This is a genomic window from Cryobacterium sp. SO1, assembly GCF_004210215.2.
In the GTDB taxonomy this organism is placed as follows: domain Bacteria; phylum Actinomycetota; class Actinomycetes; order Actinomycetales; family Microbacteriaceae; genus Cryobacterium.
Genome location: NZ_CP067394.1, coordinates 1931386 through 1988437, shown reverse-complemented (window position 1 = coordinate 1988437; position 57052 = coordinate 1931386). Strand labels below are relative to the sequence as shown.

The 57052-nt window shown below is 67.3% G+C and carries 53 protein-coding genes, 1 tRNA gene and 1 pseudogene (1 of these 55 cut by a window edge); 30 read left to right on the top strand and 25 right to left on the bottom strand.

What is annotated here, in order from left to right:
- From BJQ95_RS09355 to BJQ95_RS09345, 3 genes are all read right to left on the bottom strand, one after another.
- Positions 1-1707, bottom strand: partial view of an error-prone DNA polymerase gene (locus tag BJQ95_RS09355; RefSeq protein ID WP_130177484.1) — the beginning only. Its footprint begins 1707 nt before the window's first position; only the first 1707 of its 3414 coding nucleotides appear in the window; it begins with the start codon at positions 1705-1707; the stop codon falls past the left edge of the window.
- Between the two features lie 116 nt (positions 1708-1823).
- Positions 1824-3473 (bottom strand): DNA polymerase Y family protein, encoded by a 1650-nt coding sequence (locus BJQ95_RS09350; protein ID WP_130177485.1) that lies wholly within the window; start codon positions 3471-3473, stop codon positions 1824-1826.
- Entirely contained in the window at positions 3470-4252 is a 783-nt protein-coding gene (locus BJQ95_RS09345) for a hypothetical protein (RefSeq protein ID WP_205750097.1), read from the bottom strand. Before BJQ95_RS09345 ends, BJQ95_RS09350 begins: the two co-directional genes overlap by 4 nt.
- A 132-nt stretch (positions 4253-4384) precedes the next feature.
- Here BJQ95_RS09345 and BJQ95_RS09340 point away from each other — a divergent pair, with 132 nt between their 5' ends.
- The 3 genes from BJQ95_RS09340 to BJQ95_RS09330 all read left to right on the top strand — a co-directional run bounded on the left by BJQ95_RS09340 (position 4385) and on the right by BJQ95_RS09330 (position 6220).
- A complete protein-coding gene (locus tag BJQ95_RS09340; protein ID WP_240694708.1) occupies positions 4385-5062 on the top strand; it encodes an SOS response-associated peptidase family protein in 678 nt (225 codons plus the stop codon).
- A gap of 88 nt (positions 5063-5150) precedes the next feature.
- Positions 5151-5315 carry a hypothetical protein gene (locus BJQ95_RS09335; protein ID WP_165384911.1) on the top strand — a complete coding sequence of 55 codons (165 nt, stop codon included), beginning with the start codon at positions 5151-5153 and terminating at the stop codon, positions 5313-5315.
- A 56-nt stretch (positions 5316-5371) separates the two neighbouring features.
- A complete protein-coding gene (locus BJQ95_RS09330) occupies positions 5372-6220 on the top strand; it encodes an SMP-30/gluconolactonase/LRE family protein (protein WP_130177487.1) in 849 nt (282 codons plus the stop codon).
- A 20-nt stretch (positions 6221-6240) separates the two neighbouring features.
- On the opposite strand, the gene BJQ95_RS09325 is transcribed toward BJQ95_RS09330, so the two are convergent.
- Positions 6241-6888, bottom strand: coding sequence for a DUF1345 domain-containing protein (locus BJQ95_RS09325; protein WP_240694709.1), 648 nt, complete (start codon positions 6886-6888; stop codon positions 6241-6243).
- A gap of 126 nt (positions 6889-7014) precedes the next feature.
- On the opposite strand from BJQ95_RS09325, the gene BJQ95_RS09320 reads away from it, so the two are divergent.
- Positions 7015-7929 (top strand): DnaJ domain-containing protein, encoded by a 915-nt coding sequence (locus tag BJQ95_RS09320; RefSeq protein WP_130177488.1) that lies wholly within the window; start codon positions 7015-7017, stop codon positions 7927-7929.
- Here the strand turns inward: BJQ95_RS09320 and BJQ95_RS09315 are convergent.
- Positions 7926-8816, bottom strand: a complete 891-nt coding sequence (locus tag BJQ95_RS09315; protein WP_240694710.1) for a hypothetical protein — start codon at positions 8814-8816, stop codon at positions 7926-7928. The genes BJQ95_RS09320 and BJQ95_RS09315 overlap by 4 nt on opposite strands.
- A gap of 64 nt (positions 8817-8880) precedes the next feature.
- Here BJQ95_RS09315 and BJQ95_RS09310 point away from each other — a divergent pair, with 64 nt between their 5' ends.
- Both BJQ95_RS09310 and BJQ95_RS09305 read left to right on the top strand, forming a co-directional pair.
- Positions 8881-9252 (top strand): hypothetical protein, encoded by a 372-nt coding sequence (locus BJQ95_RS09310; RefSeq protein ID WP_130177489.1) that lies wholly within the window; start codon positions 8881-8883, stop codon positions 9250-9252.
- Between the two features lie 69 nt (positions 9253-9321).
- Positions 9322-10917 carry an ABC-F family ATP-binding cassette domain-containing protein gene (locus BJQ95_RS09305; protein WP_130177490.1) on the top strand — a complete coding sequence of 532 codons (1596 nt, stop codon included), beginning with the start codon at positions 9322-9324 and terminating at the stop codon, positions 10915-10917.
- Positions 10918-11286: 369 nt separating this feature from the next.
- Here BJQ95_RS09305 and BJQ95_RS19525 read toward each other — a convergent pair.
- The 6 genes and pseudogenes from BJQ95_RS19525 to BJQ95_RS09275 all read right to left on the bottom strand — a co-directional run.
- Positions 11287-11334: pseudogene (locus BJQ95_RS19525) on the bottom strand (hypothetical protein); the annotation flags it as partial.
- A gap of 165 nt (positions 11335-11499) precedes the next feature.
- Positions 11500-13518, bottom strand: coding sequence for a beta-galactosidase (locus BJQ95_RS09295; protein WP_130177491.1), 2019 nt, complete (start codon positions 13516-13518; stop codon positions 11500-11502).
- 2 nt (positions 13519-13520) lie between these two features.
- On the bottom strand, positions 13521-14456 hold the full coding sequence (locus BJQ95_RS09290; protein WP_130177492.1) for a carbohydrate ABC transporter permease: 936 nt from the start codon (positions 14454-14456) through the stop codon (positions 13521-13523).
- Complete coding sequence (locus BJQ95_RS09285; protein WP_130177493.1) at positions 14453-15424, bottom strand: carbohydrate ABC transporter permease; 972 nt, start codon at positions 15422-15424, stop codon at positions 14453-14455. Before BJQ95_RS09285 ends, BJQ95_RS09290 begins: the two co-directional genes overlap by 4 nt.
- Before the next feature lie 99 nt (positions 15425-15523).
- A complete protein-coding gene (locus tag BJQ95_RS09280; protein ID WP_240694711.1) occupies positions 15524-16876 on the bottom strand; it encodes an ABC transporter substrate-binding protein in 1353 nt (450 codons plus the stop codon).
- Positions 16877-16922: 46 nt separating this feature from the next.
- Positions 16923-19028 carry a beta-galactosidase gene (locus BJQ95_RS09275; RefSeq protein ID WP_130177494.1) on the bottom strand — a complete coding sequence of 702 codons (2106 nt, stop codon included), beginning with the start codon at positions 19026-19028 and terminating at the stop codon, positions 16923-16925.
- 193 nt (positions 19029-19221) lie between these two features.
- Here BJQ95_RS09275 and BJQ95_RS09270 point away from each other — a divergent pair, with 193 nt between their 5' ends.
- Positions 19222-20271: a LacI family DNA-binding transcriptional regulator gene (locus BJQ95_RS09270; RefSeq protein ID WP_130177495.1), complete on the top strand. Its 1050-nt coding sequence runs from the start codon at positions 19222-19224 to the stop codon at positions 20269-20271.
- Between the two features lie 128 nt (positions 20272-20399).
- Here the strand turns inward: BJQ95_RS09270 and BJQ95_RS09265 are convergent.
- Positions 20400-20484 (bottom strand) — tRNA-Leu (locus BJQ95_RS09265).
- Between the two features lie 167 nt (positions 20485-20651).
- On the opposite strand from BJQ95_RS09265, the gene BJQ95_RS09260 reads away from it, so the two are divergent.
- From BJQ95_RS09260 to mshC, 3 genes are read left to right on the top strand one after another with little or no spacing between them, the layout of a single operon-like run.
- Complete coding sequence (locus tag BJQ95_RS09260) at positions 20652-21977, top strand: M20/M25/M40 family metallo-hydrolase (RefSeq protein WP_130177496.1); 1326 nt, start codon at positions 20652-20654, stop codon at positions 21975-21977.
- A gap of 51 nt (positions 21978-22028) precedes the next feature.
- On the top strand, positions 22029-22883 hold the full coding sequence (locus tag BJQ95_RS09255; protein ID WP_130177497.1) for an undecaprenyl-diphosphate phosphatase: 855 nt from the start codon (positions 22029-22031) through the stop codon (positions 22881-22883).
- A 13-nt stretch (positions 22884-22896) separates the two neighbouring features.
- Positions 22897-24171, top strand: a complete 1275-nt coding sequence (gene mshC / locus BJQ95_RS09250; RefSeq protein ID WP_130177498.1) for a cysteine--1-D-myo-inosityl 2-amino-2-deoxy-alpha-D-glucopyranoside ligase — start codon at positions 22897-22899, stop codon at positions 24169-24171.
- 78 nt (positions 24172-24249) lie between these two features.
- On the opposite strand, the gene BJQ95_RS09245 is transcribed toward mshC, so the two are convergent.
- Positions 24250-25194 carry a PAC2 family protein gene (locus BJQ95_RS09245; RefSeq protein WP_130177499.1) on the bottom strand — a complete coding sequence of 315 codons (945 nt, stop codon included), beginning with the start codon at positions 25192-25194 and terminating at the stop codon, positions 24250-24252.
- Between the two features lie 134 nt (positions 25195-25328).
- Between BJQ95_RS09245 and BJQ95_RS09240 the strand changes: the two genes are divergently transcribed.
- The 10 genes from BJQ95_RS09240 to lnt all read left to right on the top strand — a co-directional run bounded on the left by BJQ95_RS09240 (position 25329) and on the right by lnt (position 35689).
- Positions 25329-26027: an HAD family hydrolase gene (locus BJQ95_RS09240; protein WP_130177554.1), complete on the top strand. Its 699-nt coding sequence runs from the start codon at positions 25329-25331 to the stop codon at positions 26025-26027.
- On the top strand, positions 26024-27025 hold the full coding sequence (locus BJQ95_RS09235; protein WP_130177500.1) for a tRNA (adenine-N1)-methyltransferase: 1002 nt from the start codon (positions 26024-26026) through the stop codon (positions 27023-27025). The genes BJQ95_RS09240 and BJQ95_RS09235 overlap by 4 nt, the downstream gene beginning before the upstream one ends.
- Positions 27026-27130: 105 nt before the next feature.
- On the top strand, positions 27131-28096 hold the full coding sequence (locus BJQ95_RS09230; RefSeq protein ID WP_130177501.1) for an FKBP-type peptidyl-prolyl cis-trans isomerase: 966 nt from the start codon (positions 27131-27133) through the stop codon (positions 28094-28096).
- 86 nt (positions 28097-28182) lie between these two features.
- On the top strand, positions 28183-29214 hold the full coding sequence (locus tag BJQ95_RS09225) for a YafY family protein (RefSeq protein WP_130177502.1): 1032 nt from the start codon (positions 28183-28185) through the stop codon (positions 29212-29214).
- Entirely contained in the window at positions 29211-30257 is a 1047-nt protein-coding gene (locus BJQ95_RS09220) for a YafY family protein (RefSeq protein ID WP_130177503.1), read from the top strand. The genes BJQ95_RS09225 and BJQ95_RS09220 overlap by 4 nt, the downstream gene beginning before the upstream one ends.
- Entirely contained in the window at positions 30257-30598 is a 342-nt protein-coding gene (locus BJQ95_RS09215; protein ID WP_130177504.1) for a hypothetical protein, read from the top strand. Before BJQ95_RS09220 ends, BJQ95_RS09215 begins: the two co-directional genes overlap by 1 nt.
- Positions 30592-30825, top strand: a complete 234-nt coding sequence (gene tatA, locus BJQ95_RS09210) for a twin-arginine translocase TatA/TatE family subunit (RefSeq protein ID WP_130177505.1) — start codon at positions 30592-30594, stop codon at positions 30823-30825. The genes BJQ95_RS09215 and tatA overlap by 7 nt, the downstream gene beginning before the upstream one ends.
- Positions 30826-30830: 5 nt before the next feature.
- A complete protein-coding gene (gene tatC, locus BJQ95_RS09205; protein WP_240694712.1) occupies positions 30831-31625 on the top strand; it encodes a twin-arginine translocase subunit TatC in 795 nt (264 codons plus the stop codon).
- An 8-nt stretch (positions 31626-31633) separates the two neighbouring features.
- Complete coding sequence (locus BJQ95_RS09200; protein WP_130177506.1) at positions 31634-34078, top strand: RNA helicase; 2445 nt, start codon at positions 31634-31636, stop codon at positions 34076-34078.
- Positions 34079-34087: 9 nt separating this feature from the next.
- On the top strand, positions 34088-35689 hold the full coding sequence (gene lnt / locus BJQ95_RS09195) for an apolipoprotein N-acyltransferase (RefSeq protein WP_205750098.1): 1602 nt from the start codon (positions 34088-34090) through the stop codon (positions 35687-35689).
- A gap of 50 nt (positions 35690-35739) precedes the next feature.
- On the opposite strand, the gene BJQ95_RS09190 is transcribed toward lnt, so the two are convergent.
- The 4 genes from BJQ95_RS09190 to BJQ95_RS09175 form a co-directional block, all read right to left on the bottom strand.
- A complete protein-coding gene (locus BJQ95_RS09190; protein WP_130177507.1) occupies positions 35740-36102 on the bottom strand; it encodes an RNA polymerase-binding protein RbpA in 363 nt (120 codons plus the stop codon).
- Positions 36103-36238: 136 nt separating this feature from the next.
- A complete protein-coding gene (locus BJQ95_RS09185) occupies positions 36239-36991 on the bottom strand; it encodes a glycerophosphodiester phosphodiesterase family protein (protein WP_130177508.1) in 753 nt (250 codons plus the stop codon).
- Positions 36981-37955 carry an SPFH domain-containing protein gene (locus tag BJQ95_RS09180; RefSeq protein ID WP_130177509.1) on the bottom strand — a complete coding sequence of 325 codons (975 nt, stop codon included), beginning with the start codon at positions 37953-37955 and terminating at the stop codon, positions 36981-36983. The genes BJQ95_RS09185 and BJQ95_RS09180 overlap by 11 nt, the downstream gene beginning before the upstream one ends.
- A 1-nt stretch (position 37956) precedes the next feature.
- The gene (locus BJQ95_RS09175; protein ID WP_130177510.1) at positions 37957-38427 is read right to left on the bottom strand and encodes an NfeD family protein; all 471 of its coding nucleotides are present in this window, start codon (positions 38425-38427) and stop codon (positions 37957-37959) included.
- A gap of 57 nt (positions 38428-38484) precedes the next feature.
- On the opposite strand from BJQ95_RS09175, the gene BJQ95_RS09170 reads away from it, so the two are divergent.
- Complete coding sequence (locus tag BJQ95_RS09170; RefSeq protein ID WP_240694713.1) at positions 38485-39279, top strand: SDR family oxidoreductase; 795 nt, start codon at positions 38485-38487, stop codon at positions 39277-39279.
- A 12-nt stretch (positions 39280-39291) separates the two neighbouring features.
- Here the strand turns inward: BJQ95_RS09170 and BJQ95_RS09165 are convergent, their stop codons facing one another.
- The gene (locus BJQ95_RS09165; protein WP_130177511.1) at positions 39292-39885 is read right to left on the bottom strand and encodes an HdeD family acid-resistance protein; all 594 of its coding nucleotides are present in this window, start codon (positions 39883-39885) and stop codon (positions 39292-39294) included.
- A gap of 146 nt (positions 39886-40031) precedes the next feature.
- On the opposite strand from BJQ95_RS09165, the gene BJQ95_RS09160 reads away from it, so the two are divergent.
- Positions 40032-42419 (top strand): excinuclease ABC subunit UvrA, encoded by a 2388-nt coding sequence (locus BJQ95_RS09160; protein WP_130177512.1) that lies wholly within the window; start codon positions 40032-40034, stop codon positions 42417-42419.
- Between the two features lie 723 nt (positions 42420-43142).
- Here BJQ95_RS09160 and BJQ95_RS09155 read toward each other — a convergent pair.
- Together BJQ95_RS09155 and BJQ95_RS09150 are read right to left on the bottom strand one after the other, a co-directional pair.
- A complete protein-coding gene (locus tag BJQ95_RS09155) occupies positions 43143-43592 on the bottom strand; it encodes an HTH domain-containing protein (RefSeq protein WP_130177513.1) in 450 nt (149 codons plus the stop codon).
- 84 nt (positions 43593-43676) lie between these two features.
- Positions 43677-44207 carry a hypothetical protein gene (locus tag BJQ95_RS09150; RefSeq protein ID WP_130177514.1) on the bottom strand — a complete coding sequence of 177 codons (531 nt, stop codon included), beginning with the start codon at positions 44205-44207 and terminating at the stop codon, positions 43677-43679.
- A gap of 411 nt (positions 44208-44618) precedes the next feature.
- Between BJQ95_RS09150 and BJQ95_RS09145 the strand changes: the two genes are divergently transcribed.
- Complete coding sequence (locus BJQ95_RS09145; RefSeq protein WP_130177515.1) at positions 44619-45116, top strand: hypothetical protein; 498 nt, start codon at positions 44619-44621, stop codon at positions 45114-45116.
- Positions 45117-45190: 74 nt separating this feature from the next.
- Complete coding sequence (locus BJQ95_RS09140) at positions 45191-45814, top strand: transposase (RefSeq protein ID WP_130177516.1); 624 nt, start codon at positions 45191-45193, stop codon at positions 45812-45814.
- A gap of 120 nt (positions 45815-45934) precedes the next feature.
- Here the strand turns inward: BJQ95_RS09140 and BJQ95_RS09135 are convergent, their stop codons facing one another.
- From BJQ95_RS09135 to dhaK, 4 genes are read right to left on the bottom strand one after another with little or no spacing between them, the layout of a single operon-like run.
- A complete protein-coding gene (locus BJQ95_RS09135) occupies positions 45935-46300 on the bottom strand; it encodes a hypothetical protein (protein ID WP_130177517.1) in 366 nt (121 codons plus the stop codon).
- Positions 46301-46359: 59 nt separating this feature from the next.
- A complete protein-coding gene (dhaM, locus tag BJQ95_RS09130) occupies positions 46360-47082 on the bottom strand; it encodes a dihydroxyacetone kinase phosphoryl donor subunit DhaM (protein ID WP_130177518.1) in 723 nt (240 codons plus the stop codon).
- 2 nt (positions 47083-47084) lie between these two features.
- Positions 47085-47723 (bottom strand): dihydroxyacetone kinase subunit DhaL, encoded by a 639-nt coding sequence (gene dhaL / locus BJQ95_RS09125; RefSeq protein ID WP_130177519.1) that lies wholly within the window; start codon positions 47721-47723, stop codon positions 47085-47087.
- An 11-nt stretch (positions 47724-47734) separates the two neighbouring features.
- A complete protein-coding gene (gene dhaK / locus BJQ95_RS09120; RefSeq protein WP_130177520.1) occupies positions 47735-48736 on the bottom strand; it encodes a dihydroxyacetone kinase subunit DhaK in 1002 nt (333 codons plus the stop codon).
- A 282-nt stretch (positions 48737-49018) separates the two neighbouring features.
- On the opposite strand from dhaK, the gene BJQ95_RS09115 reads away from it, so the two are divergent.
- Both BJQ95_RS09115 and glpK read left to right on the top strand, forming a co-directional pair.
- Positions 49019-49735, top strand: coding sequence for an aquaporin (locus BJQ95_RS09115; RefSeq protein ID WP_240694718.1), 717 nt, complete (start codon positions 49019-49021; stop codon positions 49733-49735).
- A 181-nt stretch (positions 49736-49916) separates the two neighbouring features.
- On the top strand, positions 49917-51431 hold the full coding sequence (gene glpK / locus BJQ95_RS09110; RefSeq protein WP_130177522.1) for a glycerol kinase GlpK: 1515 nt from the start codon (positions 49917-49919) through the stop codon (positions 51429-51431).
- Between the two features lie 161 nt (positions 51432-51592).
- Here glpK and trpD read toward each other — a convergent pair whose 3' ends face one another.
- On the bottom strand, positions 51593-52645 hold the full coding sequence (gene trpD, locus BJQ95_RS09105; protein WP_130177523.1) for an anthranilate phosphoribosyltransferase: 1053 nt from the start codon (positions 52643-52645) through the stop codon (positions 51593-51595).
- Positions 52646-52845: 200 nt separating this feature from the next.
- On the opposite strand from trpD, the gene BJQ95_RS09100 reads away from it, so the two are divergent.
- The 4 genes from BJQ95_RS09100 to BJQ95_RS09085 are packed head-to-tail and all read left to right on the top strand — an operon-like array spanning position 52846 to position 56992.
- A complete protein-coding gene (locus BJQ95_RS09100) occupies positions 52846-53415 on the top strand; it encodes a heme-copper oxidase subunit III (protein WP_130177558.1) in 570 nt (189 codons plus the stop codon).
- A 24-nt stretch (positions 53416-53439) separates the two neighbouring features.
- Entirely contained in the window at positions 53440-54252 is an 813-nt protein-coding gene (locus BJQ95_RS09095; RefSeq protein WP_130177524.1) for a cytochrome c, read from the top strand.
- A 53-nt stretch (positions 54253-54305) separates the two neighbouring features.
- Entirely contained in the window at positions 54306-55379 is a 1074-nt protein-coding gene (locus BJQ95_RS09090; protein WP_130177525.1) for a ubiquinol-cytochrome c reductase iron-sulfur subunit, read from the top strand.
- Between the two features lie 14 nt (positions 55380-55393).
- Complete coding sequence (locus BJQ95_RS09085) at positions 55394-56992, top strand: ubiquinol-cytochrome c reductase cytochrome b subunit (RefSeq protein WP_130177559.1); 1599 nt, start codon at positions 55394-55396, stop codon at positions 56990-56992.
- Positions 56993-57052 lie beyond the last annotated feature (60 nt).

Here is a 57052-nt window from a genome sequence, read left to right as displayed (position 1 = left end):
GCACACCTCCCCGACGGGGCGGTCGGTCAGGACCATCCCGCCGGAGTGGATGCCGAGGTGACGAGGGAAACCCAGTACCTGACCGGCGAGGTCGGCGACCTGATCGGGGATGTCGTGGTCGGGGCTGGACACCGCGGCGCCCCAGCGCTCCACCTGCTTGGACCAGGCATCCTGTTGACCGGTGCTGTAGCCGAGCGCCTTGGCCATGTCGCGCACGGCGAACTTCGGTCGGTAGGTGATCACGTTGGCCACCTGGGCGGCGTTGAGGCGGCCGTAGCGGTCGTAGACGTATTGGATCACCTCTTCCCGCCGGTCGGAGTCGAAGTCGACGTCGATGTCGGGTTCCTCCTCCCGGAGGCTGGAGAGGAACCTCTCGAAGGGCAGCCGGTAGAAGATCGAGTCCACCGCGGTGATCCCGATCACGAAGCAGACCGCCGAATTCGCCGCCGATCCGCGGCCCTGGCAGAGGATGCCCTTGCGCCGGGCGAACTGCACGATGTCGTGCACGATCAGGAAGTAGCCGGGGAAGTCCTTGGCCTCGATCACGGCGAGTTCCTTCTCCAGCCGGTCGCGAACGTTGGCGTTGAAGCCTGGGTACGCGCGCTCGGCCCCCTCCCAGACCAGGTGGCGCAACCAGCTCATCGGGGTGTGCCCGTCCGGCACCTGTTGCCGGGGCAGTCTGGGCCTGGCCCGGCGCAGCGAGAAGGCCAATTCATCGGCCAGCGGCACGGTGCGGGCCACCGCCCCGGGGTACCGGGCGAACCGCGCGGCCATCTCTGCTCCGCTCCGTAAGTGCTGGGTGGGGCCGGCGGGCAGCCAGCCGTCCATGTCGTCCAGGCTGCGTTGGCCGCGGACGGCCGCGAGGGCAGAGAAGAGCCTGAAGTCGGCCGGCCGGGCGTAGTGCACATTGTTGGTCGCGAGCACGGGCAGCCCGGCCCGTTCCGCCAGGACCGCCAATCTGTCGTTGGTCATGGAGTCCTGCGGCCGGCCGTGGTCGACCAGCTCGACGTTCACGCTGTCCCGGCCGAACAGGGCCACCAGCCGGTCCAGTTCCCGGGCCGCCGCCTCGTCGCCGTCGCGAAGCAGGGCCTGGCGCACGGCTCCGGACCGAGAGCCGGTCAGGATGCTCCAGTGCCCGCCCGACGCCTCGGCGAGCTCGTCGACGTCGTAGACCGGCCGTCCCTTTTCGCCTCCGGCAAGCTGGCCGTGGGTGAGCGCGGCAGCGAGCCGGTGATAGCCCTCCTGGCCCCTGGCCAGCACCACGAGGTGACTGCCCTCGGGCTCCGGCACCCCGTTCTGCCGGCGGGTCAGCCCGAGGGACAGCTCCGCGCCGAAGACCGTGCGCACGCCGGGGTAACTCTCGGCGGTTTCAGCCAGGCGAACGGCTCCGTATAACCCGTCATGGTCTGTGAGGGCCAGGCCGTGCAGGCCCAGCGCCCCGGCCTCCTCGAGGAGGTGTTCCGGTGAGCTGCCGCCGTCGAGGAAGCTGAAGTTCGAGTGGGCGTGCAACTCCGCGTAACCCACGGTGCCGCCGGCGGGCTGCCCAGCCGGAGGGCCGGAAGGGGTCGGGGCCGCGTAGGGCTGACGGTGCCTAGACCAGGCCGGGCTGTCCCCGCCGTCGGCGTCTGGGGGAGGGCCGCCCGGCCGCCGGTCGGAGAGCCGGCGCTCAAGTTCGGACCACGGAATCGGTGGGTTATTGAATCCCATTGGGGTGCACCGTTCTCTCTGCGTGCCCTGAGCGCTCTGAGTGCTCTGGGTGCTCTGGGTGCCCTGCGTGCTCTGGGTGCTCTAGGTCTCCGGTCCGGCCGGGTACCGTGCACTGCCTAGTCATAGCGGGCCTCGGCGCGCCAGCCGTCCTCGTCCAGCGCCAGCAGCCAGGCGTCACCGTTCTCCTCGACGATTTGAAGCCGGTGCACCGTGCGGCCGGCCGCCGTGTCCCACCACCGCTCAAGCACCGGCCACGGACCGGCCCACGCCGCGACGGGGCGGAGTTCCGGCCGAGCGGATCCTGCGCTGGTGCGCTCCGGCGCAAACCGTCGCGGGGCCCCGTCGAGGGCGCCGCGGTCATCGACACCCGGGGACCGTCCGTCGTCGGCGACAAGGGTGACCGGGTGAGCCGCTCGGTAGACCGTGGCGGGGAGCAGCCCGCCCAGGCTCCCCGCCCAGGGACGATCATCTGCCCCAGACCCCCTGGCCGGCCCCCGGCTTGCTGACCCTGTCGGCTCATCACCCCAGGGCAGCCAGCGTTGGCGGTCGGCGAGTAGTCTTCCACCGTCGATCGCCGCCGTCAGCACGCCGGCGTGGCCGACCAGCCCTTGCACCCGGGTGAGGGCGTGATGGATGCGTTCGTCGGGTCCTGATCCCCACAGGCCGTCCTCGTGGTTCGCGACGGCGTCGACCTGGTCGGGGGAGAAGACCACGCGCACGACCCCGGCGCGCAGGCCGGAATCCGCGCGGCCGTCACCCTGCAACTGCCAGCGGACCCGGTCGATGAGGTCGGAGGCCGTGAACCAGCGCGGGTGCCGCCAGGTTCGTTCGGTCAGCAGCGAGTCTTCGGTGCTGACCAGGATCGACACGGCCGTGCAGACCAGGGTCTGCTCACGCAGGGCGCGCACGAAGGTGTCCGCGGTGCTGCGCAGGGCGAACGCGAGTTGGTCGATGCGGTCCAGGGCCGGTTCGAAGTCCTGGCCGCGGTCGAACACCGGTGTGGGCGTGCGCGGGACGATCTCCTCGTGTTCCCGGCCGGCCGCCCTGGCGTGCGCCTGCGCCGCCGCGGCACCGAATCTCCGGTGTACGTCCTGGGCGGGCAGGCTGGCGAACTGGCCGAGAGTGTGCACGCCGAGCCGGGCGAGCAGGGCACCGAGCCCGGCATCCGCCGCCGCCGACACCGGCAGTGGCGCCAGGAATGCCGCGGATTGCCCGGCCGGGACTATCCGCACGCGGTCACGTGGTTCACTTGGGTCCGGTTCCGGGCGCCCGGCGACGGCCGGCGCAGCGCCCGGTCCGGGCCTGCCGCGGCGCGCCGCCTGCTCGGCGGCGAACGGTCCGTCGGCGATCCCAACCCTGGCTTCGGTGAGTCCGGCACCGTGGAGGTAGTCGAGCAAGGCCCGCGCCGCGGCGGACTCGCCGCCGTAGTAGCGAACCGGTCCGCGGGCCCGGATGGCGCAGGTGCCTGGGCGTAGCACCGCGACCCCGGGTGTGATCTTTTCGAGCCCATCCAGGATCGGGTCGAAGGCCCGCCGGTCCACGGTCGGGTCGTAGGCCAGCACGACGAGATCCGTGCAGCGGAACTGGGCTTCCCGAACGGTCAGGCCGCGGCGGACACCCAGGTGCCGGGCCTCGGGGGCGCAGGCGAAGACCATTCCGTGATCGATGAGCGCCAGCGGGATGCCGAGAGGCAGGTCGGTGGCCGACCGGGCGGCGATCACCGGCCAGTCCGGACACCAGAGCACTATGGTGCGTTCGCGGTTCATGGCGTCCACTCCGCCGCCGGTTGCCTGCGCCGGTTGGACGGGGTGGGCCCGGTCCTCCGGAGGCGGAGGGGAGCGGAGTGGGCCGGGAGTGTGTCGCCTGGCCCGGGGAGGTCGGGCAGGTGCACCAGCTCTGAACGCCGCCGTCCGCTGCCGTTGCTCCCGGAGACCTGCACGGTCAGGTCCCGACCGGACAGGTAGCCGTGTCCGGCGCCCAGCCCCTCCCACCTGGTGCCGGTCACCCTCAGGTCCGCTTCGGTCTGGGACCAGGTGCCGGCCACGATCAGGGTGCAGCCACTCTGCCGCAACCTCGCGCCGAGCCTGGCCGCCTCGGCGTCGCCGACGGCACGTTCAGGGTGTACGACGACGAGGGACAGCACGTCGACGAGCGCCGCCGTCACCGCCAACCACTGGTCACCGGGGGAGGGAACGAGCACGAGGCGCTCGAGGTCGATGCCGAACCCGATAGCGGCCTCCGTGCCGAAGTCGGGCAGGCCTACCACCGCGCTCCAGCCGCCGTCCTGGCCGGCCGCAGCCAGTACCGCCATGATCAGGGACGTTGAATTGTCGACCGTGTAGACCACGCCGGTTCGCAGGATCCCGTCCGGCAGAATGCGGCCCAGAACCCCGGAGACTGCCCTGCCCCCGGCTGCCCAGCGGTCCCGCTGCATGCCCTGGATGCGCGCCTGCAGTTCGATGACCCGGTCGGCGGCCGAGGCACCGGCCGGGGCGCCGGCCGGGGAGACCGGGGCGCTCGCTACGGAGATCAGGGGTATGGACACCCATTCATTTTCGAACACAGATTCGATTTAGTCAACCGGTGTGGATAACCGGACGGTCCTCAGGTGGCACGGTAACCTGAGCCTATGTGTGGGCGATTCATCATTACCGATTCGGCGCCTGACCTCGCCGCCATGTTCGACATAGAGCACGAGGCCGGCGAGCTGCCGGAGCCCTCCTGGAACGTGAAACCGACCGACCAGATCCCGATCGTGCTCGAATCGATGAAGTCCGATCCTGCCGTTCGTCGCCTGGAACCGGCTCGCTGGTCGTTGGTTCCCACCTTCTCGCCCGAGCTGACAGCCGCGTTCGCCACCTTCAATGCCCGCGCCGAGACCGTCGCGGAAAAGCCGACCTTCCGCACCGCCCTGGCCAAGACCCGAGCCATCGTTCCGGTCACCGGCTACTACGAGTGGCACACTGAGGGCACCACGAAGACGCCGTACTTCGTGCACTCCGACGACGGCCTGCCCCTGGCGCTGGCCGGCCTGTACTCGTGGTGGCGCAATCCGACCCTCGGCCCGGACGACCCGGCCCGATGGGTATTAACGGCCACCATCCTCACCACCGGCGCCCAGGGCGCCCTCGCCGACATCCACGACCGGATGCCCGTGGTGCTGCCCGAGGAATGCTGGGACTCCTGGCTGGACCCGCACACCGAGGGCGATCAGGCCCTCGTCGACGCGATTGTCGCGGCCTCCAGTGAGGCGGCGGCCGGATTGGCGTTCTACCAGGTCGCCCCGGTCACCGGCGATGCGCCAGAGCTCGTTGAGCCCCTCGGCCCGGAGCGCGAAGTCGGCTACACCGCCTGACCGTTGGCGGAGCCACGCTGCCCTGCGAGCTAGTACGCTCGAAACGAGCGCGGATAAGCTTTCGCGGCACCGTTGAGAGGACCCTGCCATGCCCATTCTTACCTTCGTCATCGCGATGGTCGTCTTCGTGTTCGGCCTGTGGTTGTTCGGCTTGGCCTTCACCGTGACCGCCTGGCAGGGCGCGATCTTCTTCGCCGGCATCCTGGCCGTCAGCGCGGCCATCGCCATCCCGGTTCGCGCGCTTCGCAACTGATCGCCGGAGCGACCCGGTCCACTCAACTGCCCTGACACCACCTCACGAGGATCCGTATGCGCGCCGACCAGCTCACCGACCCGATCACCTTTCACGGTGAGGGTCCGGTCTTCTCCCCGTCCTGGGGCGGCCTGCGTCTCGTGGACCTCTTCGCCGGCGACATCCTGTCGCTGACCCCCGACGGCACGGTGACCCGGCGGCACGTCGACACCATCGCGGCCGCCCTCCGTCCTCGGCTGGGCGGGGGAGCGGTCATCGCTCTGGAGCGCGGCTTCGCCCTCGAAAAGCCCGACGGCACCCTGACCGGTCTGCCCGAGGTATGGAGCGACGCGACGGTGCGCATGAACGACGGCGGCACCGCCCCGGATGGCTCGTTCTACTGCGGCTCGATGGCCTACGACCAGCGCCACGAGGCGGGATCGCTCTATCGGCTCGCCCCGGACGGAGCTGTCACCCTGGCCCTGGCCGGGGTGACCATCTCTAACGGCCTGGATTGGAGCCCGGACGGGTCGCTGGCGTACTACAACGACACTCCGACCGGCCGGATCGGGGTGTTCGACTGGTCGCCGGACACCGGGCTGACGGGACTGCGCACCTTTGCGGAGATCCCGTCGGCGGACGGCTACCCCGATGGCCTCACCGTGGACAGCGACGGCGGCGTCTGGGTGGCCCTGTACGCCGGTGGGGCGGTGCGGCGCTACACGCCGGACGGGCGCCTGGACGAGGTCATCACCGTGGCTGCCGACCGGGTCACGGCGTGCACCTTCGGCGGCGACGATTTGAGTCAACTGTTCATCACCACCTCCAGGGAGGATCTCGCCCCGGGCGAGGATCCCCTCGCCGGGTCGATCTTCACGGTCACCCCCGGAGTCACCGGACTGCCCGTGACACCGTTCGCCGGATAGCCACCCCACACCGGTTCGGGCTATAGGCCCGCGACGAGGTTGATCAGCGTGGCCAGGATGATCGAGCCGAACAGGAACGACATCAACGCGTGCCGGAGGGCCGCGGCTCGCATGACCGACGAGGTCAGCGAGGTGTCCGACACCTGGAAGGTCATGCCCAGGGTGAACGCCAGGTAGGCGAAATCTGCGTAGCGCGGCGGCTCGGCCTGGTTGAAATCGATCCCGCCGTCGTCATCGGCGTAGTACAACGACGCGTAGCGCAGGGTGAACAGGGTGTGCACGAGGAGCCAGGACAGCGCGACAGTGGCCAGGGCCAGCGCCGCCAACACGACTTGCCCGGCCCCGGCCGCACCGCGGGCCTGCAGGAGCACGATCAGGATGCTGCCCAGGCTGGCCAGACTGGCCAGGATTAAGAGCAGGTCGGTGATGCCCCTGGACGGATCTTCCCTGGTGGCGTGCGCCGCTGTGGTCGGCGCATCCATTCGCGCGACGACGAACCATACCCAGCTGATGTAGAGGATCGCGGCGGCGGACCAGCCGACCGCCGGTGCCAGGAGCCAGCCGCCACTGAAGCCGGTCAGCAGGCCGGCCAGGAGGCCGACCAGGACCATGGCGATCAGGCGGGTGCTGGAGCGGTGCCGGCGGGGCACCGGAGACGGGGTGTTCACTCGCTGATCGTCCCACGAATCTCCCGCGAAACGGGCGCACCGGGCGGTGTCGGCGAGATACCAGAAACGCTGGTTAGGCTGGTGGCCGAATGAATTTCCCGTTCCAGGCCGAAAGAGACCGCGAGAATGTCAGATAGTCCGGCCGCGGCCAGTCCCTACGAGGTGCTGGGGGTGAGCCCCTCGGTGACCGACGAGGAGTTGCGACGCGCCTACCGGCGGAAGCTCCGGCAATCCCACCCCGACGTCGGCGGCAGCCCCGCCTCCTTCCACGCCGTGCAAGTGGCCTGGGAACGTATCGGCAGCCCGGAGAGCCGGGCCGCGTATGACGGCGCCCGCTACCCGGAGACGTCCTACTCCGGCGTGCCCACCCCGGCGCGTCCGTCCTCCTCGGGGATGAAGGCTAGGATGCACGGTCACCCCGGCGGCCACTCCCGGCAGCGCTACCTGGCCCTGCTGCGGGAATGGGCCGGTCGCGGCACTGTTATCGACGACCCCTATGCCCCCGACCTGATCAGGTCCGCGCCGCGGGAGATCCGGCATCGGCTCGCCAAGGCCCTCGCGGAGGAGACAACCGCTCAGCTGATCTCCGGACTCGGCATCGGCTACACGGCCTGGCACGACATCGCCACCCGCGACGACGTCGAGAAGGTCGACCACGTCGTGCTCGGCCCGGCCGGGCTGTTCGCGATCCTGTCCGAGGACTGGGGGGCGCCGGTGCAGCTCAAACGCGGCGAGCTCGCCGGAGAAGCGCTCGAGCCCGGCGAGGAACCGTTGGATGAGTTCGCCGCGGCCGCCCGCATCCTCGCTAAGTCGCTGCGGGTGCGCTTCACCGCCCTGATCGTGGTGGCCCCGGATGTGGCCGTCCCCGAGCCCCTGTCGTTGCCCAGCCGCGGCCGGCGCCCCCTGGTCGTGGTGATCCCGCGGTCCCGCCTGGTCAGCGTGCTGCGCGACGGGATCCCCGGCATGGAACGGGGCAGTTTCGAGAAGGTCTTCGAGCTGCGCAGCACGCTGCAGAACGGCATCCGCTTCGTCGAGGACTAGGCGGGCACGACCTCGCCGAGGCCGAGTTTCCGCACCCAGTAGCCGAGGAACGCCGCGCCGGCCGCATCGTGGATGAGCTCGCCCTCCACGATGACCGGGTACGGCCGGTCTAGGATGCCGTCGGCCGGACGCACGTCGACATGGGCGACGTCGAATCCAGCGGCGTGCAGGTGGTCGGCCATCTTGTAGTCGCTGCGGGAATCGCCCACCGAGCGCCAGAGCCGGGGGAGCACACCTCCCTCGGCGAAGAAGGCCAGGGCACGCTTCGCGGCGTGGTCCTTGTCGAGGTCCACCGATTCGATGTCGGTGGAGATGATCGTGGTGTCGATGCGGAACGGCACAGCGCCGGCGGCGTCGGGGGAGACCCGGTCACCGAATCGCACGCCGAGGCCGTGCTCGATCATGATCGTGTAGGCGGCTTCTTCGAAGGACGCCTGGGCGACGTGATAGGCGGCCCGGTCGACATCCGTGCGCTGCTCGACGGAGACCATGGCGAGCTTGGTCTCGTCGAAGAACATCGTGTCGGCAAAGTCGGTGCCGACCAGGTCACGGATGCGGTCTGCGACGGCCTCCGGGAGGGCCACACTGTCGTCGACGACTACCTCGCCCATGCCGGCGTCGGTGATGGGGAACCACACGGCGCCCTTCTCGCAGACGCCGTACATGCGCATCACCGGCGGGAGTCCGGCGTCCACCAGCGGAGCGACCACCTGCTCGCTGATGAACTGGGCCGATCGCCCCGTGATGAAGCCGATCGGCACGTTCGCCCCGGCCAGGGTGATCAGGTCGGCGATGATGCTGGGCGTGGCGATGGTGCGGCTGTCCGGGCTGGCAATCGGACCATCCACATCCAGCAGCAGGCCGAGCGGGGAGATGATTTCAGGCATGCTTCATTGAACCAGTTCCTGTCCCGGCCCGTGTCACAGGTCGCAGCGCCTATCGTTGAACCTGATGATTACCAGACGAGAAGCAGCGCTCCGCCTCGATATTCCCCTCGAGATGGCGCAGCGCCACGACCTTCCCAGCCGCATGACCGAAGCCCAGCTCGCCGAGATCGAGACGAACCCGCCGGCCTGGCTGGTGCAATCGCGGGCGAACCGCACCGGCAAGAAGCCCGTGTGGATCGAACTCACCTGCAGTGTCTGCGGGTTCACCGAGGTCGCACGGCCCAAGAAGTGGTGGCCGGAGTTCAGCTACCTGACCTGCGACCACCACGGTTACGACGAACTTCCCGCCGCCGCTGCCGGGCTCAGCCGACGCGAGGTCGACGGGATAGGCAGCCGCTTCATCGGCATCGTCGATGCCGCCGAACACAGCGAGTAACCAGCCACCTGCCATACGCCGGGGTCGACTGACCCTGCTGGACGAACCTAACCCGAGAGTGCAGAACCCATGAGCCTGATCAGGCTGAACGACGTCAGTGTGCGTTTCGAGAACACCCAGGTGCTCCGCGAGACCTTCTTCCGCCTCGAGCCGGGGGACCGGGTCGGCATGATCGGCCGGAACGGGTCGGGCAAGACCACCCTGATCAAGCTGATCCTCGGCCAGGTGACCCCGGATAGCGGCACCGTCACGGTCGAGGACGGGGTGAAGATCGGCTACTTCTCCCAGTTCTCCGAACTGAACGGCGAGTCCACCATCACCGAGGTGCTCGACGCACTCTTCGTGGAGATCAAGGCCGTGGAGGCCGAACTCGCCTCCATCGAGGCCGCGATCGCCGCGGATTCGTCGGCCAGCGCCGAGCTGGACCGGCTGATCCACCGCCAGTCCGAACTGTTCGAGGACATGGACCGGTTGGACGGCTGGGACTACCCCCGCCGCATCGACGCGGCCCTGACCATCCTGGGCTTCGACGAGGCCCACCGCAGCTGTGCGATCGACGAGCTGTCCGGCGGCTGGCGCAACCGCGCGGCCTTGGCGAAGATCCTGCTCGAGGCGCCGGACGTGCTGCTGCTCGACGAGCCCACCAACTACCTCGACGTTGCCGGGGTGGAATGGCTGGAGGGCTGGTTCCGCGACTTCACGGGCGCGGCCGTGATCGTGTCGCACGACCGCACCTTCCTCGACGCCGTCGTGACCCGCATCATCGAACTGGAGAACTTCCACCTGCACGAGTACCCGGGCAACTTCGGCGAGTACGTGGTGCAGAAGCAGTTTCGGCTCAAGACCCTCGAGGCGCAGTTCGTGCACGAGTCCGAACTCCTCGCCTTCGAGTCCGAGGGCATCGCCGACCGGCGCGAAGCGCAGAAGGCCGCCAGCCGCAAGCTCGGCAGCCAGCTCGCCACCATCAAGAAGTCCCGCACGCCGCGACCGGTCGACAAGATCATCACCGAGATCTACGGCAACCTGCACATCAAGGATGTGCTCTGCCGGGTCGAGATGCTCAGCAAGGCCTACGGCGACAAGGTGCTCTTCAACGACCTGAGCTTCGAGATCCGCCGGGGCAACCGCATCGTGGTGCTCGGCGCCAACGGCAGCGGCAAGACCACCCTGCTCCGGGTGCTCACCGGGGAGGAAACGGCCGATCACGGTGAGGTGGACTGGGCCAAGGGTGCCGGGATGGTGTCGTACAACCAGGTTCTCGCCGAACTCGACGACACCGACACCGTCAGCCACGCCGTCAACGCGCTCGAGGGCAGCCTGGCGTTCACTGCCACCCGCAAGTCGGTGAACCGGTTCCTCACCATGTTCCAGTTCTCCGAGACCGACCTCAAGCAGAAGATCGGTAATCTTTCGGGTGGGCAGAAGGCCCGCGTCGCGATGGCACAGTGCCTGCTTTCCGGTGCCTCGGTGCTGCTGCTGGACGAACCGACCAACCACCTGGACCTGTCAAGCACCCAGGTGATGGAGCGTGCCCTGCTGCACTTCCCCGGCGCCGTGGTCGTAGTCAGTCATGACAGGTTCTTCACCGACAAGATTGCCAACCGTCGCCTGGTCTTTGGCAGCGAGGGCGCCGAGGCCGGCGAGGTCGAGGTCGCCGTCGCCTGATCCGGCCGGCCCCGCGATTCGCGGGAGCCGCGCCGCTGGGCGGGAGGCGTGCCACCCGCCCAACGGCGCCTGACCCGCGGATCGCTGAGCCAGGTCAGGTTCACTCCCGGCGAGTGTGCCGGCGCGGTCGAGGCGGGGGCGACCCTCGATGGCCACCTCGTCGACCTCGAGACGCGCACGGGGGCCCTCGCGGCCGGAGTTGGCCACCGTGATCACGTAGGTCGCGCCGCGCGCCTGCCGGGTGACGGTGAACTCAGCCACGTCCGGTCCGATCTGCGGGTCGACGACCAGACCGTCATAGTCGGTGCGCACGACCAGCAGGTACTGGGAGACCGTCACGACGTTCCAGGCGGCCGCTCCGGTGAGCCAGGAGTTCTTCGCGTCACCGTGCCTGGATGCTTCCTTGCCGGCGATCATCTGCGCGTAGACCCCTGCCGAGATAGTTGATCCACGGGTAGAGGGTCAACGGGGTCTCGACGACCTGAGAGCACTCTCACGAGTGCTTTCGGTGACTCTGGCAGCCTCGCGGGAAGATCCCGGGAGTGGTATTCCGGCGCAGGGTCCGACCGGTGTCCGGATCGCTCATCCCTCCCGGGGTCGCACAATTGCCACTGCGTGCTGGGGCAGCCGCATCCCGGATGTTGGCGCGCCCGTCAGCAGGTCGGTACCGTCGATCTGGAGCACGGCGTCATCCGCACCGTGATTGATCACGAACAGGGATCCGCCCCGGCGCACGCACTCCACCAGTCCGCCGCGGGTCACCGGTGCCGGCAGCTCGATGCCGGCGTCGAGGAGTACCTCCGCGGCCAGTCGCTGCAGGGCGGCCGGCTCGGGCAGTGTGGCCACGTACCAGCCTGCTCCGCCCGGCGTTGCTCGACGAGTCACCGCCGGCCAGCCGCTGAGTGCACCAGCACCAAAGGTCGCCAGGGTCTCGGCATCCTCTACCCGCAGGTATTCGGCCCAGACCCCGCCCGCGGCCGCACCGCCGAACACCGAGCCGTACAGGGCGAGCGCCGGGGGAGTGCCGGTGCCGAGGTTCTGCGGGTCGGGAGCGGCCGGCGGCGCGAATTCCTCGATCCACACGCCGAGCGCGCTCCGAAGCGGTGCGCCCAGGTAACCGCCGAGCCTCACGTGCAGATTCTCATCGGTCACCGCGGTGCCGAAGCCGACGACGAGGGTCCCCGTCTGGGCGAACTCGGCCAGGTTCGCCACCTGCGCGTCGGTGGCGGTGAAATGCGCCGGGGCGACGACGAGGCTGTAGCCGGACAGGTCGGCATCGGACCGGACGAAGTCTACGGTGACCCCCGACTCGGTGAGGGCGCGGTGCCAGGCGAACAGGGTGTGCAGATACGACACGTCGGTGGGGGTGGCCGGTTGCTCGATCGCCCACCAGCTGTCCCAGTCGAGGGTGATGGCGACGGTCGACGGCACCCGGGTGCCGGCAATCGCCTCGGCTCCCGAGAGCGACGACAGGGCCGCCAGCTCACTGCCCAACTGTTCCACCTCGCGCCACAGCCGCGTGTCGGTTCCGGCGTGCGGGACCAGCCCGGAGTGGAACTTCTCGGAGCCGACCGCGGATTGCCGCCACTGGAAGAAGAGGACGCCGTCGGCGCCTCGGGCCACGGACTGGTAGGACCAGGCTCGCATCTGCCCGGGCGCTTTCGCGGCATTCTGCCGCCGCCAGTTGACAGCGCTCGGCGCCTGCTCCATCAACAGCCACGGCGCCCCACCGCCGAGCGAACGCATGAGGTCGCGCACCATCGCGGCGTACGCAGGCGCGTCGGGGTCGGCGGGATCGGGGTAGGTGTCGTCGCTGACAATGTCGACTTCGCGCGCCCACGCCCAGTAGTCCACGGCCTTGAAGAACCCCATGAAGTTCGTGGTGACGGGTATCGCGGAGCGGTCGCGGATGATGGCGGCCTCCGCCCGGTAGCAGGCGAGGAGTTCGTCGTTGGAGAACCGGTCGAAGTCGAGCAGTTGGGTGGGGTTGCGGAAGGTGGGTGCCGCCCGCGGCGGCGAGACTTCGTTGAACGAGTCGTATCGTTGCGACCAGAACGCTGTGCCCCAGACCCGATTGAGCTCCTCGACGTCGCCGTACTTTGCGCGCAGCCAGTCCCGGAAGGCCTCGGCGGAGACCTCGCAGTAGCAGTGGCTGACGTGGCAGCCGTATTCGTTGTTGACGTGCCACAACTCAAGCGCCGGATGGTCCGCGTAGCGTTCGACAATGCGCCGAACGAGTTCCGCTGCCTTCTGGCGGTACACGGGTGAGCTCGGGCAGTACTGCTGCCGGCTGCCCACCGAGAGTCGCACGCCGTGCTCGGTCACCGGCAGGGTCTGGGGATACCGCAGCGCCAGCCAGGGTGGCGGTGACGCCGTCGCGGTCGCGAGGTCGACCCGCACACCGTTGGCGTGCAGCAGGTCGAGCACCTCGTCGAGCCAGGTGAAGTCGTAGTCCCCTTCACGGGGTTCCAGCCGCGCCCAGGAGAACACCCCCACCGTCGCAAGCGACACGCCCGCCCGGTTCATCAGACGCACGTCTTCGTCCCAGATCTCCCTCGGCCACTGCTCCGGGTTGTAGTCCCCTCCGTACCAGATCGTCATGATCAACCTTTCACTCCACCGCTGGCCAGACCGGACTGCCAGTAACGCTGTAAGAACAGGAACGCGATGACCAGCGGGAGGATCGACACGAACGATCCCGTGATCACCGTTGAGAACAGCGCCTGGGAACCGCCGCCCGCCGACGCCGCGGACTGAAGCTGGGCCAGGCCCACGGTGATGGGGTAGAGCTCGGAACTGTTGAGCATGATCAGCGGCAGGAAGTAGTTGTTCCAGGTCGCCACGAGGGAGAACAGGAACACCGTGACCAGGCCAGGGCCGAGCAGGCGCAGGCCGACCTGGGCGAAGATCCGGAACTCTCCGGCGCCATCCACCCGTGCCGCCTCGATGAGGCCGTCGGGAATCGCATCGGCCGCATAGACCCGCATCAGATAGACCCCGAAGGGGCTCACCAGCGACGGGATGATGACCGCCCACGGAGTGTCCGTCAGGCCCGCCTGGGAGAACAGCAGGTAGGTCGGCAGCGCGAGGGCGGTCAACGGGATCATCACGGCGCCGAGGGTCGCGCTGAAGAGCAGCTTCTTGCCGGGGAAGTCGTATTTCGCGAACGAATAGCCCGCCATGGTGGCCAGGAGTGTGGCACCGGCCGCGGACACGAACGCGTAGACGAAGGTATTGAGCATCCAGCGCAGGAAGATCCCGTCGCGCACGGTGAAAAGCGTCTGCAGGTTCTCCCACAACGAGAAGTCCCCGCCGAACCACATGCCGAACGTCGAGAAGAGCGCGGAGTTGTTCTTCGTCGAGGAGACGAATAACCACCACAGCGGGAGCACGAAGTACAGAACGCACAGCCACAGCAGAACTGTGAGCAGCAGGCTGCGGCGCCCCTCCGGCGAGTACCGGCGAGCGGTGCGAGGCGGGGACTGCGTGCCGTCGCTCTCGTTGTCCGTTTTGATCAGGCTCGTGTCGATGGAGGTCATGGCTCAATTCCCCTTTCAGCGAGGCCCACCCGTTCCCGGCGTTCCCCGGCGAGTTGGACGAAATAGGAGACGATGGCGATCACGACCCCGAGGAGGAAGGCGATGGCGGCCGCGTAGTTCAGCTCCTGGTTGATGAAGGCGAGGTTGTAGGCGTAGTAGTTCGGCGTGAACGAGGTTGAGATCGCGTCGGGGGCGATTGCGTTCAGCAGGCTCGGCTCGGCGAAGAGCTGGAAGGAGCCGATGATCGAGAAGATCACGGTGAGCATGAGCGCCGGCCTGATGGCAGGGATCTTGATGCTCCACGCCAGCCGGAACTGGCCGGCGCCGTCGATCTCGGCCGCCTCGTAGAGTTCGGCGGGGATCGACCGGAGGGCCGCATACATGATGATCATGTTGTAGCCGACGAACTCCCAGGTGACGATGTTCATCATCGAGCCGAGAATGGACTCCGGGGAGAGGAAGTCCGGAGTCCCGAGCCCGACCGCCCGGGAGATCTGGGCGATCGGTCCGAAGTCGGGGCCGTACAGGTAGCCCCACATCAGCGTGGCGACCACCGCCGGAACCGCATACGGCACGAAGATCAGCAGGCGCACGGCTTTGGATCCCCGCCCGCGAGCGCTGTCGAGCGCCAGGGCCAGGAACAGGGCCAGGCCGAGCATGATCGGCACCTGGATGATGAAGAACAGGCCGACCCGGCCGAGTCCGGCCAGGAATGCGGAGTCGGTGAGGGCACGGACGTAATTGGCCAGGCCCGCGAAGACGTCACCGCCGATCAGTTTGCTCTCGAACAGGCTCAGGTATCCCGCGTACACGAGGGGGACGACAAGCATCGTGATGAACACGATGAAAAACGGCACCAGAAACAGGTAGGCGGCGAGGCGCTGCTTGCGCTTCATCGGATTGGCGCGCTTTTTCAGCGGGGGTGCGGAGGCGGGGCGCTCGCTGGCGAGCGCCGGGGAGTGCGTCATAACGACTCCTTCGGGGAGTGACAGACCGGTCGGACCGGCCGATGCGATGCGGTGGGAGCCGGGCGCCCGCCGACAGGACAGCGGACGCCCGGCGGGGTGTTACTCGACGGTGAAGCCCTGGTCGGTGGCGTACTTCACGAGCTGGTCCTGCCAGACGTCGAGCGCGCCGGAGATGTCACCCTTGTCGGCGATCACGGTTCCCACGGTGTCCTCGTAGGACGAGTACACGTAGTCCATATACGGCAACCACTGGAAGTCCGTGTCGACGGTCTGCGAGATCTCGGCGAACAACTCGTTCACCTTCTGGCCACCGTAGAACTCCGACTCCTGATCGACGAAGGCCGGATCCTCCAGCACAGACACCTGCGGCGGGAACAGGAACTGCTCCGTCGCGAGTCTCATGGCCGATTCTTCGTCGTTGTTGATGAACTTCGCGAGCTCGTAGGCGGCGATCTTGTTCTCGCTGGACGCGAGCACGGCATCGGATGACCCGCCCCAGTTGCCGGAGACCTCGTCGCCCTCGTTCCACTGCGGCAGCGGAGCCGCACGCCACAGGCCCGTGGTGGCTTCCGCCGTGCCCTGCAGGAAGATCGGCCCCCACGCGGCTGTCAGCCAGCCGGCGTATTTGCCGCTGGCGAGACCCTGGTACCACTGGTCCTGGAAGTCGACGTCGGTGGAGATCAGGTCCTGCTGGATGAGGTCGGTCCAGTAGTCCGCGACTTTCTTCGCCTCGTCGCTGTTCACGTCGATCGACACGGTCTCGCTCCCGTCATAGCCGAAGGGCTTGACACCCGCCTGCCAGAGGAAACCGATCATCTGACCGGCCTGGGTGGCGCCGACGTTCGAGATGTACGAACCCGTCGTGTCCTTGACCGTCTTCGCCGCGGCCGCATAGTCGTCCCAGGTCGCGGGCGGTTCGGTGATGCCCGCCGCCGTCAGGATGTCTTCCCGGTAGAGATTGCCCATCGGGCCGACGTCCTGGGGAATCGCCCACACCTCGTCATCGGGCGACACCTGGTTCCAGGCCCAGTCGACGTAGTCGGACGAGAGGTCGTCCGCACCGTAGGCCGTCAGATCGAGCAACGAGTTGTTGAGCACAAACGACGGGATGTACTGGTACTCGATCTGGGTGACGTCCGGTGCGCCCTCGCCGGCCTCGATGGCGCTGCGCAGCTTCTGGTAGTGAGGGAGGCCCTGGCCGACGTTCTCGACCGTGACGTCGATTGCGGGGTACTTCGCCTCGAAGAGCGCGACCTCGTTCTCGATGTCGGGGACCCAGGTCCAGAATGTCAGTTTCGTGGGGGTGGTCATCGCCGTGTCGATGTCGTCCTGGCTGACCGATTCCTGGGTGGACTCGTCGCTGGAACTCGGCGTGCACCCGGTAACGAGTAGCCCGATCGACACGGCGCCCGTAACCAGCGCCACTGCTGTTCTCCGTGCCTTCTTGTTCATGATCACTCTTTCTGTGGTTGGTTGGATCGCAGGATCCCGGGGGTGCTCACTGGCTGAGAAATGTCCGAGTCGACCATGCGGTCAGTGAGACTTCTGTGCCCGTCTGGAGGACTGCTCCGGTGACGGTGTCGGAGACGGTGACCGCGAGCGTGATCGCCTGCGGCTCCCATCCCCAGTTGAAGACGAACCAGGCGCGTCGCCCGTCGGGAAGCGCGCCGGAGGCCACCGTCACGGGCTCCGCGGTGTCGCCCGCGAGTTCGTGTCCGTGCCCGGCCGCCGCAGCCCAGCGGACGAGTCCGCCGGCCAGGGCCGGACCGGGCACGCAGCCCACGACGGTGACTCGACCGCCATCGACGGCGCGGCTTGTCACGGCCGGGAAATCGCCGAAACGCGGGTGGACGTAGCGGGCGAGTACCTCGGCGTCGTCGGCGATGAGGCCGTCGATCCACAGCCGTGCCACGGCGCCAGCGGGCAGGTGCAACTCGCCTGTCGTGGAGGTGACCGGGACGTCCTGCTCGAGATTGGAGTACTCGTCATAGCGGCTGCCGGCCAGGTCGGCCAGGCGGGGCGGGGAGACCTCCACGCGAGCACGGGCTTCTTCGTCGGCATACCCGGTGCGCGGGCCGACGATGAGATGGCCGCCGGCGGCGACGTAGTCCCGCAACAGCGCAAGCTCCGCATCCGTTGTCACGTAGACCCCGGCCGCGATCAGCACGGGGAATCGGGCCGCGAGTGCGTCGGCGCCGATCCCTGTCGCCTGATTGAGGTGGAGCAGTCGGGTTTGCCGGCCTGCCTCGATGGCACCTCGCTGGAACGCATCGACGATCTTCTCGTAAGACTGGAAATCGGGGAGCCCGTGCGCGCGCAGGAATGGGGTGAACTGCATCGCGTTTCGGCTCGGATTGGACCAGAGGACCGCAATATCCGCATCCGGTTCGAAGCCGTCCAGCGTTGTGCCGATCCGGGCGAGTTCACCGCCGATCTCGGCGATTTCCGAGTAGACCCGACCGGGGACCAGGCTGTGCGGGAGCACTCCGCCCCAGTAGGTCTCGATCCCATAGGGCAGCGTGTGCCAGTGCCAGTACTCGATCATGGCCGCTCCGCGGGATATGAACGCGTAAGCGGCCTGCTTCAGTTGGCCAGGATAGGGCGGGAAGTTCGTGTCGGAGTGCCCGATCGACTGGGCGTTCGTCTCGGTGACAAGGTAACGACCCTGCTTCGACGAATACATCCGGTCCGCCTGGCGGAAGAGCGCGGGGACGCCCGTCGTCGTCCAGTCGCTCAACTGCGGCAGGTCGAGCGTGGCATCAAGACGGTCCTGCATGCCGTAGTAGGGATTCCCCGCGGTGATATCCAGAGCCCGGCTCACCCGCTCGTCGTCAAGAGCAGGGCGCCCGTACTGCAAACAGGTGGTCACGAACTGGCCAGGACGACTGTACTCGCGCACCAGGTCGGCCTGCCAGGTGATGAACTCGGTCGTGAGGTCGCTCTGGAAGCGTCGCCAGGCGAGGTCGTAGTGGGGGAACGAATTGCCGTCCGGCCGCCACAGCTGAGACCACTCGGTGATGCGGTGCGACCAATAGGTGAGGCCCCAGTCCCGGTTGAGGGAGTCCACGGTGCCGTGCCGGCTGCGGAGCCGGCTCACGAATTCTTCGAAGACATGGTCGTTATGGAACAGTTCGAGCCCGGGTTCGTTGTCGACCTGGAACCCGATCACGGCGGGGTGACCGGCGTATCGTCCGACGACGGCACGGATGACCCGTTCTGCGTATCTTCGGAAGTCCGGGTGCGTGAAGTCGATCTCCTGACGGCCGCCCCAGGGGATGGCTTCACCCGTACGGCGTTCCGCGGCGATCTCGGGATGCGCGACCTGCAGCCAGGGCGGGACCGCGTAGGTCGGAGTGCCGAGGATCACCTGGATGCCGCGCCGATGGGCGCCGTCCAGCACCGGCGCCAGCCAGTCCAGGTCGAACTCTCCGTCCCGGGGTTCCCAGGTGGACCACACCGATTCCCCGACCCGGATCACGTTGATCCCGGCCTGGTGCATGAGGTCCAGATCGGTCTCGACACGGTCGGTGAGGTGGTACTCCGGGTAGTAGGCAACGCCGAAGAGGAGGCCGCTCCTGGGCTGGACGGGGAGTGCAGAGTTCACATGATCCTCACTTCGTTGTGGGGTGTCAGGGTGGTTCCGGATGGAGCTGATGATGGACTATGTTTTCGATCACATTGGGTAGGATCTAGGATGTTGTCGATAACATCGGTTGTCAAGGGTCAAAATGGTCCAGAGAATCTACTGACGACCTGGCTGCGCCGATGCCCCGCGACCGAGAGACGAGAGGACGGCAATGAGCACACGCGCAGATCCACTCGGAGCCGGCGGCGCAGGCACCCGCGGAAGGGCCGCAACCATTTACGACGTCGCCCAGGCCGCCGGGGTGTCGCACCAGACCGTGAGCCGGTTCCTCAGGGGATTCGAGGGGATTCGTCCGGAGACCAGGGAACGGGTCGTCCAGGCGCTCGCCGACCTGGGCTATCGCCCGAATCTCACTGCGCGCAGCCTCAAGTCGGGGCGGTCGCACCGCATCGGGGCGCTGACTCACGAGATTTCGCTGGTCGGCCCGAGCCGCATCGTGGAAGGCGCGAGCATCGCCGCCCGCGAAGCGGGCTATGTGCTGGACATCGTGTCGCTTGACAGCCGCAATCCTCGCGCGATCGAGGACTCCCTCGCGCTCATCACCCAGCACGATCTGGCCGGTGTCCTCGCTCTCGCCGTCACCGACGAGATGACGAGGGCCTTCGCCGCGGCGCCCTTCCGCGTACCCGCCTACGTCGCCGCGGAGTCCGAGGGGGTTCCAGACGACCCGCGAGGCATCCTTTCTCGGGTCGGCATTCCGATGCTCGTCGCACACCTCGCCGAGCTGGGGCACCGGCGCTTCGTGCACATCGCCGGACCGTCAATGTGGTCCGCCGCGCGTAATCGGGTCTGTGACTACGAGGCAGCCCTTGAGGCTCGCGGCCTCCGGTCGGTCGGCATCCTGCATGGCGACTGGTCAGCGGCCTCCGGTTACCGCGCCATCAGCGAGCTCGCTCGGATCCCCGACGCGACAGCGTTCCTCGCCGCGAACGATCAGATGGCACTCGGGGCGATGCTCGCCCTGAAGGAACGCGGCTTGCGGATTCCTACCGACGTCAGCGTCGTCGGTGTTGACGACATCGCCGAGGCCGCGTTCTTCGATCCGCCGCTGACCACCTTACGGAACGACTTCGAGGGGCAGGGCCGCGCCGCGGTGTTCCAGCTCCTGGCCCGGATCGAGAACACTGAGGTGGCACCGATGTCGGTGCCTGCCCCGGAGCTCGTCATCCGGCGGTCGGCGGGAGCGGCTCCGCAGCGGTAGCCGAGCGCGGCGTTCAATCTGGGAGGGTCGACACCCGCGCGTTAACGAGACAGGGCCGGATCCTAAGATCCGGCCCGTGAACTGTCTCAACCAGTTCTCGTTGACTGCTGTCTTACCAACAATCTCCGTGTCCGAGGGGGGACTTGAACCCCCACGCCCTATACGGGCACTAGCACCTCAAGCTAGCGCGTCTGCCATTTCCGCCACCCGGACTGGATGTTTCGGCCGCAGTTATGTTTTGCTGCCGGGGAACAACTTAGCACGGATCCAAAGCCCGTCCGGACACCGCCGGGTGCCACGGGCACCCCCCGGCCCCACCGGTACTCCGCATGAGCCAGTTGGCCGTCTGCCGGGCCCCGATGCCCGGTAGCGTGAACTGCATGACAGCACCTGCCCCCACCCCGGCTTCGGCCGACACGCTCGACCTGACTGCCGAGATCGCTCGCGACCTGATCAGGTTCGATACGACAAATTACGGTGAGGGCCGGTCCAACGGCGAGACGGATGCGGCGGAATACGTGGCTGCGAAGCTACGCGAGCTCGGCCTTGCGCCCGAGTTGTTCGACTCGGAGCCGGGCCGCACCAGTGTGGTGGCCCGGGTGCCCGGTCGCGACCGCGGCAAGGGCGCGCTGGTGGTCCACGGCCACCTGGATGTGGTTCCGGCCGAACCGGCGAACTGGTCGGTGGACCCGTTCGGCGGGGTGATCAAGGACGGCATGCTGTGGGGCCGTGGTGCGGTGGACATGAAGAACATGGACGCGATGATCCTGGCTTCCCTGCAGGATGTGCTCGGTCAGGGCGGCCAGCCCGAACGGGACCTGGTCGTGGCGTTCTTCGCCGACGAGGAGGCCGGGGGAGTGTTCGGTTCGCACCACCTCGTCGACACTCGTCCAGACCTGTTCGCGGGGGCCACCGAAGCCATCAGCGAGGTCGGCGGTTATTCGATCACCGTCGGCGGCGAACGTGCTTACCTGCTGCAAACGGGTGAGAAGGCTCTCATCTGGCTCAAGCTCGTGGCACACGGTCCGGCCGGGCACGGCTCCAGATTGGTGACCGACAACGCGATCACCCGGCTCGCCGAGGCGGTAGCGAAGGTCGGCCGTCGCCAGTGGCCGATCCGCCTGACGAACACCACCAGTCAGCTGCTCTCCGAGATCGCCAGGATACTGGGGGTCGAGCCTCAATCGATGGGCCCGGATGAGCTGGCCCTGGCTACCGGCACCGCGTCCGGCTTCATCCAGGCGAGCCTGCGCACCACCATGAACCCGACGGTGCTGCGGGCCGGCTACAAGCACAACGTCATCCCCGACCGCGCGGAGGCCCTCATCGACGTGCGTTCCCTGCCGGGCGAGGAAGACGCGGTGTTGGCCGAACTCGCCGAAATGGTCGGCCCGGACATTGAAATCGTGGTGATGCACCAAGATGTGGGGCTGGAGACCGAATTCGCCGGCCCGCTGATCGACAAGATCGTGTCGACCCTCCAGATCCACGACCCCGGCGCGCCCGTACTGCCGTACCTGATGCCCGCCGGCACCGACAACAAGGCGCTGAGCAAACTGGGCATCAAAGGATACGGCTTCGCCCCGCTGAAGCTCCCAGCAGATTTGGACTTCCCGGCGCTGTTCCATGGCGTTGATGAGCGGGTGCCGCTGGACGCATTAGTGTTTGGCAGGACGGTTCTGACCGATCTGCTGTCGACGTACTAGCCCACTGTCGCGCTACCGGCCAGCACACAGCACAAGCGAAACGAGTATCACGTGGACTTCATCAATGCGGTCATCCTGGGCCTGGTTCAGGGACTGACCGAGTTCCTGCCGGTCTCCTCCAGCGCCCACATCAGTATCGTGGGCCAGTTCCTGGGCACCGGAGAGGACCCCGGCGCCCGGTTCACCGCGATCACGCAGATCGGCACGGAGGCCGCCGTCGTGATCTTCTTCTGGCGTGACATCGTGCGCATCATCGGCCAGTGGGCCAAGTCCCTCGTCGGCAAGGTGCCGCGCGGCGACGACGACGCCCGGATGGGCTGGCTGATCATCCTCGGCACCCTGCCCATCGTCATCCTGGGCCTGCTCTTCCAGGACCAGATCGAAACCAGCCTGCGCAACCTCTGGGTCACCGCGATCATGCTCATCGCCTTCGGTGTGCTGCTGGGCATCGCCGACTACGTCGGAGCGAAGCGTCGTCAGCTGGGCGACATCACCGTCGGGCACGGCGTCATCTTCGGTTTCGCTCAGGCGCTTGCGCTCATCCCGGGCGTCTCCCGTTCCGGCGGCACCATCACGGCCGGCCTGTTCCTCGGCTACGAACGCGCCGCGGCCGCTCGCTACGCGTTCCTGCTCGCCATCCCCGCCGTTCTCGGCAGCGGCTTCTACCAGGTGTACAAGTCGATCAAGGAACCCTGCGTTGCCGCCGCCGCGAACTGCACGCCGGAGTTGTTCGGCCCCTGGGAGACCCTCGTCGCCACCGTGGTCGCGTTCGTCGTCGCCCTGTTCGTCATCGGTTTCTTCATGAACTACATCTCCAAGCGCAGCTTCCTGCCGTTCGTCGTGTACCGCATCGCGCTCGGCGTCGTCGTCATGGTCCTGCTCGGCACCAACGTCATCACCGCGTAGTTAGGCTGGATACATGCGCGCCTGGTCACATCCCGTCATCCCGTCGATCCCGGGAGCGTCCGACGCTCCTCGCCTGCACGACACGGCGACGGACTCGATCGTCGAAGCCAAGCCCAACGATGTGGCCAGGCTGTACGTCTGTGGGATCACCCCGTACGACGCCACCCACCTCGGCCACGCGGCCACCTATCTCGCCTTCGACACCCTGCAGCGGGTCTGGCTGGACGGCGGCTACCGGGTGCACTACGCCCAGAACGTCACCGATGTCGACGACCCGCTCCTGGAGCGGGCCACGGCCACCGGCGTCGATTGGCGCGAGCTCGCCGCGTCACAGACCGATTTGTTCCGGGCCGACATGGAGTCCCTCGGCATCATCCCGCCGAACGACTTCGTGGCTGTGACCGACGTCATCGACGATATCAGCGCCGCGGTGCTGCAGCTTCGCGAGTCCGCGCTGGCGTACCGGGTGTCCACGCCGGATGCGTTGCCGACGCCCGACGGGCCCGGCGCCGACCTGTACTTCGACATTCGGGCGGCCGAACGCCAGGCACCGTGGACGCTCGGCGAGGAGAGCAACTACGACGTCGAGACCATGCTCACCCTGTTCGCCCAGCGGGGCGGCGACCCCGACCGCGCCGGTAAGCGCGACCGGCTCGATCCGCTGCTGTGGCGCGCCGCGAGGGCGGGGGAGCCGGCCTGGGAGTCACCCGTCGGCGCCGGCCGTCCAGGTTGGCACATCGAGTGCTCGGTCATCGCCCTCGCGGAGCTCGGCACCGATTTCACCGTGCAGGGCGGCGGCAGCGACCTGATCTTCCCGCACCACGACATGAGCGCCGGCCACGCCGCCGCGCTGAGCGGGCATCCGCTGGCGAAGGTGTACAGCCACACGGGCATGGTCGCCTACCAGGGCGAGAAGATGAGCAAGTCGCTGGGCAACCTGGTGCTCGTCTCCAGGTTGCGGGCCGCGGGCAGCGACCCGCGGGCTATCCGCCTGGCACTGTTGGCGCAGCATTACCGCACCGACTGGGAATGGACCGCCGCGCAGCTCGCGGACGCCGAGGCCAGACTGGCCGCGTGGACGCTGGCCTTCAGCCCGAGCGCCGCCGGCGGGTCCGTGTCGGCGTTCGAGAGCGCTGCCGCGGTCGTCGAGCGGATGCGCGCCGCGCTGGTCACCGACCTCGACACCCGGGGCGCCCTGGCGGCTGTGGACGAGGCGGTGGCCGCCGGGGTGGACGACCGCGCCCTCATCGCCGCCGCGATCGACGCGCTCCTCGGCGTCAAGCTCTAGCGAGTTGCCCGACTGCGGACGAATTGCTCCGCCGAACCGGGGCAGGTCGTCCACACGAGGGCACCTCTGTCACGCGGTTTAGGGCTGACGCGGCTCCGGGCCGGACCCCGGGCGACCCTCGGCCCAGCCGCCAGGCCCCTCGCCGCGCTTGCGCAGGTACCGCTCGAACTCCTGGGCGATGGCCTCGCCGCTCGCCTCCGGCGAATCGACAGTGTCCCTGGCCTGTTCGAGCTGGCCGATGTACGCGGCCATCTCCTCGTCCTCAGCGGCGAGGGCATCGATACCCGTCTCCCACTCCGAGGCGTCGGTGACCAGATCGCCGCGGGGGATGACCACGTCGATGATCTCCTCGAGCTTGTCGATCAGCGCGAGCATCGCCTTGGGGGACGGCGCGTTGTGCACGTAGTGCGGCACCGACGCCCAGATCGACAGGCTCGGAATGCCGACGGTCTCGGCCGCCGAGGCCAGCACGCTGAGGATGCCGACCGGGCCCTCGTAGCTGCTGCGCTCGATCTGCAGCTCGGCACGGACCTCGGGGTTGTCGCTGGAGACGAAGATCGAGATCGGACGGGTGTGCGGCACATCCGCCAGCATCGCGCCCAGGAAGACGATCCCGCTCACATCGGCCGCGAGGGCGGAGTCCAGGATCTCGGCCGTGAAGCTCTTCCAGCTGCGGGACGGTTCGGTGCCGATGAGCAGGTAGATGTTGCCGGCGTTGCTGCCGCTCACCTTCAGGTGTGCGTCCTCGGCCAGCGGCAGGCCGCTGCTGCCGGGAACTGCCGGACCGTACATGACCGCGCTGGGCCATTCGATCACCCGGTTGCCGTCCTCATCGGTGGAGATCGTGGGCCGGTTGAACTGGTAGTCGAAGTACAACTCGGGGTCGATGCGCTTGACCTCGGCCACGTCGAGAAGGTCCTTCAGCGTATTCACGGCGCCCGTTGCGGCCTCACCCGCATCGTTCCACCCTTCGAAGGCGACCACCAGGAGACGCCCGCTGAGGAACCCATTGCCGTCTGTCACTTGCGTAAAACCTCGTGTATTCCGGCCGCCAGGACGAGGTGGCCTCCTTCAAGGATAGGCCGTGCCCCCTAAACTTGAACCCCGTGACACTGATCCCCGCATTCTCGTCCCCACCAGCTGCCGTTCTCTGGGACATGGACGGCACCCTGGTCGACACCGAACCGTACTGGATGCGAGCCGAACACGAGCTCGTGGAGTCCTTCGGCGGCACCTGGACCCACGCCGACGCGATGCTCCTGGTCGGCTCCGGCCTGCTCGGGTCAGCCGCCATCCTGCAGAACCGGGGCGTGAACCTGGCCGCGGAGGCGATCGTTGACCTGCTCACCACTCGGGTGCAGGAACAGCTCGCCTCGGCGGGCATCCCGTGGCGCCCCGGCGCGCACGAGCTGCTCACCGAACTGCACACCGCGGGCGTGCCGATGGCCCTGGTGACGATGTCCGAACAGCGGATGGCCCGCCAGATCGCCGGGATCGTCGGCTTCGACGCCTTCACCACCATCGTCTCCGGCGACATGGTGCAGCAGAGCAAGCCGCACCCGGAGTCCTACCTCACGGCAGCGGACGAGCTCGGCGTCAACCCCGGGCACTGCGTCGCCATCGAGGATTCGCTGCCCGGTGTCGCCGCGGCCGTCGCGTCCGGCGCCGTCGTCGTCGCGGTGCCGCACATGGTCCCGATCCTGCCCAGCGAGCACTACACAGTCCTGGACACCCTGTCCGGCACGACCCTGGCCTGGCTGAACGAGCTCTACGGCTCCCGCCGGTCTGCCCTTCTCTCTCCCCTCAGCAGCACCGAGGCCCGCCCCACCACACCCAAGGACGCAACACGCGCATGAGCGACAACCAGGTCATCCAGAACAGCGGTCCGTTCCGCGCCGGCGACAGAGTGCAGCTGACCGGCCCCAAGGGCAAGCTGAACACCATCACGCTCGAACCGGGCAAGACCTTCCACACCCACCGGGGCATCCTCGAACACGACGACATCATCGGCCTGCCCGACGCCTCCGTCGTCACCAACAACGTGGGCGTCGAACACCTCGCCCTGCGTCCGCTGCTCATCGACTTCGTGATGAGCATGCCGCGCGGCGCGGCCATCATCTACCCCAAGGACGCCGCCCAGATCCTCGCCCAGGCCGACATCTTCCCCGGCGCCACCGTGGTCGAGGCCGGGGTCGGCTCCGGCGCGCTGTCGCTCTGGCTGCTGCGAGCGATCGGCCCGGCCGGCACCCTGGCCTCCTTCGAACGCCGTGAGGAGTTCTCCGATGTGGCCAGGGCCAACGTCGCCACCTTCCTCGGCGCCGACCCGCAGAACTGGACCATCACCCTCGGTGACCTCGCCGACACGCTGCCGGAGACCATGCCCGCGCAGTCCGCGGACCGGGTGGTGCTGGACATGCTCGCTCCGTGGGAGTGCATCGATGTCGTCTCCGACGCCCTCAAGCCCGGCGGAGTCCTGCTCTGCTACGTGGCCACCGTCACCCAGCTGTCCCGCGTCGCCGAGGCGATCCGCGCCACCGGCAACTACACCAACCCCGACTCGCACGAGACGATGGTGCGCGGCTGGCACGTGGAGGGCCTCGCGGTTCGCCCGGACCACCGGATGATCGGGCACACCGGCTTCCTCATCACTGCCCGCCGGCTCGCGCCGGACACGATCCTGCCCGAACTCAAGCGCCGCCCCTCGAAGACCGACTTCAGCGACGCCGATGTCGAGCTGTGGACGCCCGGCGCCCTCGGCGAACGGTCCGTCAGCGCCAAGGTGATGCGCAAGCGCAATCGCACGGCCGAGAACGGTGCAGCGCTCTCCAAGGCTCGGGACCTCGACGCCGGATAGGATGGGTCTGGCTCGCCGCCCGCACCAGCGGTTTCCGCCAGCACTCACCCCGCAACTCACTCGACGGCATCACGCTGCCGCCTCCCCGTACCGAAATGAGGACCCGTGCGTAAAGTTCCCGCACTTATCGCAACCGCCGGCCTGGTGCTCGCGACCCTGACCGCCTGCAGCCCCGGCCCCGCCAACGCCGACTGCACCGCTCCGGTGTCCTCCGGCGACGCGTCCGAGCTGGTCTCGGTGACGGGAGAGATCGGCTCCGCACCCACGGTCGACTTCCCGACCCCGCTCAAGACCGACGCCACCCAGCGCAGCACGATCATCGAAGGTACCGGTCCGGGCCTGGTCGAGGGTCAGAAGGTGCAGGTCGACCTCAGCGTCTTCAACGCCACCACGGGCGAGGCCATCGAGCAGAGCACCTACGACGGCACCAGCATGGCCAGCTTCGTGCTCAACGACCAGACCCTCACCGGCCTGACCGACGGTCTGCTCTGCGCCCAGGTCGGGTCGCGGGTCGCCGTCGTCGCCTCCGCCGAGGACGCCTTCGGCGCGGCCGGCGGCAACGCCGACATTGGCGTGGCCGCCGACGACTCGCTCGTGTTCGTGCTCGACGTCGTGAAGTCCTACCTCACCCGCGCCGACGGCGCCGACCAGCTCCCTATCGCCGGGCTGCCCGCCGTGGTCCTAGCCGAGGACGGCACCCCAGGCATCACCATCCCCTCGGCCAAGCCGCCGACCGATCTGAAGGTCGGCGTGCTCAAGAAGGGCGACGGCGAGACCGTCACCGACGGTTCCACGGTCACCGTGCACTACACCGGCGTGGTCTGGGACACTGATGAGGTCTTCGACTCCAGCTGGGCCGCCGGCGCTCCGGCCGCGTTCGTTGCCGCTGACGGTTCGACCACCGAGGGCGGTGTAATCCCCGGCTTCGCCAATGCCCTGATCGGCCAGACCGTCGGGTCGCAGATCGTCGCCGTCCTCCCGCCCGACCAGGCCTACGGCGACCAGGCAACCGACACCATCCCGGCCGGTTCCACCCTGGTCTTCGTCGTGGACATCCTCGGCGTCGACTAAGACACCCGCCGGAAGCCTCTCGGCCCGTCCCACGTTCCCCGCGGGAAGGGCCGGGAGGCCGGCGCAGCACCGATAGGATCGCGTACGTGTCGCCCACTCCAGAACAGCCGCATCCCGTCACTGTCGAGGAACGCCTCTTCAGCCTGGTCCTTGCGCTCATCGCCACCCAGATCGGCCTGACCAAGACCGATATCCTCTCGACCGTGCAGGGCTACCGGCAACGCTTCCGGATCGGCGCCGACAACGCCAGCCTCGAGCGGCAGTTCGAACGGGACAAGGACGACATCCGCGAGCTCGGGATCCCCCTGGAAACGATCGAGTCGCCCGATGACCCGGGCAGTAATCACCACCTGCGCTACCGGATCCCCAAGGGGCTCTACGACCTGCCGGCGGACATCGCCTTCTCGCCCGACGAGATCATGCTGCTCAAGCTCGCCGCCGCGGTCTGGCGCGAGGGATCACTGTCGGCCGAGTCCCGCCGCGCCCTCACTAAACTCAATTCGCTCGGCATCGATTCGAGCGACCCGGTCATCGGGTACGCGCCGTCACTGCGGGCCCGCGAACCGTCCTTCGAGCCGCTGGGCAAGGCCATGGACCGCGGCCAGGTTGTCGCGTTCCTCTACCTCAAGCCGGGCGAGAGCGCACCGCGCCGCCGGGTCGTCGCCCCGCTGGCCGTCGTGCTGCACGAGGGCCGCTGGCACCTGTACGGCGCCGACCAGGATGCCGGCGCCTCCCGCACGTTCCTGCTCTCCCGGATCGTCGGCCCGGTCGTGACCGTGCCCGGCGTCATCAGCCCGCGAGCCGACAACGGCCAGGGCGACCGCGCCCTCGCCGAACTGGACGCACTGTGGCGGGCCCAGGTCGCGCTGATCACCGTCGAACCTGGGTCGGATGCCGCGGTGCGGCTGAGCAAGCGCGGCGAACCCGGCCGCGCCGCCGAAAGCGTCGAACTCCACTACACCGATGTCAACATCCTCGCTGACGAACTAGCCGGCTACGGACCGGAGGTCTACGTGCTCTCCCCGCCCACCCTCATCGACGCCGTCCTTGAGCGCCTGCGCCGGGTACGGGACAGTCACCAGCCGTTGCCGAAGCCGCACGAGGAGGCCGCACGATGACCGCCAAGCCGGCGGCATTCGGCGCCTCGGACAAGCTCACCTTCCTGCTCTCCCTGGTCCCCTTCCTGATGGACCACGACAGGGTCAGCGTCACGGCCGTCGCCGATCATTTCGGGGTCTCCCCGGAGCGGGTGCGCGATGCCGTCAACCTGATCGCGATGTCCGGCGTGCCGGGGGAGACCCGGCAGTACCTGCACGGTGACCTGTTCGACATCCAGTGGGACGAGTTCGAGGCCAACGACAACATCGTGCTCACCCACCTGGTCGCCATCGACGATTCGCCGCGCTTCTCGGCCAGGGAAGCCGCGGCGCTCATCGCCGGGCTGCAGTACCTGTCCGCGCTGCCCGAAAACGGCGACCGGGATGCGATCGCCACCCTGATGGCCAAGCTCACCCGCAGTTCGACGGGCGCGCCCAGCCAGCTCGCCGTGTCACGAACCGACGCCGACGTGACCATCTCGGTCATCCAGGCCGCCGTGCGGGCGGGCACCCAGGTGGAATTCGATTACCTGAACTCCCGCGGCACCGCCGAGCATCGCTGTGTCGACCCGTTGCGGATCGAGTCCGTCGACAACGCCTGGTATCTGCGCGGCTGGTGCCACCTGCGAGAGGCCATGCGCACCTTCCGGCTCGACCGGATGAGCGACCTGCGCTCCACCGCCGTGCCCGCAGACTCGCACGAGGACGGCGTCCTGCTGCCAGACACCCTCTTCGAGGGCTCAGCCGACGACCTCACCGTCACGATCGAGCTTCCAGAGGCTGCCCTCGGGCTCCTCACCGACTACGGCCCCGTGCCCGTCACGCGTGGCGCCGCCGGGGAGCGCTCCAGCGCCCAGCTCCGGGTGTCACACTTCCACGGCCTCAAGCGACTCGTCGCCGGCCTGGCCGGCGTGGTCACCGTGATGGACCCTGGTCTGGCCAGGCAGACCGTCGCCGACTGGGCCGCTGCCGGCGCCGCCCGCTACGACGATGACCGGGCCGACGATGACCGGGCCGACGATGACCGGGTCGACGATGACCGGGCCGACGGGACGTCGGCCTGATGCCGATCTGGTCCTGGATACTGATCTGGACGTTGCTGGTCGCCGGCCTCCTCACCATGCTGGCCTGGTTCGCCGTGCGGCTGTTCCGCAAGCTGACGGCCACCTTCGGCGCCCTCGAAGACCTGGGTGACCAGCTCTCCGAGCTTGACCTGGATGCCGCTGTGGCGCCCGCGCCGTTCCACCCGGCCGTCTTCCGGAACAGACGGGACCTGGCCGCCGCGATCGATCAGGCCCGCATCCAGCGGGCGTACCGGCGGGCGCTCCGTCGGGATCTCTCCATCAGCCGGGGTAAACTGTTACAACACACTTCCTACGAACCAGAGGATCGACCCTCATGTTGAGCAATCTGACCGGATGGCATTTCCTGATCATCCTCGTCGTCATCCTGCTGTTGTTCGGTGCGCCCAAACTCCCCGGGCTGGCCCGCAGCCTCGGGCAGTCGATGAAGATCTTCAAGAGTGAGATCAAGAGCGACACCGTCGACGAGCCCGCCGGAACGACGGCACAGCCGGATTCAGCTGACGGGACAACACGGCCCGTCGCCCCGGGCGACCAGACGAAGCCCTAACTCCCGTGGCCGTACGCACCACCAAGCGTGCGAACCGTGCCGGCACGATGTCGCTCGGTCAGCATCTGATCGAGCTGCGGAAGCGCCTCTTCCGCGCCGCCGCCGGCATCCTCATCGGCGGCATCATCGGCTGGCTGCTCTCCGAGGGCGTCTGGAGCGCCCTGCGTGAACCCATCTACGAGATCATCGAGGCACAAAACCGGAATGCCCAGATCAACTATCCGGACATCACGTCGGCCTTCGACCTGCGGTTGAAGATCGCGTTCTACGTGGGCCTGGTCGTCTCCAGTCCGGTCTGGCTCTACCAGGTCTTCGCTTTCCTGATGCCGGGCCTCACCCGCGGGGAGAAGAAGTACGTCTACGGCTTCGTGCTCACGGCGGTTCCCCTGTTCCTCGCCGGTTGTGCGGCCGGCTGGTTCGTGCTGCCCCAGATCGTCGGCCTGATGACGAGCTTCGCGCCACCCGAGGACGCGGCATTCATCAACGCACAGAATTATCTGGACTTCACCCTCAAGCTGCTGGTCGCGATCGGGATCGCGTTCGTGCTACCCGTCTTCGTGGTCCTGCTCAACCTCGCCGGAGTGATCAGCGCCGCCTCGATCATCAAGTCCTGGCGCATCGCCGTTCTGGTGATCATCCTCTTCACCGCCATCGCCACCCCGGCCGCCGACGTGATCTCGATGTTCATGCTCGCGGTGCCGATGATCGTGCTCTACTTCGCCGCGTACGGAATCGCCTTCCTGCACGACAAACGCGCCGCCCGGCGTGCACTCGCCCTCGAACGGGAGTTGGCGCGCTAGCGCACCAGATGACAGACCTTCAATCACCGGCGGACCGGTACACGGCAGCCCGCCTGCGAGCGCAGACCCCGAAACTCGAGGCCTTCCGGCGCGGCTTGCGATTCGACCTGGATTCGTTCCAACTGGCCGCCGGCGCCTCGCTCGAGGCCGGTCACAGTGTCCTGGTCGCCGCCCCCACCGGCGCCGGCAAAACCGTCGTGGCCGAGTTCGCGATCTACCTGGCCATGCAGCAGCCCACCGCCAAGGTCTTCTACACCGCACCGATGAAAGCGCTGAGCAACCAGAAGTTCCAGGAGCTCGTCGCCGAGTACGGGGCAGACCAGGTGGGCCTGCTCACCGGCGACACCAACGTCAATGCCGGCGCCCGGATCGTGGTGATGACCACCGAAGTGCTGCGCAACATGCTCTACGCCGACTCCGACCTGCTGGCCAACCTCGCCTTCGTGATCATGGACGAGGTGCACTATCTCGCCGACCGCTTCCGCGGCGCGGTGTGGGAAGAGGTCATCATCCACCTGCCGCAGGCGGTACGGATGGTGTCGCTGAGCGCAACGGTCTCCAACGCCGAGGAGTTCGGCGACTGGCTGCAGGCCGTCCGCGGCGATACCGACGTCATCGTCTCCGAAGAACGGCCGGTGCCGCTGGACCAGCATGTGCTCGTCAAGAGCAAGATGCTCGACCTGTTCGACTCGTCCGGTCTGGCCGCAACCCATCGGGTGAACCCTGAATTGGTCCGGCTGGCCCAGGGCGGCGGCCGACCGCTCTCGGACCGGTCCGGCGGTGGCCGCCGGGGCTCCAACCAGAGCCGGTATCACCAGCAACGCGCACAGGCCGAGTCCGGGCGCATGGACCGCGCCGAAATCGTGCGGATGCTCGAGGGCAAGCACCTGCTGCCGGCGATCTTCTTCATCTTCAGCCGGGTCGGCTGCGACCAGGCCGTGCGCCAGGTCCTCCGCGCCGGCGTGCGCCTGACCGACACCGCCGAACGCGAGGAGATCCGGCAGATCGTCGACGAACGCTGCCGCACGCTGCTCGACGAGGACCTCGCGGTGCTCGGTTACTGGGAATGGCTGGACGGGCTCGAACGGGGCGTGGCCGCCCACCACGCCGGCATGTTGCCGGCGTTCAAGGAAGTCGTCGAGGAACTCTTTCAGAAGAAGCTGGTCAAGGCGGTATTCGCCACGGAAACGCTGGCTCTGGGCATCAACATGCCCGCCCGCACCGTGGTACTGGACAAGCTCGAGAAGTTCAACGGCGAGGCGCGAGTGCCGATCACGCCGGGGGAGTACACCCAGCTCACCGGCCGGGCCGGACGCCGCGGCATCGATGTGGAGGGTCACGCCGTCATCCAGTGGCAGCAGGGCCTGGACCCGCAGTCCGTTGCATCCCTGGCCTCCCGGCGCACCTACCCGCTGAACTCCAGCTTCAAGCCGACCTACAACATGGCTGTCAACCTCATCGACCAGTTCGGCCGGGAGCGCACTCGGGAGGTCCTGGAGTCCTCCTTCGCCCAGTTCCAGGCGGACCGGGCCGTTGTCGACCTGGCCCGCCGGGTGCGGCAGCAGCAGAGCTCGCTCGACGGATACGCCACATCGATGGCCTGCCACCTGGGCGACTTCACCGACTACTCCGGTATCCGGCGACGCCTGAGCGACCTGGAACGGGAGAACGCCGCCGCGGACTCGAACGCGCGCGGCCGGGACCGGCGACAGAAGGAACTGACCGCGCTCCGCAAGCGGATGCGGGCGCACCCCTGCCACAGCTGCCCCGAGCGCGAAGCGCACGCCCGCTGGGCGCAGCGGTGGTGGAAACTGACCAGGGAGACCGAGGCACTGACCAGCCAGATCACGGCCAGGACCGGCGCCGTCGCCCGGGTCTTCGACCGGGTGACCGATGTGCTGCTCGGCTTCGGTTACCTCGTGCCCGGTGAGGGCCGCGCCGTGACCCTGAGCGAAAGCGGCCGGATCCTCCGCCGGATCTACGCCGACCGGGACCTGCTCGTGGCCGAGTCCCTGCGCCGTGGTCTGTGGAACTCGCTCGATGCGCCCAGCCTGGCCGCGATGGCCTGCGCCCTGGTCTTCGAACCCCGCCGTGACGAGGGAGAGACCCACGAACGGTTCCTGCCCAAGGGCCCGTTCCGGCCGGCGCTGGATGCCACGCAGATCCTGTGGAGCCAGCTCGACGACCTCGAACGCGACCACAAACTGCCCGGCAGTAACCCCCTCGCCGGCGGCCTGAGCCTGGCGATGTGGAGGTGGGCGCGAGGAGACTCGCTCGGCCTGGTCCTGGAGGAGGCGGAGATGGCCGCTGGGGATTTCGTCCGGTGGACCAAGCAGACCATCGATCTTCTCGATCAGCTCTCGCTCGTCGCCGACGGCCCGGTCGGCCGCACGGCCCGGGTGGCGATGGACTCCATCCGCCGCGGCATCGTCGCGTATTCCTCGGTCGCATAGGCTGTTGAAGTGACGACAGGTTTACTACGCAGCACCGGCCTGCCCCTCTGGGCGGCGCTTCTGCTTGCCGTCGGCGCCGGCGCCATCCTGGACGGGGCTTTCCCGGATCGATCCTGGTGGTTCCTGGCTCCGGTCGGGGTTGCCCTGATGATCCTGGCCCTGCTGGGTCGGGGGTTCTGGACCGGCCTCGTCGTGGGCCTGGTCGCCGGCCTGTCGTTCTGGCTGATCCACATCAGTTGGCTCACCCTCTACCTCGGCCCCGTGCCGTGGCTGGCGCTGGCCGGCCTCCAAGCGATCTTCTTCGGTGTGGGCCTGGCCCTCACCGCGGTGGTCCTGAACTTCGGACCACGGGTCTGGCCGTCCGTCACCGGGCGGCTCGGGGTCCTCCCCGTAGTCGTTGCCGGGTTGTGGACGGCCCGCGAGGCGATCTCGGCGGTGTGGCCCTACGGCGGCTTCGCGTGGGGCCGAGTCGCCATCTCCCAGTCGGAGAGCCCGTTCAACGGGCTCATCGCCTGGGTCGGTATGTCCGGTCTCAGCTTCGTGATGGTGTGGCTGAGCGCCCTGGTCGTCCAGCTGTGCCGGGAGCCGGGTGTGCGGGTATCGGCCAGGTCGGCGATCGCGGTGGCGGCTGTCGCCCTCCTGCTGGCGTTTCCGGCGTGGCCGACCCTGCAGAGCGGCACAGCCCGCATCGCCGCCGTGCAAGGGGCCTCGGATGCCGGCCTGTTCGCCCAGAACGCACCAGGTCAGATCCTGAACGACCACATCTCGGCGACCCTGCCGCTCGTGGGCGAACCGGTGGACTTCGTCGTCTGGCCGGAGAACGGCATCGACGTGGATCCGCTCCGGTCGGCGGACTCGGCCAGGGCGGCCGACTACATCAGCCGGGTCATGGACGCCCCGCTGATCGCGGGCACCATCACGGAGCGCGACGGCAAGTTCTACAACACGTCCCTGCTCTGGAAGGCCGGCGAGGGCGCCGTCGACCTCTACGACAAGGTGCACCCGGTTCCCTTCGCCGAGTACATGCCGGACCGGGCCTTCTGGCGGCCGTTCGCCCCCGACCTGATCGATCTTGTCTCCCGCGACTACGAAATCGGCACCAGGGACAACGTCTTCGACATCGACGGCATCATCGCCGGCATCGCCATCTGCTTCGATATCGCCGATGACCAGCTGGTGCACGAGATGATCAGCGACAACGCCGAAATCATCCTTGCCCAGACCAACAATGCAGACTTCGGTCGCACCGACGAGTCCGTGCAACAGCTGGCGATCGCCCGGCTTCGGGCGATCGAGGCCGGGCGCACCGTGGTGAACATCTCGACCGTCGGAACCAGCGCGATCATCACACCGGATGGTCAGTCGCTGGACAGCCTGCCGACCTGGGAACCGGGGGCGATGGTGCAGACCGTCCCGTTGAGCGTCACGGATACGCCGGCGATGAGCGTTGGTCGTCCGCTGGAGTGGTTCGTCTCCGGCCTGGGCCTCGCGGGGGTTCTGCTTTGCCTGTTCTCGGCCCGGGCACTGGGGAGGACCGATTCCGGCCCCCGGCCGGCCGCGGTGCACTTGCGTGCCGACCGCGCCAGGATACGCAAACGGCGCCGGGGTTAGCCGGCGCCGTCAGGTACGGTGCAGGAAGCAAGGCTTCCCGCCGGGACGGGCTATGCGCCGACCTTCTGGCCGCGACGCTGGCGGAGAACCGTGAGGCGCTCCTCCAGCAGCTCTTCCAGTTCGGCCCTGGTCCGACGTTCCAGGAGCATGTCCCAATGGGTGCGGGCGATCTTTTCGTCGGAGTGGTCCACGACCACGGGCTTCGAATCGACCAACCGGGTCGCCGTCTGGGAGCAGAATCGGCACTCCCATTCGTCCGGCGCCTCAGCCTCGGCGGAGAAAATCATCACCGTCTCGCGCTCGCACGTTGCACACAAGTACGTGTGACTCACGCGTGGGGAAAAGGTCACGCCCTCTTCGCTCTGCAGGCTCTGTGAACCCAACCTCATGCCACGCAAACTACGATCTGCCATCGTGTGGTCTCCTCTCGCGATGCTTTCCTAGTTGTAAACCATCAAGCTGGACGTTATCTTTCCGTTACTGCCCTACTCGCGGGGATCTCTCAGAATCGGTCTGCTCTCATCGGCGTGTCGCCCTCGGTGCCGCGCATCACAGGCGTGCGACCACCTGGGCGGCGAGGTCACAGCGGTCGGTGACGAGGCCGTCGACACCCAGCTCGAGCAGCCGGCACATCAGCAGTGGGTCGTTGACGGTCCAGACGTGCACCTCCACCCCGATTGTATGCATGTGCCCGACCACCCGCGGCGTGACGATGCGGAGCCGCCCGGCGTTGACCGGCACCTGAACGGCGTCGATCCCGCGCAGGATGCGGGGGAGGGCCCAGTACTGACGGAGGGACACGGCGGCCAGCATCAGTGCGACCCCCTGGGCTGACGCGGAGGTCGCGGCGCCGGGGACCTCCCGGAGCACCCGGCGGCGCCGGCTCTCAGAAAAAGAGGTGAGGAGCACCCGGCGGGAGGCCGAAGTCGCCCGGATGGCCCGCGCTGTCGGCGATACCGCGTCGGCGGACTTGACGTCGATATTGAACCGTTCCTCTGGGAACGCGGCCAGGGCCTCCGCCAGGGAGCAGTAGTTCTGCCCCTCGCCCAGGTCGACGCGGCCAAGCTGCGCCATCGTGAGCTCGTTCACGGCGGCGCCGCCATCGGGCAGGACCGGGTCGTGGCTGATCACGGCCACGCCGTCGCGGCTGGCGTGCACGTCCGTCTCCAGGTGCGTCGCCCCGTGCGCGATGGCCTGCAGGAAGGCGAGCAGCGTGTTCTCCGGCGCGTGAGTGCTCAGCCCTCGGTGCGCCAGGATCCGCGGGCCCGGTGGTGACAGGAACGCCGCCCGGTCAGCCGTCATGGCCGCGCCCGGTGCCCTCTCCGGCTGCTGGGGAATCGGCGACGGCACCCGGGTGGGAACCGGGAACCGGATTCGGTCCGAAGGCCCGGCCGATGCCCTTCATCGCCTCGGTCAGCTCGCTCGGCACGATCCAGAGTTTGTTCGCGCTGCCTTCGGCGAGCTTCGGCAGGGTTTGCAGGTACTGATAGGCGAGGAGCTTCGGGTCGGGGTCGCCGTCGTGAATGGCCTTGAATACGGTGGTGATGGCCTCGGCTTCGCCCTGCGCACGCAGCACGGCGGCCTTGGCCTGGCCCTCGGCCTGCAGGATCGACGCCTGCCGGGCGCCCTCGGCGGTGAGGATCGCAGACTGTTTGGTGCCCTCCGCCGTGAGGATCAGCGCCCGACGGTCCCGTTCCGCTCGCATCTGCTTCTCCATCGAGTCCTGGATCGAGTGCGGCGGGTCGATGGCCTTCAGCTCGACCCGGCCGACCCGGATGCCCCATTTGCCGGTCGCCTCGTCCAGCACGATCCGCAGCTGACCGTTGATGTTGTCGCGGCTGGTCAGCGCCTCCTCAAGGTTGAGCCCGCCGACCACGTTGCGGAGCGTTGTCGTAGTGAGCTGCTCCACCGCACCGAGATAGTTCGCGATCTCGTAGGTGGCGGCGCGGGCATCCGTCACCTGGAAGTACACCACGGTATCGATCGAGACGACCAGGTTGTCCTCGGTGATCACCGGTTGCGGAGGAAAGGACACCACCTGTTCCCGCATGTCGATGAGCGGACGCACCCGGTCGATGAACGGCACCAGGATGTTGAGCCCCGGCATCAGGGTCTTGTGGTACTTGCCGAGGCGCTCGACGACACCGGCGTTGGCCTGCGGAATGATGCGAATGGTGCGCACGAGCACCACCACCACGAAGACCAGGACGACGATGATGAGCACCACCACGAAGATCTGGACAAGGAGCTGATCGAGACTGGGCACGTTAGGGGATCCTTTCGTCAGGGACGACAACCGCTGTGGAACCTTCGATGGCGGACACCCGCACCCGCTCTCCTGGGTCGATGCGGGCGGGCGCCCCGCCGGGGGAGAGGCGGGCGGTCCAGGTCTCGCCGTTATCGAGCCTGACCAGGCCGCCCAGGTCGGCGACCGTGGACGACACCCGTCCGCCCATGCCGATCAGGGCGGCGACATTGCTCGGCGGTACCGACGCGGCGTTCCTATTCATCAGGCCCAGCAGTACCGGGCGGATGAGCAGCAGGAGCAGCACCGATACCGCGCCGGCGACGAGGATCTGGACCCACCAGTCCCAGCCGAGCAGGTTCGCGCCCAGGCCGGCGACACTGCCGACGGCGATCATCAGAAACGTGAAATCCAGGGTGAGCAGCTCGATGATCACGCAGACCAGGATGAACACCAGCCACACGATCCACAGGTAGTCGGTCAAATCCACCATGTCGCCGCCCCTCTAAGCGTCGGATGCACACGACGCTAGCACTTGGAGGTGTGGGCCATGTTGGTAGTCTTTATCACCGTGAGCACACCATCGATGAATCCCCTCCAGCCCGGCAGCCTTTCGGGAAAGCGCATCCTCGTCACGGGCTCGTCCCGGGGGATCGGAGCCGACACCGTCGCCTACTTCGCCGAAGCCGGCGCGAAGGTCGTCATCAACTACCGGAACAAGGAAGCGCGGGCCACCAAGCTGGCTGACGCCATCCGCGCCGCCGGCGGGACCGCCATCACCGTGGCCGCTGACCTCACCGACGCCGAGTCCGTCTCGGCGATGTTCGACACCATCCGCGCCGAGTACGGCGGACTGGACATGCTAGTGATGAATGCCTCCGGCGGCATGGAGTCCGGCATGGCCGAGGATTACGCCATGCAGCTGAACCGGGATGCCCAAGTGAACCTGCTCACCGCCGCCGTCCCGCTGCTCAGCGACGGTGCCCGCGTTGTGTTCATCACCAGCCACCAGGCGCACTTCGTCGACACGGCGTCGAACGTCGCCGTCTACGAGCCGGTCGCACGCAGCAAGCGAGCCGGCGAGGACGCCCTCCGCGCGGTAATCCCCGAACTGGCGGAGGCCGGCATCGGCTTCGTCGTCGTCTCCGGCGACATGATCCAGGGCACCATCACGGCCGTCCTGCTCGAGCGGGCGAACCCGGGCGCCATCAGCGCCCGCCAGGATTCCGCCGGCAAGCTGTACAACGTGAGTGAGTTCGCCGCTGAAATCGTCCTGGCCGCCGTCGAGCCGGTGCCGGCGAACAACACCCGGTACGTCGGCGACACCTCCGACTTCACCAGCTAGTCGGGGCTGCTCTCACGCGGCGACGCCACGCCCGAAGGTGAAGGCGCGGACCAGCTGCACGAGCCCCGAGACGATCAGCATGATTCCGCCGATCGTGACGAGCACGCCGAACGTCGCCACCGGCGCGAACAGCACGATCACGCCCGCCAGGACGCTCACCACCCCCAGCACGATGCCGGGCCAGCGGCTCGAATCGGTGGTGTACTCCACCAGCGCCGCCACCCCTTCGACGATCCACACGATGCCGACCAGCAGGCCCAGCACCGCCAGGGACCCTTCGGGGTTGCGGATCGCCAGGATGCCCAGGATCAGCACCAGGACACCAAGCACAATATTGAGCACCCGGCCACCGGCCGACGACCCGGTGCTCGCGGCCCCGCGCACGATCCGGATGACACCGCTGATCACGAAGTAGAGCCCGAACAGCACCGCGATCACCGAGAGGGTCGCCTCGGTCCAGACCAGCAGAATCGTGCCGATAGCGATGGCGACCACGCCGCTCACCGCGAAAGCCACCCGGATACCGCTGATCTCCCGCGGCGTCAGCTGTCGGGGGTCGACGCTGATGGCGAAGACTGCGCTGGTGGGTCCGACGGTGTTGGGCATGTACGCCAAACTAATCCGATGGCGCGGAAACGGATACACCCGCCGCCCCCACGAAAACGCCCTGTGGCGGGGGAGACCCTGACGTATGCTCGGAACTGGTCGGCCGCCCGGCGCCGACGGTTCGGCACCCCCTCTTTGGAGACACGATGACCGCTTCCGCTTCACCGGCCCGCCAGCGCTCCGCCGCGGTTGCGGACAGTCACGATCTGATCCGGGTGCAGGGTGCGCGGGAGAACAACCTCAAGGACATCAGCGTCGACATCCCCAAGCGGCGCCTGACGGTGTTCACCGGGGTGTCCGGCTCCGGCAAGAGTTCGCTGGTGTTCAGTACCATCGCCGCGGAGTCGCAGCGGATGATCAACGAGACCTACAGCTCGTTCCTGCAGGGCTTCATGCCCTCGCTGGCCCGGCCGGATGTGGACGTACTCAGTGGGCTGACCACGGCGATCATCGTGGACCAGGAGCGGATGGGCGCCAACGCCCGCTCCACGGTGGGCACCGCCACCGACGCCAACGCGCTGCTGCGCATCCTGTTCAGCCGGCTCGGCCAGCCGCACCTCGGCTCGCCGCAGGCGTTCTCCTTCAACGTGGCCTCAATCTCCGGCGCCGGAGCGGTCACCATGGAGAAGGGCGGCATCACCGTCAAGGAGCGGCGCAGCTTCACCGTCACCGGCGGCATGTGCCCGCGTTGCGAGGGGATGGGCACGGTCAACGACATCGACCTCACCCAGCTGTACAACGACTCGAAGTCGCTGAACGAGGGCGCACTCACGATCCCCGGCTACACCGCGGATGGCTGGGGCGTGCGAATCTTCACCGGCTCGGGCTTCCTCGACGCCGACAAGCCGATCCGCGACTACACCAAGAAGGAGCTCCAGGACTTCCTCTATAAGGAACCGGTCAAGGTGAAGGTCGGCGACATCAATATGACCTACGAGGGCCTGGTGCCCAAGGTGCAGAAGTCGATGTTGTCGAAAGACCGCGAGGCCATGCAACCGCACATCCGCGCCTTCGTGGACCGCGCCGTGACCTTCGCCACGTGCCCCGACTGCGGCGGCACCCGGCTCAACGAGGGCGCCCGCTCCTCCCGCATCGCCGGCGTCAACATCGCGGATGCCTGTGCCCTGCAGATCAGCGACCTCGCCGCCTGGGTGCGCACCTTCGACGACCCGTCGGTGGCCCCGCTGCTGGCGGCGCTGCAGCACCTGTTCGACTCGTTCACCGAGATCGGTCTGGGCTACCTTTCGCTGGACCGGCCGGCCGGCACCCTGTCCGGTGGTGAGGCGCAGCGCACCAAGCTGATCCGGCACCTCGGTTCCTCGCTCACCGACGTCACCTATGTCTTCGACGAGCCGACCATCGGCCTGCACCCGCACGATATCCAGCGGATGAACGAGCTGCTCCTGCGCCTGCGGGACAAGGGCAACACCGTCCTCGTGGTGGAGCACAAGCCGGAGATGATCGCCATTGCCGACCACGTCATCGACCTCGGTCCCGGCGCCGGCACGGCGGGCGGCTCGGTCTGCTACGAGGGCACTCTCGAGGGGCTCCGGGCCAGCGACACGCTCACCGGCCGCCACCTCGACTACCGTGCGCGGGTCAAGGAAGACGTGCGCACGCCCGCCGGGGCGATGGAGATCCGCGGTGCGAGGTCGCACAACTTGAAGGACGTCGACGTCGACATCCCCCTGGGCGTGCTCGTGGTGATCACCGGGGTGGCCGGCTCCGGCAAAAGTTCGCTCGTGCACGGCTCCGTCCCGGCCGCCTCGAGCGTGGTGGCGATCGACCAGGGCGCGATCCGCGGCTCGCGGCGGAGCAACCCGGCCACCTACACCGGGCTGCTCGAACCGATCCGCAAGGCCTTCGCCAAGGCCAACGGAGTGAAGCCCGCGCTGTTCAGTTCCAACTCCGAGGGCGCCTGCCCCAACTGCAACGGCGCCGGCGTGATCTTCACCGACCTGGGCCCGATGGCGACCGTCTCGACCACCTGCGAGGTCTGCGAGGGCAAACGGTTCGACGCGTCGGTCCTGGAGTTCCGGCTCGGCGGCCGTGACATCAGCGAGGTCCTCGCGATGTCGGTGACCGACGCCGTGGAGTTCTTCGGCGCCGGCGAGGCCCGGATTCCGGCCGCACACGCCATTCTTTTGGGCCTGGCCGACGTGGGGCTCGGATACCTCAGCCTGGGTCAGCCTCTGTCGACGTTGTCCGGGGGAGAGCGGCAGCGGCTGAAACTGGCCACTCACCTCTCGGAGAAGGGCGGCATCTACGTTCTCGACGAACCCACGACGGGGCTGCACCTCGCCGACGTCGAACAGCTCCTCGGGCTGCTGGACCGCCTGGTGGACTCCGGCAAGTCGGTCATCGTCGTCGAACACCACCAGGCGGTGATGGCGCACGCAGACTGGATCATCGACCTGGGTCCCGGCGCCGGCCACGACGGCGGCCGGATCGTCTTCGAGGGAACGCCGGCCGACCTCGTCACCGCACGCTCCACCCTCACGGGCCAGCACCTCGCTGCGTACGTCGGCGCCTGACCAGAAACCGGTCTTCTTGACATAACATGAGTGGTGGCATCCCGAGCCGCTGGGAAGGGGTGCATCACCGGCGGGGCACGACACCGCGCACACGCTGGCATCCCGGCGGCGTGACTGGCTACACCAGGGACGGCAACGACAGCGGATAGCTACGACACAGAGGGCATCAGCCCGATCTCGGAGCGAATCGACCAGCTACCCAGCCCTCCTCGCAGGATCGATGTACCGGCAACGATGCGTGTCCAGCCGTGTCGTGTAGTTGAAACAATTGTCAGCCAACAAAGACGTTGGCCGGACTGCATTGAGGTCTGGCCAACCGACACATTGGCTTGGTGCGCCCGCGATCGGCCCGCATTCACCAGGAAGATGGTGCGTAGGCGCTTCAGCTTCTGTGGCGCAGGGACACAAAATTCGAGCCGCCGCTGATGCTAAAAAAGAGCGTCGGTACGCCGAAGACGACCGACGGTCTCATGAGACATTGGCCGTCATTTGGTGGGGCCGGTGGTGAGTTCACCGGAGTTGAGGGGATCCGTCCAGAGACTACTATTGAGCGTGATGGCGGGCAGACCTCAGACATCGTCGGTCCCGGCGCATCGCGCGAACTTAGTTCGGTCGGCGTTAGCAACCCAACCCGTCGATCGAGGCGGAACTGACAGCGTCTCAGCCCTGCGGGCAGCATCGACCGGGCCGATCTTGGTCTAGCTCAACGCACGTTCGTTTGTCCTACCGATCGCGTGCTCGATTCACCGCGTTGATGAGGTAGGACCCCTTACTAGAGAGTTCGTACTTTTTATCTGCCGAAACGACCTGCGGGTCACGCAGGGCGCTCTCCAAAACGTCGAGGTCAAGACCAGTCAACTTGGCGATATTCCCAAGCGTGAAGTGACACTCAATCGTCAAGGACTCGAAGATCGCCTTGAGTCGGGCGTCATCGCTGATCGACAGCCCGTCTGTCAGCTGTGCCGCGAGGACGGACAACCTAGTGCTCTCGTCATTCGAGAGAGCCTGCGCTTCAGCGACGAGTCCTGTTGTCCAAGGCGTTTGTTCGTCGAGGAACGACCGTAGCTTCTCCCGCTGGATACCCGTAATGACCTCCAGAGATTCTTCGGAGATGTGCCCTTCAGAGATCATGCGCCGCAGCTCGTCTGCGGTGTCAAATGCCTTCGACGTCATAAACTCCCTCTTTCTCGCATTAAAGCGAACGAGGAAAGGCTAGTCGCCTTCTGGCGGACCAGCCTTTCCTCCTCCGTCGCTGTCCTAGTACTGATAAATCGTGTTGTTCGGACCGGTCGTGGAGACAGGCACGCCCGCGAAGAAGGCCTTGCCCGAGAGCGTGCCGGAGTACCTGTGACCGCGGAGCTTGCTCGTCGGAGCCGAACCGGAGAAAGAAGTGGCAACGACACTGCCACCACTAAATCCGCTGGTGAGGTCCGTGATGCTGAACGTTCCCAAGAACGAGGTAACCGGGATCGTCATTTTCACGTTCCAGTAGTAGACGCCGCCCACGGTTGTGATGGTGATCGTCCCGGAATTTCCGGGGTAGTCCACGAGAGGTCGTACCGTTCCCGGCGCTGAGGGCACAGCAATGCTCGACATGCCGAACACCGCCGTTTCCCCCTCTGCCATTGTGGTCAGCTGACCATTGATGTTCAGCTCGTACACGGACTCGGTGTTCGGCTCCACCGCTATGGCCGCCGGAGCTACTGTCCCAAGCGAACAGAATCCGATCATCGCGGCAAGGAGAACCCCCATAACCCTCTTTGAGCGAAACCTCGGCGGCATGCCCATGTTTGCTGTCCCATTGAGGGCAGCGATTGTTGCACGTCTCGCGGGGTGACGACGTAGGCGTCTTCCCCGGTGACGATGGGTTTTAGCGAGCTTGGATTTGGTTTCTGCTCGTCGGCGGCGTCAGGCTGACGATGTCCGGATAGACGAATGGCCCGGCGTGCAATCTTGAAGGATCACGCCGGGCCGTTCTAACGCGTAAAGGCCGCGCTGATGCTCACGGTAAGTCATGATCCTGTTGTTGTCGAGTTGGACCTGCTGGTCGGGCGCGTGGCGTGTCCCGATTGTGGTGGCCGGTTGCGCCCCTGGGGGTGGGCGAGGGGCCGTGTCATTCGCGAGGGCCTCGGCACGGATTGGACGGATCGCAGGTTCCGGCCGCGCCGTTCCCGGTGCACGGCATGCCAGGGCACGCATGTGCTCCTGGAGGTGCGGTTGGCCGCGCGGCGGGCCGATTCGACTGAGGTGATCGCGGCGGCGGTCGAGGCGAAGGTGGCGCTGGGTTGGGGCCACCGGAAGATCGCAGCGGGCTGCGGCAGACCGGTCTCGACGGTCCGCGGCTGGCTGCGCGCCTTCGCCGCGTCGGCCGCTTCGATCGGGGAGCGGTTCACGGGGTTGTTGGTGCGGGACGCTCCCGACGCCGTGGTGCTTTGGCCTAAACCTGCCGGCTTCGCCGGGGGTGAGGCGTTATCGGTGTTGCTGGCGTATGCCGAGGGGTTGGCTCGTCGGTTCGCCGCGACCGTCACGGTGACGTGGGTCGAGGCCGGTATTGCGACGACGAACGGGCGCTTGTTTTGCTCGAGCTGGTGGGCTGCGGGTCCCAACACCAATCGGCCCTTACGCACAGGCGTGGTCGGCGGGGAAGGTGGCAGGAGCGCCTGCCATATCCCTGTGATCGGCGTGTTCACTGTTTGAGAGGACCTTTCATGCCCGCAACCCCACCGACCGTTCTACCGACCGTTCCGCCGGTGGCGCCCCGGGCGTCCCCCGTGAGCCCGGCGCTGTCGCTCCTCGTGCCGGCCGGATCGCCGTCGGAATCGGTAGTGCGCCGGGACCGGATGGAGAAGATCGCCTTGTTCCGGTACCAGCTGATCCGCGCTGCAGCCGACAGTGCGGTGACCACGCGTCAGCGCGGTCCGATGGTCAGGGACCTTGCGGCTTTGGTGCACCCGGGGCCGTTCGGCGGCACGGTGACGGTTTCCAAAGACACCATCGACCGGTGGATTCGCGCATGGCGGCGCGGCAGTTTCGACGCGTTGAAGCCCCGCGGCCGCGCCCAGGGTGCCGTCACTCCGGCGCAGATCCTGGCGTTAGCCGCGATGCTGAAACGCGAGCGGCCCGCCCGGACCTCAGCGCAGGTGCGCCGGATCATGATGGACACCCTCGGCGACGCGCCGAGCGAGTCGACGTTGCTGCGGCACTTCCGCACGCTGGAACTCCCGACCGGGGTGCGGGAGGTATTCGGCCGGTTCGAAGCGGATTACCCCAACGAAATGTGGGTCGGTGACGGCCTGCACGGGCCGCGGATCAATGGGCGGAAAACGTATCTGTTCGCCTTCCTCGACGACCACACCCGCCTCGTGACATCAGATGCAATTGGTCTTAGTTTATGACCGATAATGCACATTATGTCAACAAGTCGAGATCGGAGCCGAGTTTCCACCCGAGATTGACGGTTTTCAGCCGCCTCGGCACTCGGGGTGTCGTCACCGTGGTGAGCACCGCCGGGCGGGTCAGTCCGTGCCGCGCTGGTCCGTGCCGCGCTGGTCCGTGCCGCTCTGGTCCGTGCCGCTCTGGTCCGCGCGACGACGGATGACCATGCCGAATTCGTTGACCGGCTCGAACGCGTCCCGGTCCCAGGCCCCCGGATGCGGCACCGGACAGTTTAGGACCGTGTCGTGGGCCGAGTGCTCGATCGTGTGCTCGGTCATCGGTCGACCGCAGACCGGGCAGTCGGTCAGACCCGTCGTCACGGCCGCGTTGTTGGTACCGACGGGCGGCGAATCGAAGGCCGGCCGGATGCGGTTCTCCACCCAGTCGAACAGCCGACTGGGGCCCCTCCGACGAGCCTGGGTCGAGGATTTCTCATTCTTGACCATGGGCACAGCGTACGCCCACCGGACGCCTTACGGCTAGGAACCGGGCCGGATTCGCGCGGCTACTCCTCGCCGAAACCGGTCTCGACCAGGTCGGCCAGGGCATCCACGGCAGCCCGGGAACGCTCGTCGGGTCCGGAGATCTCCACGCTCATCCCCCGGGTCAGCCCCAGCGACATGATGCCAAGCAGGCTGTGCGCGTCCTTCCCGTTCACGGTGACCTCGGCATCGAACCCGCCGGCCAGTTTCACGAAATCTGCGGCCGGCCTGGCGTGCAGTCCGTCCCGGTTTCGCAGGACCACCGTGCGGCTGACCGGCTGCGCCGCTCCCCCGGCAGGCGCCACAGCGGGCTCAGGTGCGGCGGAGGTGCCCCGGGCCGATTCGGCCGCCGCCACAACGGCCGCGAGGTCTCCCCCGATCTCAGCGGCGACCGCCGCGGCCACACCGCCCTCCACCAGCGGGGCATCGGCGAGGCGCGCACGCGCACGCGCCTCGTCGTCGAGGAAGTCCAGCGCAGTCTCCGCGGTCAGGACGGCCGAACCCAGGTCGCAGAGCAGCACCACGCCGCGCCCGGTGTCGGCCTCCGCCAGGCCCGCAACAATCTTGTCGAAGCTGGTGCCGATACCCCCGTCGTCCCTACCGCCCGCAGCCACGAGGGTGACCGTGGGGGCCATCTGGCGGGCCAGTGTCACGAGGCCGGCAGCGATGTCGGCGCTGTGCGACACGAACACCACACCGACCAGAGGTTCGGAGGCGCCACGATCAGGCACACTGTTCTCCGCCATGATCAGGACTGGGTGGCTGCATCGGCAGCACAGCGCAGGATCAGCGCCGTCGACTGCGCGCCAGGATCACGATGGCCGATCGCCCGCTCGCCCAGGTAGCTTGCCCGTCCTTTTCGAGCGATCCAGGGTTCGGTCGCGACGGCTCCGCCTTCGGCGGCGTCCGCGGCGGCGGCCAGGATCAGGCCGGGGCTGGCCCCGGCGGCTTCGGCCTCGATGGCCGCGTCCACCGCCGGGGTCCAGGCGTCGACCATGGTTTTGTCGCCTGATTCGGCCTTGCCGCGCAGCACGATGCCGTCGCGCCCCGCGCTCAGCAGGGCCACAACGGCCGGGCCGTCCAACTCGGCGACCCCGCTGACGGCGGCGGCGGCCTTGAGGTACGCGGTCCCGTAGAGCGGACCGGCCGCGCCGCCGACGGTGGAAATGAGCGTAGCCGCGAGCGTCTTGAGCAGTTCACCCGGCGTGGCCGCGTCGGCCAGGGCGTCGAGCTTGGGCAGGGCGGCCTGGAAGCCCCTGTCCATGTTCTCGCCGTGGTCACCGTCACCGATCTCCCGGTCGAGGGTGTTCAACTCGGCGCGGTGCTCCGACAGAACCTGCGCGCTGCTCCTGATCCAGGCCTGGGCCCATGCGACGTCTACGCTCATTACGGTCTTCCCTACTTTCCCCACCGCAGTGCGGCCGTGTGCACCGGAGCATCCCACAGGGCGGTCAACTCGTCGTCGAGTTTGAGTACCGTGATCGACATGCCCTGCATCTCCAGTGACGTTGTGAAATTGCCGACGAGCGTGCGTGTCACCTCGATGCCTCGCTCGGCGAGAACTTCGGCGGCCCGTCGGAATACAATGTACAGCTCAACCTGTGGCGTCCCGCCCATTCCGTTGACGAAGAGCAGGACCCTGTCTCCCGACACATAGGGGATGTCTTCCAGGATCGGACCGAGGATCCGGTCGACGATCGCGTCGGCGGGTTCGAGTTTGATCCGCTCGCGGCCGGGCTCGCCGTGGATTCCGATACCGATCTCAATCTCGTCATCGGCCAGAGTGAAGCTCGGCTCGCCGGCGTGCGGCACCACACAGGGGGTGAGCGCGACCCCCATCGAGCGCACCTGGCCGATTACCTTCTCGGCCACGGCCGCCACGGCGGTGAGGTCATCGCCCCTGGCCGCGGCCGCCCCCGCGATCTTCTCAACAAGAACGGTTCCGGCGACGCCGCGCCGGCCGGCCGTGTACAGCGAGTCCTTCACGGCCACGTCGTCGTTCACGATCACGGTGCGCACCTCGATCTCGTCGGCTTCGGCCAGGTCCGCCGCGGTTTCGAAGTTGAGGACGTCCCCGGTGTAGTTCTTGACGATGTGCAGCACCCCAGCTCCCCCGTCGACGGCCTTGGTCGCGGCCAGAATCGGGTCGGGAGTGGGCGAGGTGAATACGGGTCCGGGCACGGCGGCATCCAGCATGCCGAAACCGACGAAACCACCGTGCAGGGGCTCGTGCCCACTGCCGCCGCCGCTGACGATGCCGACCTTGCCGGCCACCGGTGCGTCCGCGCGCACGATGAACACCGGATCCAGGGAGACTCGCACGATATCGGCGTGGGCCGCACCAAAACCGGCGACGGCTTCGTCGACAACGTTCTTCGGGTCGTTGACAAGCTTTTTCATGACCATTCCTTCGTTTCGTCGGGATCGATCGGCGCAAGCATCAGCGCCGGGCACGCAACCGTGCTCCGTGCCCAACCTACGCGCTGCGCTCGGTCTGGGTAAGAGGCAGATGATGCGGCCCACCGGGACTATTTCGCTCACGCCCGTGCCGCGCTATGGTGACTGCGAAATCGCTCAACGCGAAGGGATTGCTCCGGTTCAGCCGGCATCTCGCTTCTTACGAGAAAGGTCATCGTGGACAATATCGGTCTTGTGTTTTTGTCGGAGGTGCTGGGCACAGGGATGCTCATCCTCCTCGGTTGTGGTGTCGTGGCCAACGTGGCACTGACGAAGAACAAGGGTTTCGGCGGCGGGTTCCTGATGGTGACCTTCGGCTGGGCCTTTGCGGTCTTCGCCGGTGTGACGGTTGCCTACAATTCGGGCGCACACCTCAACCCGGCCGTCACCCTCGGCCTCGTCGCCTCTGGCGCCACCGAATTCGGCCTCGGCGTCCCGGTGAACTTCCTGTCCGTGCTCACCTATATCGCCGGCCAGTTCGTCGGCGCCTTCCTCGGCGCCGTCGTCTGTTGGCTGGCCTACAAGCAGCACTACGACGAGGAGCCGGAGCCGGCCAACAAGCTTGGCACCTTCTCGACCGGGCCGGCCATCCGCTCGTACGGCTGGAACCTGGTCACCGAGATCATCGGCACCTTCGTGCTGGTCTTCGTGGTGCTCGCCTTTGGCGGCGGCCGCCAGGGCGAAAGCGGCGGCCTGGCCGCGCTCGGCGCTCTGCCGGTGGCGCTGCTGGTTCTCGTGATCGGTGTCTCGCTCGGTGGCCCGACCGGGTACGCCATCAACCCGGCCCGTGACCTCAGCCCCCGGATCGCGCACTTCATCCTGCCGATCAAGGGCAAGGGCTCCTCGGACTGGGCCTATTCCTGGGTTCCCGTGGTCGGCCCCGTCATCGGCGGTGTCCTGGCCGGCTGGGCGTCGCTGGTCTGGCTGCCGATCATGGCATAGCCGCGGCAGGCCGGTTCTTCCACGGACCGGCCTGCTTCGCTGCGCAGGACCCGAACTGTGCCGGACCTGAACCGTGCCGGACCCGAACTGTGCCGGACCCGAACCGAAATCACCCGCCGGTTTTCGCGCCGTCGGTTCTATAGTTTTTCCAAGCCACTATCAACGTACAAGGAGGTACACCATGGCCAAGTATGTACTCGCCATCGACCAGGGCACCACGAGTTCGCGCGCCATCATCTTCGACCACTCGGGATCCATCGTCTCGACCGGTCAGCTCGAGCACGAGCAGATCTTCCCCAGGGCGGGCTGGGTCGAGCACAACCCGATGGAGATTTGGGACAACACCCGTGAAGTCATCGGCCAGGCCCTGTCCAAGGCCAACCTCACCCGGCACGACATCGCCGCGGTCGGCATCACCAACCAGCGCGAGACCGCGGTGGTCTGGGACCGCACGACCGGCAAGCCCGTCTACAACGCCATCGTCTGGCAGGACACCCGCACGCAGCCGATCGTCGACCGGCTGGCCGCCGACGGCGGCGTGGAGCGATTCAAGCAGAAGGTGGGCCTGCCGCTGGCCACCTACTTCTCCGGCACCAAGATCGTCTGGATCCTGGAGAACGTCGAGGGCGCCCGCGAGAAGGCCGAGGCCGGCGACCTGATGTTCGGCACCACGGACTCGTGGGTGCTTTGGAACCTCACCGGCGGTTTGGAGGGCGGGGTGCACGCCACCGACGTCACCAACGCCAGCCGCACGCTCTTCATGGACCTGCAGACGCTGCAGTGGGATGACGAGATCCTGCGCATCTTCAACGTGCCGAAATCGATGCTGCCGGAGATCCGCTCCTCCAGCGAGGTCTACGGCATGGTCAACGAACACAGTCTGCTGCGCGAGGTGCCCATCGCCGGCATCCTCGGTGACCAGCAGGCGGCCACGTTCGGCCAGGCCGCGTTCGACCAGGGTGAGGCCAAGAACACCTACGGCACCGGTAACTTCCTGATCTTCAATACCGGCACCGAGATCATCCACTCCAAGAACGGCCTGCTCACCACGCTGGGCTACAAGCTCGGCGACGCCGAACCGCACTACGCGCTGGAGGGCTCGATCGCCGTCACCGGCGCCCTGGTGCAGTGGCTGCGCGACAATCTGGGCATGATCACCTCCTCCGAGGAAATCGAGACGCTCGCCGCGACCGTGGACGACAACGGCGGTGCCTACTTCGTGCCGGCGTTCAGCGGCCTGTTCGCGCCGTATTGGCGTTCGGATGCTCGCGGTGCGTTGGTGGGCCTGACCCGGTTCGTGAACAAGGGCCACATCGCCCGCGCGGCGCTGGAGGCCACGGCGTTCCAGACCCGCGAGGTCCTCGACGCGGTCAACGCCGACTCGGGCGTGCCGCTGACCGAGCTCAAGGTCGACGGCGGCATGATCAAGAACAACCTACTGATGCAGTTCCAGGCCGACATCATCGGCGTGCCGGTGATCCGCCCGGTTGTGGCGGAGACCACCGCGCTCGGCGCCGCCTACGCGGCCGGCCTGGCGGTAGGTTTCTGGAGCACGCTGGACGAGCTGCGTGCGAACTGGCAGGAGGACAGCCGCTGGACACCGAAGCTGAGCGCTGAGGAGAGCGACCGGCAGCTGCGGAACTGGAAGAAGGCGGTCACCAAGACCTTCGACTGGGTCGACGAGGACGTCCTGTAGGCAGCGGCCGCCGCAAGGCACCGGCCCGCTCTGCCCGCCGCGAACCGCGGCGCGGCAGAGCGGGCCGTCGTGTCAGGCCAGCCGGGTCAGGCCAGCCGGGTCAGGCCAGCCGGGTCAGGCCAGCCGGGTCAGGCCAGCCGGGTCAGGCCAGCCGGGTCAGGTCAAGCACGGCTGGCCTGCACCCAGTGGGCCAATTTCGCCGCACCGGCGCCGGAGTCGACGGCCGTTGCCGCCACCGTCAGCTTGGCCCGGAACCGGTCCAGGATGCTGACCTGCGACTGAGCGGGATCGTGGGCGAGGTCATAGGCCACCAGGCCGGCTGCCGCATTCAGGAGCACGATGTCGCGCACCGGCCCGAGCTCACCAGCGAGAACCGAGTGCACAACGGCCGCGTTGTGCGCCGGCGTGCCGCCGACCAACTCGCTCATGGTCGCGCGTGGGATGCCGAGGTCACGAGGGTCGATGTCGTGCTCGGTCACCAGGCCACGTGACACCTCCCACACATGGCTGTGCCCGGTTGTGGTCAGTTCGTCGAGGCCGTCGTCCCCACGAAAGACCAGAGCCGATGCGCCGCGGGTCTGGAACACCCCGACGAACAGGGGAACCCGGTCGAGGTTCGCCACGCCGACGGCGGACGCCTCCGGCCTGGCCGGGTTGACCAGGGGTCCGAGGAAGTTGAACACCGTGGGGATGCCCAGCTCTGCTCGCACCGTGGCGGCGTGCCGGAAACCGGGGTGGAAGGCTGCGGCGTAGGCGAAGGTGATGCCGGTGGCAGCGAGGATTCCGGCCACCGCCTCGGCGGACAGAGTCAGGTCGATGCCCAGCTCCGCCAAAACGTCCGATGAGCCCGATGCCGAGCTGGCCGCACGGTTGCCGTGTTTGATCACCGGCACCCCTGCTGCCGCGCACACAATCGACGCCATGGTCGAGACGTTCACAGTGCCGAACCGGTCTCCCCCGGTGCCCACGATGTCCAGGCCCATGGAATTGACGTCAAGCGGTACCGCGTGGTCCAGGATCGCGTCACGGAAACCGACGATCTCGTTCACAGTCTCACCCTTGGCCCGCAGCGCCACCAGGAATCCTGCGAGCTGGGCCGAGGTCGCCTCGCCGAGCATGATTTGTTGCATGCTCCAGGCCGCATCAGCCACGCTCAGGTCCTCTCCGCGCAGGAGGGCATCAAGAACGGCGGGCCAGGACTGGGATTCGAGCATGTCCCCAGCCTAAGCGGCGCCGCACCCGGCCCGGCAATTCCGGCACTTCGGCCCCTGGATGGCGTGCCAGTTTTGACATTAGGGTCTTATGGCACTTCACCTTGAGAAAAACCTGTGGAGGAATCGGTCATAATGGAATAGTGACGACGACCTCAATTACTCCCCGGGCTACCCTCCCCGTAGTGAACAGGCCCAACAGCGTGGCGGTTGGCACCATTGTGTGGCTGGGCAGTGAGGTCATGTTCTTCGCTGGCCTCTTCGCCATCTACTTCACTCTTCGCTCCACCGCCCCGGAACTGTGGCAGTTCGAGGCGGACAAGCACAACTTCACCTTCGCCCTCGTGAACACGCTGATTCTGGTCTCCTCCTCGATCACCTGCCAGTTCGGCGTTTTCGCCGCGGAGCGCCTCCAGGCGCGGTCCACCGGCTGGAAGCCCAGCCAGTGGGGCATGGTCGAATGGTTCTTCCTCACCTATGCGCTCGGAGCGATCTTCGTGTCCGGTCAGGTCCTGGAATACGCCACCCTCGTGTCGGAGGGCGTCACTCTTGCCTCCAACTCCTACGGGTCGGCGTTCTACCTCACCACCGGATTCCACGGCATCCACGTCACCGGTGGACTCATCGCCTTCCTCCTTGTGATCGGTCGCGGTTTCGCGGTCAAGAACTTCGGTCATAAGGAAGCCACCAGCGCCATCGTGGTTTCGTACTATTGGCACTTCGTCGACGTCGTCTGGATCGGGCTCTTCCTGGTCATCTACGTTCTAAAATAACAAGCAGGAGCGGACACCCTCAGCATGCCCAGCACTCAGAAACCTACCAACGGCCGCGCACGGCGCACCGGCCGGCGCAGCCCGCTGGCGAGCGTGGCCCTCATCGCGATCGGTCTGCTCTTCACGGGTGGCGCCTACGCAATGATCAGCACCAGCACCGCAACTGCTCAGAGCGACACCGCGTCCCAGCAGACCGTCAGCGAGGGTGAAAAACTCTTCGCCTCGAACTGCGCCACCTGCCACGGTCTCAGCGCTGATGGAACCGGCAGCGGTCCCAGCCTGATCGGCGTCGGCGCCGCCTCCGTCGACTTCCAGGTCGGCACCGGACGCATGCCGATGCAGGCCAACGGCCCCCAGGCCATCGTCAAGCCGGTGCAGTTCACCGAGGAGCAGACCGAGGCCCTCGTCGCCTACGTCGCTTCCCTTGCGCCCGGCCCCGCCGTTCCCGAAGCCGAATACCTCGACGCCGCCGGCGATGCCGCCGCCGGCGCTGAGCTGTTCCGCATCAACTGCGCCATGTGCCACAACGTCGCCGGAGCCGGTGGCGCGCTCACCGAGGGCAAGTACGCGCCCGCACTGGATGGCGTCACCCCGCAGCACATCTATGAGGCCATGGTCACCGGCCCGCAGAACATGCCGGTGTTCAACGACATGAACGTCTCCCCCGAAGACAAGCGCGACATCATCACGTACCTCAAGTACGTCGAGAACAACCCGTCTCCGGGCGGATTCGCCCTGGGATCTCTCGGACCGGTGTCCGAAGGCCTATTCCTCTGGATCTTCGGTCTGGGCGCCATTGTGGCCCTGACCGTGTGGATCACGGCGAAATCGAACTGATCGGCATCCGGTCATGACACAACCAGCACAGACAGCGCCCACGAAGGAGAACAATGGCCAGCGATGAGACCAGCGGGAAGGACCTGACCGCTGCCGACTCCTCGAGCGTCGAGCACGACACAGCCGCCGCCGGCACCGCCGTCGTCGCGCGTGACGCCGTGGCCAATCCCGGCTTCCCGCCGCACCGGCCCCGCATCACCGACCTCGACCCCCGCGCCGAGAAGCGCGCCGAGCGCACGGTGTACACCCTGTTCTACCTGTCGATCGTCGGCAGCATCTTCGCCATCGCGGCGTACATGATCTTCCCCATCGTCCCCGAGGACCCGGGCTCGGTGCGGCTGAACAACCTGTTCATCGGCATCGGCTTGGCCTTGGCGCTTCTGGCGTTGGGCATCGGTGCCGTGCACTGGGGCAAGGCGCTCATGCACGACGAAGAAGGCGTCGACGAACGGCACCCGGTTCGCGGCACCGAGGAAACGCGGGCCCGTGCAGTGGAGATCTTCCAGCAAGCGAACACCGAGTCCGGATTCGGCCGGCGCACCCTCATCCGCAACAGCCTCATCGGCGCGCTCGTGGTCTTCCCGCTGCCCGCCGTGGTGCTGTTCCGGGGACTTGCCCCGCAGGACCAGGACCCGGTCGCCATGCTCAAGCAGACCATGTGGGAAAAGGGCACCAGGCTGGCACTCGACCCGTCCGGCGCGCTGATCAAGGCCTCCGATGTCACCCTCGGCTCCTCGTTCGCCGTGATCCCCGACGGTCTGACGGACCTCGAACACGGCCGGCTCGAGGAGAAGGCCAAGTCGGTGGTGATCCTCGTGCGCATGAAGCCGCAGGATCTCATCCAGTCCCCAGAGCGTGCCAGCTGGTCCTACGACGGCATCGTCGCGTACTCCAAGATCTGCACGCACGTCGGGTGCCCGGTGGGCCTCTACGAACAGCAGACGCACCACCTCCTCTGCCCCTGCCACCAGTCGCAGTTCGACGTGGCAGACCACGCGAAGGTCATCTTCGGACCGGCCAAACGCGCACTCCCCCAGTTGCCCATTGCCGTGGACGCCGAGGGATACCTCATCGCACAGAGCGATTTCCTTGAACCAGTCGGACCGAGCTTTTGGGAGCGACAGTGAGTACGACAACCGATATGAAACCCGCCGAAACTAAGAAGTCCGGCGGCTTCACCGGCGCCGCGGCCAACTACATCGACGAGCGCACCAGCGTGTCCACCGCGGTCAAGGAGTTGGGTCGCAAGATCTTCCCCGACCACTGGTCGTTCCTGCTTGGTGAGGTGGCGCTGTACAGCTTCGTCATCATCCTGCTCTCCGGGTCCTTCCTGACGTTCTTCTTCCAGGCGTCGATGGCCGAAATCGAATACGACGGATCGTACGTACCTCTCAAGGGCGTGGAAATGTCCGTGGCCATGGCGTCGTCGCTGGACATCTCATTTGATGTCCGCGGCGGTCTGCTGATGCGTCAGGTGCACCACTGGGCGGCCCTGCTGTTCGTGGCGTCCATCGGTCTGCACATGCTGCGGATCTACTTCACCGGCGCATTCCGCAAGCCGCGCGAGCTCAACTGGGTGATCGGCTTCGTGCTCTTCATCCTGGCCATGGCCGAGGGCTTCACCGGCTACTCGCTCCCCGACGACCTGCTCTCCGGCAACGGCCTGCGGATCATCGACGGTATGGTCAAGGGCATGCCCGTCGTGGGCACCTGGATCTCGTTCCTGCTCTTCGGTGGCGAGTTCCCCGGTACGGCGATCGTCGGTCGGCTCTACTCACTGCACATCCTGATCCTGCCGGCCATCATCGTCGCTCTGATCGCGATGCACCTGCTCTTCGTCGTCGTGCACAAGCACACCCAGTACCCCGGAGCGGGCCGCACCAACAACAACGTCGTCGGCTACCCGGTGCTCCCGGTCTACGCCGCGAAGGCCGGTGGATTCTTCTTCATCGTCTTCGGTGTGGTGATGCTGATGGCATCGTTCTTCACGATCAACCCGATCTGGAACTACGGCCCGTACGACCCATCGCCGGTGTCGGCCGGTACCCAGCCGGACTGGTATATCGGCTTTGCCGACGGCGCCCTGCGCCTGATTCCGCCGGGACTCGAGTGGGTCATCTTCGGGCACACGTACTCGTTCAACATCCTGATCCCCCTGGTGGGCCTTGGGCTGTTCATCGCAGTCGTGCTGCTCTACCCGTTCCTCGAGGCGTGGGTGACCGGCGACAAGCGCGAGCACCACATCCTGGACCGTCCGCGCAACGCGCCGACCCGAACGGCCATTGGCGCCGCCGGTGTCACGTTCTACGCGGGCCTGTGGGCTGCCGCATCGTCCGACATCATCGCCACCCATTTCAAGGTGTCCATGGAGGGTGTCATCCACACTCTCCAGGCCGTCGTGATCCTGGGCCCGTTCATCGCCTACTTCATAGCTAAGCGGGTGTGCCTGGCGTTGCAGAAGAAGGATCGTGAGATCGTTCTGCACGGCTACGAATCCGGCCGCATCGTGCGCCTTCCCGGCGGCGAGTACATCGAGGTGCACCAGCCCGTCGACGAGTACGAGCGGTGGAAGCTGGTCAGCTACACCAACTACAAGCCGTTGGAACTCACCCCGAACGCCCAGGGCAAGGTCTCGCCGATCCAGCGCGTTCGGGCCGGCCTGTCCCGGTGGTTCTTCGAAGACCGGATCGCCCCGGTCGGTACGAAGGAACTCGAAGAGAGCCACGCCGATCACCACTAGCCACCCAAGCGAGCAGGTGCGGGCACCGCTGTCACTCCAGACTCTGTCGGAGTGGCTGCG

Coding starts and splice junctions, on each gene's coding strand:
- BJQ95_RS09350 (WP_130177485.1), bottom strand. CDS start 3,473: ATGAACCGCGAACGCACCATAGTGCTCTGGTGTCCGGACTGGCCGGTG.
- BJQ95_RS09340 (WP_240694708.1), top strand. CDS start 4,385: ATGTTCGACATAGAGCACGAGGCCGGCGAGCTGCCGGAGCCCTCCTGG.
- BJQ95_RS09335 (WP_165384911.1), top strand. CDS start 5,151: ATGCCCATTCTTACCTTCGTCATCGCGATGGTCGTCTTCGTGTTCGGC.
- BJQ95_RS09330 (WP_130177487.1), top strand. CDS start 5,372: ATGCGCGCCGACCAGCTCACCGACCCGATCACCTTTCACGGTGAGGGT.
- BJQ95_RS09320 (WP_130177488.1), top strand. CDS start 7,015: ATGTCAGATAGTCCGGCCGCGGCCAGTCCCTACGAGGTGCTGGGGGTG.
- BJQ95_RS09315 (WP_240694710.1), bottom strand. CDS start 8,816: ATGCCTGAAATCATCTCCCCGCTCGGCCTGCTGCTGGATGTGGATGGT.
- BJQ95_RS09310 (WP_130177489.1), top strand. CDS start 8,881: ATGATTACCAGACGAGAAGCAGCGCTCCGCCTCGATATTCCCCTCGAG.
- BJQ95_RS09305 (WP_130177490.1), top strand. CDS start 9,322: ATGAGCCTGATCAGGCTGAACGACGTCAGTGTGCGTTTCGAGAACACC.
- BJQ95_RS09295 (WP_130177491.1), bottom strand. CDS start 13,518: ATGACGATCTGGTACGGAGGGGACTACAACCCGGAGCAGTGGCCGAGG.
- BJQ95_RS09290 (WP_130177492.1), bottom strand. CDS start 14,456: ATGACCTCCATCGACACGAGCCTGATCAAAACGGACAACGAGAGCGAC.
- BJQ95_RS09285 (WP_130177493.1), bottom strand. CDS start 15,424: ATGACGCACTCCCCGGCGCTCGCCAGCGAGCGCCCCGCCTCCGCACCC.
- BJQ95_RS09280 (WP_240694711.1), bottom strand. CDS start 16,876: ATGAACAAGAAGGCACGGAGAACAGCAGTGGCGCTGGTTACGGGCGCC.
- BJQ95_RS09270 (WP_130177495.1), top strand. CDS start 19,222: ATGAGCACACGCGCAGATCCACTCGGAGCCGGCGGCGCAGGCACCCGC.
- BJQ95_RS09260 (WP_130177496.1), top strand. CDS start 20,652: ATGACAGCACCTGCCCCCACCCCGGCTTCGGCCGACACGCTCGACCTG.
- mshC (WP_130177498.1), top strand. CDS start 22,897: ATGCGCGCCTGGTCACATCCCGTCATCCCGTCGATCCCGGGAGCGTCC.
- BJQ95_RS09240 (WP_130177554.1), top strand. CDS start 25,329: ATGGACGGCACCCTGGTCGACACCGAACCGTACTGGATGCGAGCCGAA.
- BJQ95_RS09235 (WP_130177500.1), top strand. CDS start 26,024: ATGAGCGACAACCAGGTCATCCAGAACAGCGGTCCGTTCCGCGCCGGC.
- BJQ95_RS09220 (WP_130177503.1), top strand. CDS start 29,211: ATGACCGCCAAGCCGGCGGCATTCGGCGCCTCGGACAAGCTCACCTTC.
- BJQ95_RS09215 (WP_130177504.1), top strand. CDS start 30,257: ATGCCGATCTGGTCCTGGATACTGATCTGGACGTTGCTGGTCGCCGGC.
- tatA (WP_130177505.1), top strand. CDS start 30,592: ATGTTGAGCAATCTGACCGGATGGCATTTCCTGATCATCCTCGTCGTC.
- BJQ95_RS09200 (WP_130177506.1), top strand. CDS start 31,634: ATGACAGACCTTCAATCACCGGCGGACCGGTACACGGCAGCCCGCCTG.
- BJQ95_RS09190 (WP_130177507.1), bottom strand. CDS start 36,102: ATGGCAGATCGTAGTTTGCGTGGCATGAGGTTGGGTTCACAGAGCCTG.
- BJQ95_RS09185 (WP_130177508.1), bottom strand. CDS start 36,991: ATGACGGCTGACCGGGCGGCGTTCCTGTCACCACCGGGCCCGCGGATC.
- BJQ95_RS09175 (WP_130177510.1), bottom strand. CDS start 38,427: ATGGTGGATTTGACCGACTACCTGTGGATCGTGTGGCTGGTGTTCATC.
- BJQ95_RS09170 (WP_240694713.1), top strand. CDS start 38,485: ATGTTGGTAGTCTTTATCACCGTGAGCACACCATCGATGAATCCCCTC.
- BJQ95_RS09165 (WP_130177511.1), bottom strand. CDS start 39,885: ATGCCCAACACCGTCGGACCCACCAGCGCAGTCTTCGCCATCAGCGTC.
- BJQ95_RS09160 (WP_130177512.1), top strand. CDS start 40,032: ATGACCGCTTCCGCTTCACCGGCCCGCCAGCGCTCCGCCGCGGTTGCG.
- BJQ95_RS09155 (WP_130177513.1), bottom strand. CDS start 43,592: ATGACGTCGAAGGCATTTGACACCGCAGACGAGCTGCGGCGCATGATC.
- BJQ95_RS09150 (WP_130177514.1), bottom strand. CDS start 44,207: ATGGGCATGCCGCCGAGGTTTCGCTCAAAGAGGGTTATGGGGGTTCTC.
- BJQ95_RS09135 (WP_130177517.1), bottom strand. CDS start 46,300: ATGGTCAAGAATGAGAAATCCTCGACCCAGGCTCGTCGGAGGGGCCCC.
- dhaM (WP_130177518.1), bottom strand. CDS start 47,082: ATGGCGGAGAACAGTGTGCCTGATCGTGGCGCCTCCGAACCTCTGGTC.
- dhaL (WP_130177519.1), bottom strand. CDS start 47,723: ATGAGCGTAGACGTCGCATGGGCCCAGGCCTGGATCAGGAGCAGCGCG.
- dhaK (WP_130177520.1), bottom strand. CDS start 48,736: ATGAAAAAGCTTGTCAACGACCCGAAGAACGTTGTCGACGAAGCCGTC.
- BJQ95_RS09115 (WP_240694718.1), top strand. CDS start 49,019: ATGCTCATCCTCCTCGGTTGTGGTGTCGTGGCCAACGTGGCACTGACG.
- glpK (WP_130177522.1), top strand. CDS start 49,917: ATGGCCAAGTATGTACTCGCCATCGACCAGGGCACCACGAGTTCGCGC.
- trpD (WP_130177523.1), bottom strand. CDS start 52,645: ATGCTCGAATCCCAGTCCTGGCCCGCCGTTCTTGATGCCCTCCTGCGC.
- BJQ95_RS09095 (WP_130177524.1), top strand. CDS start 53,440: ATGCCCAGCACTCAGAAACCTACCAACGGCCGCGCACGGCGCACCGGC.
- BJQ95_RS09090 (WP_130177525.1), top strand. CDS start 54,306: ATGGCCAGCGATGAGACCAGCGGGAAGGACCTGACCGCTGCCGACTCC.
- BJQ95_RS09085 (WP_130177559.1), top strand. CDS start 55,394: ATGAAACCCGCCGAAACTAAGAAGTCCGGCGGCTTCACCGGCGCCGCG.